Source organism: Enterobacter sp. KBR-315C3_2022, assembly GCF_041399425.1.
Classification (GTDB): Bacteria; Pseudomonadota; Gammaproteobacteria; order Enterobacterales; family Enterobacteriaceae; genus Enterobacter.
Genome location: NZ_JBGKEB010000005.1, coordinates 115,343 through 172,054, shown reverse-complemented (window position 1 = coordinate 172,054; position 56,712 = coordinate 115,343). Strand labels below are relative to the sequence as shown.

Below are 56,712 nucleotides of genomic sequence, written 5' to 3'. Positions count from 1 at the left end.
GATTTTCAATCCCCTGCTCTACCGACTGAGCTATCCGGGCAACGGAGCGCATTAAACCGCAATCACGCTCGAGCGTCAACAAAATTTCGGGAAAAGCCGTTCAACTGCTTAAGTTTACGGCAATCTGTCGGTTTTTGTCGCGAAATCAAACAAATCTTCCCCAATTCACCGTTCCCAGCCAGTTACGTTAAAGCACCGCCCATGCGGCACTGCGCAAAGCGCAGAATATCCTCTGCGAGGCGATGCGCCGTATCGACGTCGGTGTGGCTACGGTTAACCAGCATGCGGCTCAGGCAGCCTTCCAGCACCAGTTCCATCTGTTTCGCGACCATCGCGGGGTCATCAACTTCAAGCGTGGTGAGCAGCCCGTGCGTAAAATCATACGCGGCGCGCTTTTGCTGGTCGGCCAACTGATGTACAGGGTGTCCTGGATCGGGATAGAACGTGCAGGCGGCGATAAACAGGCAGCCCGGATAGCGATTGTTACTTACGCATTCGCTCAGCGCGCTGTATCGCGCCAGAAGCTTTTGCTCAGCAGTTAATTCTTCATTCAGCATGAGCTGCCTGCGCCAGACGTCCACCTGCTGGCTAAGATAGCGCAGGGCATCATAAAGCAGCGCCTCTTTGTCGGGCCAGAAGCGAGTAAGTTCATCAAGAGGATAATCAATACGGTCGGCGACCATCTCAAGCGTGGTGCTGGCGATCCCTTGAATCTCAAGCAGTTGCAGGGCTTGTCCCAGTACGTCTTCGCGTTGCACGGTGTTCTCCTCCGCTATTCCCAACGGTTATCCCGTTTAAAGTGTTGTTTACGGTTGGCGATTGCGCAAATGCGCGCTGAAGGCCGATGCATCCATAAATCCGGTTACGCGCTGCGCCGGCCGCTCCACGCCCTGCTCGTCATAAAACAGGATCGTCGGCAGGCCGAGCACATTAAGCTGCTTTAAAAGAGCCTTATCCTGCGCATCATTCGCCGTTACGTTCGCCTGAAGCAGAACCGTATCTTTCAGCTCGCTTTGCACCTCCGGCGCGCTAAAGGTGTATTTTTCAAACTCTTTGCAGGCGACGCACCAGTCGGCATAGAGATCGAGCATAACAGGCTTACCTTTTGCCTGCGCCAGCGCGACGTTAAGATCGTCTACGTTCTTAATCTGCGTAAAGTTAAGATGCGCCTGCGTTTGCTGGACCGATGTGCCAAACGCCCAGTCCTGCAGCGGACGCACGCTTACCAGCGCAGCGGCAAGAAGGAGAATTTGCACCAGACGCATCCACGGCTTTTTCGCCCCAAGGCTGACGATAAATGCCCATGCGAAGAACGCAACGCCGAGCATGGCCCACAGGCGCATGCCCCAGACATCGCCAATAATACGTTCCAGCAGAAACACCGGTAGCGCCAGAATGACAAAACCAAAGGCGGTTTTCACCGTCTCCATCCACGGGCCGCTTTTCGGCAGCAGGCGGTTGCCAAACACCGTCACCAGGATGAGCGGCAGCCCCATTCCCAGCGCGTAAAGATAGAGCGTCCCGCCGCCGAGCCACATATTACCGCTTTGGGCGATGTAGAGCAGAATGGCGCTCAGCGGCGCGGTGGTGCATGGCGAGCAGATCAGCCCGGCAATGGCACCCATCGCGAATACGCCGCCCGCAGAACCTCCCTGCTGGCGATTGCTCATCAGCGTCAGGCGGGTTTGCAACGAAGAGGGCAGTTGCAGGGTGAACAGGCCAAACATCGACAGCGCCAGCAGGATAAACACCGCTGAAAGGCCGATGAGCACATAAGGATGCTGGAGCGCGGCCTGGAACTGTAGCCCGGCTGCCGCGACCACCAGACCCAACGCGGTATAGGTCAGCGCCATTCCCTGCACGTACACAAAGGCCAGCAAAAGCGCTCGTGCGGTGGAAAGACGCTGTTTACCGCCCAGCACAATACCTGAAATGAGCGGATACATGGGCAGCACGCAGGGGGTAAAGGCAATGCCTATGCCGATGAGTAAAGCCCAGAGTGCGGTGAACGGAAGGTTCGTTCGCTCCTCACTCTTTGTGTCAGCCGGGAGAGGCGCGATAGCAGGTACGGCTGATGGTTTCACTTCGCTGAGCGGCACGACCCTGGTCTCAGGAGGATAGCAGAAACCCGCGTCCGCACAGCCTTGATAGGTAACGGTCAGCGTCGCGCCTTTATCGGCCTGGTTGACCGTCACGGGCACGCTCAGGCTTTGACGATAGATTTCGCTTTTACCGTAAAACTCATCTTCGTGCCATTCTCCGGTAGGCAGCTGTAGCGGACCTACATGGGCCTGCGTTGGGGTAATACTGACCTGCTTACGGTAAAGGTAATAACCCTCTTTCACCTGCCAGGTGAGATTGAGATCGTGCTGATTTTGCTGAAAGTCGAACACAAATGCCTGGTCGGCGGGAATAAAGTTCGAACGGCCGGGTGCATCAAACAGCCCGGCAAAAGCCGACGTGCTGCACAGCAGCAGTATCAGCGCAAGGAAACGTTGAGCCATGAGAGATAATCGTTGTCGCCGTGGGCCACTGGCAATACCAGCAGTTCCGGGGTTTGGTAAGGATGATGAGATTTGAGGCAGTCAAGGAGCGCCTGCTGGTTCGCCTGGTTGGTTTTAAGCAACATCTGGACTTCGTATTCCTGTTCCAGCTTGCCTTCCCAATAGTAGAGAGAGGTTGCACCGGGCAGGATCGTCACGCAGGCCGCCAGTTTTTCGGCCAGCACTTTGGCGGCGAGATCCTGGGCAGAAGCTTCATCAGGGGCGGTACAAAGCACAACAACAGCGTCAGGCGTGTTCACAAGTCGACCTCCTCATCACGAAAGTCTTCACTATATCACGCAAGCCGATTGGTCATTAAAGAAACGGGCCGCAGCACGACCCGATTTTAACTATTTTTACAGCGGCAAAATCTTTACAGCATAACGCCGCCGATGATAAACCCGAGGATAACGCACAGGCTAATGGCGACGACACCCGGGATCAGGAAGGCGTGGTTAAATACATACTTACCGATACGGGTAGAGCCGGTGTCATCCATTTCTACCGCCGCCAGCAGGGTTGGGTAGGTTGGCAGGACAAACAGCGCGGAGACCGCGGCAAAAGAGGCAATTGCCGTTAACGGCGTCACGCCCAGCATCAGGGCCGCAGGCATCAGCGCTTTGGTAGTGGCCGCCTGAGAGTAAAGCAGGGTAGCGGCAAAGAATAACACCACGGCCAGCAGCCACGGGTAGTTGTGCAGCAGGTCACCCGCGACGGTCTGGATGTCGCTGATGTGCGCTTTTACGAAGGTATCACCGAGCCAGGCCACGCCCAGCACGCAGACGCAGGCGCTCATCCCGGACTTAAAGGTGCTGGCATTCAGCACTTCGCTGGTATCGATTTTACAGGTGATGCTAATCAGCGTGGCGATGGTCAGCATGAAGACCACGATCGCTTCGTTACGCGGCAGCACCGGATTCTGGATCAAACCCACGGTGTCGCTGATGGCGGTGGCGTAGAACATGACGGCCACGATGCCGATCAGGAACAGCAGCACGGAACGCTTTGCGTGCGGCTTAAGCTTAAAGACCTGGCTACCGCGCAGGCTAACTTCGCCCTTAGCCAAACGCTCCTGGTAAACCGGATCATCTTTCAGTTCCGCGCCGAGGAAGTTACACAGCACGGCGGTGATCATCACGGCAATCAGCGTTACCGGGATGCAAATCGCCAGCAGCGTTAGATAGCTCACCCCCATCGGCTCAAGAATGCCTGCAAAGAAAACCACGGCGGCAGAAATCGGTGATGCGGTGATGGCAATCTGAGACGCCACAACGGCAATGGATAGCGGGCGAGACGGACGAATGCCCTGCTCTTTTGCCACTTCAGTGATGACCGGCAGCGTCGAGAACGCCGTGTGGCCCGTTCCCGCCAGGATGGTCATAAACCAGGTGACCAGCGGAGCAAGGAAGGTGATGTACTTAGGATGGCGACGCAGCATGCGCTCTGCCAGGCTGACCAGGTAGTCCATTCCCCCGGCCACCTGCATGGCCGCGATAGCGGCAATAACCGCCATGATAATTTCGATGACGTCAAACGGGATGGCGCCGGGTTTGATTTGAAAGAGTAGGGTGAGTACAAGCACGCCGAGGCCACCGGCAAAGCCAATGCCGATCCCCCCAAGCCGTGCGCCTAAGTAAATCGCCAACAGCACGACGACGAGTTCTGCTCCAAACATAACGACCTTCCTTGCTTATTAACAAGTTGATATTAAATTGTTGTGTAATTGGTAAAGCCTGAAAAGAAAAAAGGCACGTCACTGAGTGACGTGCCTTTCGGATTACTAACCGGAACGGTTACTGTTCGCTTTCATCAGTATAACGCTTCGCTTTATACGCCGGATGCATCAGGTTCTGAGCAGAGAAGATATCGTCCAGCTCCGCTTCGGTCAACAGACCGCGCTCCAGCACAACTTCACGCACGCTCTTACCGGTTTCGGCACAAATCTTCCCAACGATGTCGCCGTTGTGGTGGCCAATGAACGGGTTAAGGTAAGTTACGATGCCGATGGAGTTGTACACATAGCCTTCACACACTTCTTTATTCGCGGTGATGCCGTTGATGCATTTTTCCAGCAGGTTGTAGCAGGCGTTGGTCAGGATGTGAATAGATTCGAACATCGCCTGGCCAATGACCGGCTCCATTACGTTCAGCTGCAGCTGACCGGCTTCGGACGCCATGGTAACGGTCGTATCGTTGCCGATAACCTTAAAGCAAACCTGGTTTACCACTTCCGGCACAACCGGGTTGACCTTTGCCGGCATGATGGACGAACCGGCCTGCAGCTCTGGCAGGTTGATTTCGTTCAGGCCAGCGCGCGGGCCGGAGGAGAGCAGGCGCAGGTCGTTACAGATTTTGGACAGCTTAACGGCCAGACGCTTCAGGGCGCTGTGTACCATGACGTACGCGCCGCAGTCGGACGTTGCTTCAATCAGGTCTTCTGCTGGAACGACCGGGAGGTTAGACACTTCAGCCAGCTTCTGTACCGCCAGCTGCTGATACCCGTCCGGCGTGTTAAGGCGAGTACCGATGGCGGTAGCGCCGAGGTTCACTTCCAGCAGCAGCTCGGAGGTGCGCAGCAGGTTTTTGGTCTCTTCGTTCAGCAGGACGTTAAACGCGTGGAATTCCTGACCGAGAGTCATCGGAACGGCGTCCTGCAGCTGAGTGCGGCCCATCTTAAGGATGTCCTGGAACTCAACGGCTTTACGCTGGAAACCATCGCCCAGCTGGTTAATCGCGTCGACCAGCTTCACCACGGAAGCATATACCGCGATGCGGAAGCCGGTTGGGTAGGCGTCGTTGGTGGACTGGCACTTATTCACGTGGTCGTTCGGGTTCAGGTACTGGTATTCACCTTTCTGATGACCCATCAGCTCGAGGCCGATGTTTGCCAGCACTTCGTTGGTGTTCATGTTAACGGAAGTTCCTGCGCCGCCCTGGTAGACGTCAACCGGGAACTGATCCATGCATTTGCCGTTGTTCAGCACTTCATCACATGCGGCGATAATCGCATTTGCAGCGCTTTTGGGAATGGTTTGCAGTTCTTTGTTTGCCAGCGCCGCGGCTTTTTTCACCATGACCATACCGCGCACAAACTCAGGAATGTCGCTGATTTTGCTGTTGCTGATGTAGAAGTTTTCAATCGCTCTCAGAGTGTGAACACCATAGTAGGCATCCGCTGGAACTTCCCTGGTACCCAACAAATCTTCTTCGATACGAATGTTGTTTAACATGTGAACCTTCTTTTCAAGCTGCCGATGGATTGTACTAAACACACAGTATATATGTGGTTTTGAATATTTTATGGCCGACGATTATTCCCTCAATCAGCCAGATGCCCGAGATCATATGCTGATGATAGCGAATTGCCGTAACCTGGATCACTTATTATCGTCCCGATTGCATGATAATTATTAATCTGTGAAATGAGTCACCGCTTTAATATTTCCAGAAAAAATATCCGTGCAAACCGATTGAAAATTGGCTAATCGCCTCCACCTCTAGCTGACGCACGTTGCGAACACATTCAGACAGGCGCCAGCTGGCGCTTGCCCTACAGGAGATACCGGTGCGCTGGATACCGTTTATTGCTTTCTTTCTCTACGTTTACGTTGAGATTTCCATTTTCATCCAGGTTGCCCACGTGCTGGGCGTCCTGCTGACCCTGATTCTGGTGATTTTCACCTCGGTCATCGGCATGTCGCTGGTGCGCAATCAGGGCTTCAAAAACTTCCTCTTAATGCAGCAAAAGATGGCCGCGGGGGAAAGCCCGGCCGCCGAGATGATCAAAAGCGTGTCGCTGATTATTGCGGGTCTGCTGCTGATTCTGCCGGGCTTCTTCACCGATTTCCTTGGCCTGCTGCTCCTGCTCCCGCCGGTGCAAAAGCATCTGACCCTGAAGCTGCTGCCGCATCTGCGCTTCAGCCGGATGCCGGGCGGTGGTTTCAGCACGGGGCCGGGTGAAACCTTCGACGGGGAATATCAGCGCAAGGACGAGCAGCACGATCGCCTGGACCATAAAGACGATCGTTGATTGGCTGTTGAATCAAGGGAAAACTTTCGCAAATTTTTTTTCGTCTTCCCCCTTGAAGGGGAAAAAATCTGGCCCCATCTCTCAGGGCACTAGCCGGAAAACCGCATGCGGCCCGGCGTCATCCATAACTGATAAAGACTTTCTCAAAGGAGAGCTATCAATGAGTATTCGTCCGTTACATGATCGTGTGATCGTCAAACGTAAAGAAGTTGAAACCAAGTCTGCAGGCGGCATCGTGCTGACCGGTTCTGCAGCAGCAAAATCAACGCGTGGCGAAATCATCGCTGTCGGTAAGGGCCGCATTCTGGAAAACGGAACTGTGCAGCCACTGGACGTTAAAGTTGGTGACATCGTCATTTTCAACGATGGCTACGGCGTGAAATCCGAGAAGATCGACAATGAAGAAGTGTTGATCATGTCCGAAAGCGACATTCTGGCAATTGTTGAAGCGTAATTACGCACGAAACTGTACGAATTTGAGGAACTAAGAACATGGCAGCTAAAGACGTAAAATTCGGTAACGACGCTCGTGTAAAAATGCTCCGCGGCGTAAACGTACTGGCAGATGCAGTTAAAGTGACCCTGGGCCCGAAAGGCCGCAACGTAGTCCTGGATAAATCCTTCGGCGCGCCAACCATCACCAAAGATGGTGTTTCTGTTGCACGTGAAATCGAACTGGAAGACAAATTCGAAAACATGGGCGCGCAGATGGTGAAAGAAGTTGCCTCTAAAGCGAACGACGCTGCAGGCGACGGTACCACCACCGCGACCGTGCTGGCACAGGCGATCATCACTGAAGGCCTGAAAGCTGTAGCTGCGGGCATGAACCCGATGGATCTGAAACGCGGTATCGACAAAGCGGTGACTGCCGCTGTTGAAGAGCTGAAAGCGCTGTCCGTACCGTGCTCTGACTCTAAAGCCATTGCTCAGGTAGGTACCATCTCCGCTAACTCCGACGAAACCGTGGGTAAACTGATCGCGGAAGCAATGGACAAAGTGGGTAAAGAAGGCGTGATCACCGTTGAAGACGGTACCGGCCTGGAAGACGAACTGGACGTGGTTGAAGGTATGCAGTTCGACCGCGGTTACCTGTCCCCATACTTCATCAACAAGCCAGAAACTGGCGCTGTTGAGCTGGAAAGCCCGTTCATCCTGCTGGCTGACAAGAAAATCTCCAACATCCGTGAAATGCTGCCAGTGCTGGAAGCCGTTGCGAAAGCAGGCAAGCCGCTGGTTATCATCGCGGAAGACGTTGAAGGCGAAGCGCTGGCAACGCTGGTGGTTAACACCATGCGCGGCATCGTGAAAGTGGCTGCGGTTAAAGCACCTGGCTTCGGCGACCGTCGTAAAGCCATGCTGCAGGACATCGCGACCCTGACCGGCGGTACCGTTATCTCTGAAGAGATCGGTATGGAGCTGGAAAAAGCGACTCTGGAAGACCTCGGCCAGGCGAAACGCGTTGTAATCAACAAAGACACCACCACCATCATCGATGGCGTGGGTGAAGAAGCCGCTATTCAGGGCCGCGTTGGTCAGATCCGTAAGCAGATCGAAGAAGCAACCTCTGATTACGACCGTGAAAAACTGCAGGAGCGCGTAGCGAAACTGGCAGGCGGCGTAGCGGTAATCAAAGTCGGTGCGGCTACCGAAGTTGAAATGAAAGAGAAAAAAGCACGCGTTGACGATGCCCTGCACGCGACCCGTGCTGCGGTAGAAGAAGGCGTGGTAGCGGGTGGTGGCGTTGCGCTGGTGCGCGTTGCTGCGAAACTGGCTGGCCTGACCGCTCAGAACGAAGATCAGAACGTGGGTATCAAAGTTGCGCTGCGCGCGATGGAAGCGCCACTGCGTCAGATCGTGTCCAACGCCGGTGAAGAGCCATCCGTTGTGACCAACACCGTGAAAGCGGGCGAAGGTAACTACGGTTACAACGCGGCGACTGAAGAATACGGCAACATGATCGACTTCGGTATCCTGGACCCAACCAAAGTGACCCGTTCTGCCCTGCAGTACGCGGCATCCGTAGCGGGCCTGATGATCACCACCGAATGCATGGTGACCGACCTGCCTAAAGGCGATGCGCCAGACTTAGGTGCTGCCGGTATGGGTGGCATGGGCGGTATGGGCGGTATGATGTAATGTGCCCCACGCCCTGCATCCTTCAGGCTGCAGATGCGTTGGCTGCGTTCGAAAACCCCAGTCACTTACTTCAGTAAGCTCCTGGGGATTCACGAACTTGCCGCCTTCCTGCAACCAGAATGATTTGGGCGTATACATCGCAGTAATGAGAAACCCCTGGGCAGAAATGTCTGGGGGTTTTTCTTTTGGTCATCTTTTAGGTATAAGATTCACACACGGACAACTACTGTCCAGCTTATTGAAATCGAGGAATAACATGCGCGTAAAAGTCTGTGCAGGGATCGTAGGGGCAGCATTGCTGCTGGCGGGTTGTAGCTCCAGCAATGAGCTGTCGGCTGCGGGCCAGGGCGTTCGCTTTGTGGAAGATAAGCCGGGCAGCGAATGTCAGCTGCTGGGAACGGCAACCGGCGAGCAAAGCAACTGGATGTCGGGTCAGCATGGTGAAGAGGGCGGCTCTATGCGCGGCGCGGCGAACGCCCTGCGTAACCAGGCAGCAGCGATGGGCGGCAACGTGATTTACGGCGTGAGCAGCCCAACGCAGGGGATGCTGTCCAGCTTCGTGCCTACCGCCAGCCAAATGAACGGCCAGGTCTATAAGTGCCCGAACTGAGTTAACTTGCTGATGGCGCTGCGCCCGGACCCGTAGGGCAGGCAAGCGTAGCGCCACCTGCCTTTTAGCTCTGCCGCAGCTGCAAATCCAGCGGCGTTTTGCTAGGTTCGCCGCCGATCTCGCGCGCCAGCTTCGGCACCATATAGCCCGATACCAGCGTCAGCAGCTCACGCATAATCCGGCGAGCCTCTTCATCCGTGACCATGAAATGCGCCGCGCCCTGCACGCGATCCAGCACGTGCAGGTAATAGGGCATCACGCCCGCATCAAACAGCGCGTTGCTCAGATCCGCCAGCACGCGGGCGCTATCGTTCACGCCGCGAAGCAGCACGCTCTGGTTCAGCAGCGTCACGCCCGCTTTGCGCAGGCGCGCCATGGCCGCGCGAAACTCGTCGTCAATCTCATTCGCGTGGTTAACGTGGTTAACCAGCAGCACCTGCAGGCGCGACTGCTCGAAGCGCGATACCAGCCCGTCAGTGATGCGCGCCGGAATGACAATCGGCAGGCGGCTGTGAATGCGCAGACGCTTGATGTGCGGGATCGCCTCAAGCTGGGTCAGCAGCCAGTCGAGCTCACGATCTTTCGCCATCAGCGGGTCGCCGCCGGAAAAAATAATCTCATCCAGCTCGGGATGGGCTGAAATATAGTCCAGCGCGACCTGCCAGTTGCGCTTATTGCCCTGGTTGTCCGCATACGGAAAATGTCGGCGGAAGCAGTAACGACAATTCACCGCGCAGCCGCCCTTGACCAGCAGAAGGGCACGGTTGAGGTATTTGTGCAGCAGGCCCGGCACCACGCTGTTTTGCTCTTCCAGCGGATCGGTGCTGTAACCCGGCGCAGTCACAAACTCATCCTGCGAGGTCAGCGTTTGTTTGAGAAGCGGGTCGTCCGGGTTACCTTTTTCCATGCGGGCAACAAACGCGCGGGGAACGCGCAGGGCAAAGAGGCGCTTTGCCTCACGGCCTGCGAGCCATTCCTGATGCTCGTCCAGGTCTAAAAGATGCAATAATTCATCAGGACTGGTGATTACATCGGCAAGTTGCGATAACCAATCTTCTCTGGACGGGGTGTTTAGGGTTACAATATGCGCCATTTTGTGGCTAAGCTACCAGTTAACAAATTTAGAGGGCCTTATGGCAACGTACTATAGCAACGATTTTCGTGCTGGTCTTAAAATCATGATGGACGGCGAACCGTACGCGGTTGAAGCCAGTGAATTCGTGAAACCAGGTAAAGGCCAGGCATTTGCGCGCGTTAAGCTGCGCCGCCTGCTGACCGGTACCCGTGTAGAAAAAACCTTCAAATCTACGGATTCCGCTGAAGGCGCTGATGTTGTCGATATGAACCTGACTTACCTGTACAACGACGGTGAGTTCTGGCACTTCATGAACAACGAAACCTTCGAACAGCTGTCCGCTGACGCGAAAGCTATCGGCGACAACGCCAAGTGGCTGCTGGACCAGGCCGAGTGCATCGTGACCCTGTGGAACGGCCAGCCAATCGCTGTAACCCCACCTAACTTCGTCGAGCTGGAAATCGTTGAAACCGATCCAGGCCTGAAAGGCGATACCGCAGGTACCGGCGGCAAGCCAGCGACCCTCTCCACTGGCGCAGTGGTTAAAGTTCCACTGTTCGTTCAGATTGGTGAAGTGATCAAAGTGGATACCCGCTCCGGCGAATACGTATCCCGCGTGAAGTAATAGACGCTATGATTTAAGGCGCAGCGCCCGCTGCGCCTGATTTATGCAGGCAGGGAAGATGAAACGTACCGTTAAAATTCTGCTTCTGTTGGCGCTCTCCAGCGCGTTCCTTTCCGGATGCAACACCGCGCGCGGTATGGGTGAAGATATCCAGGATTTAGGCCATATCATTTCGCACGCAGCCAGTTAATTTCTTCTATTTATCCTAAAAATTCTTCCTTTTCCGTCATACGGCGCGATCTTGTCTATTCTTATATTGCTATACACAAAACAACTCTGGCTATAAAAGGAAGAAATTATGGTTAAGAAAACAATTGCGGCGATCTTTTCTGTTCTGGTGCTCTCTTCAGTGCTGACTGCATGTAATACCACGCGCGGCGTAGGTGAAGATATCTCCGACGGTGGTAGTGCTATTTCTGGTGCAGCGACCAAAGCTCAGAACTAACGAAGCAGGGGCGGTACGGCGTATCAATTTCACCGTACCGTCAATTCCCCACCTCCTGTAGAGATAAAAACGGCGAGAAGCGCGTGTCCATATGCAGCTTCATGCGGATATTACGCTTGTAGGTATAAACCGTTTTGCCGTTGATACTCAAATGGCTGGCGATTTTCTGATTGCTTGCCCCTTCCATCCACAGCGTAAGCACTTTCTCTTCCTGACGCGTCAGCAGCGGAGCGGCGATTTTTGGTATCTCCACGCTTGCGTAGGCGGTCAGCGCATCGCTTATCGCCATGGCCAGCCCCTCCAGGTCAACGCGCTTTCGCAGGGAAGACCAGATCGGATACTGCTTCAAATACTCCGTCATACGCTGATCTTCGCCCGACTGCAGTAAAATAAACGGTACGGTCTCACTGGCGATGAGCAAAGACGAGAGCTGGTGGAGGTGATGAATATCGTGTCTGAAGCCGTGTAGGTCAGCAATAACCAGCGTCGGTTTCCATTGCAGCAGATGCTCTCGGGCAAGAACGAGGTTATTTAATCCGGTGACGACAAAGTCGTCAGGAAACAAACCAGAATGATTGAGCCACGCTTCCAGTCCCGTCCGGGTGAAGTGACAACGGTCAATCAAAAGAATTTTGAACATATCGTATTCGCAGTCGGCTAATGGTTTGGCTTCCTGCCATCAGAAAGCACACCATCATAGGGAAGTCGGATGAGTGATAAATGCCTGAACTCCGCGGCATACTGCGGCTATTTCTTGCCTTAACGCACGAAATACAAAAGCGTTGAAAAAAAATCGCGCGCTGACCAAAATAAGCCTCTGCATCTCAGCCTTGCGGGACGACCCGTAAGCGCTTCACTCATCGGGGACGGCCCCAGCTAACGTAAACGTTAAGGAGCCTGATATGTCCTGGATTGTTCTTTTCATCGCTGGTTTGCTCGAAGTGGTGTGGGCGATTGGCCTGAAGTACACGCACGGTTTTACCCGCCTGACGCCAAGCGTCATCACCGTTACCGCGATGATCGTCAGCATCGTGATGCTGTCATGGGCAATGCGAACGCTGCCCGTGGGAACGGCCTACGCCGTCTGGACGGGAATCGGTGCCGTAGGCGCGGCCATTACGGGGATTTTACTGCTGGGTGAATCCGCGAGCCTGGCGCGTATTGCCAGCCTCGCGCTGATTGTGGCGGGGATTATTGGGCTGAAGCTCAGCACCCATTAATGCGGCTGTTTCACCCAAATTAATTTTGATACATCAAACCCTTGCCGGGTCGCGACGTCCAGCATCTGCTGCTTCATTTCCGCTGAAATGGTTGGCGTGCGTGAGAGGATCCACAGGTAGTTGCGATCCGGCCCACAAACCAGCGCGTGACGGTATTCCCTGTCCAGGGCGATGACGTTATAGCCACCGTAGAACGGGCCAAAGAACGATACCTTCAGCGCCGCGCGGTGCGGATCGCCGGTGAAATATGCCTGGCCCACCGACTGCTGCCACATCTCACGATCGGGATTGTATCCCCGGTTTACCACCTGAATACCGCCGTCATCCATCAAGCTGTAATTTGCCGTGACTTTCTCCAGGCCGCGCTCGAAGCGGTGATCGAAGCGGGCGATCTCATACCATGTGCCGAGGAAGCGCTGTGCGTCGAAATTGCTTACGACGGTCACGCCGGGAGGTGGGGTAGGTGAACTGCAGGCAACCACTAAAAACGCGGCCGTCACCGCAGCGATAACAGGCAAAATGCGCATAGCGTTTCCTTACTGATTTTTTTGTTAAGTGTAGATGACAGCAGGAAAAATGCGGGATATTTCGCCGGGTGAGCGAAGCCGCCACCCGGCCATGTTTTACTGCAGCGCGTCCAGAATACGATACGCCGCCTCAACCCGCGCCGGGTTCGGGTAGCTCTTATTGGCCAGCATCACGATACCGAGGTTCTTTTCGGGGATAAAAGCAACGTAGCCGCCGAACCCGCCCGTTGAGCCCGTCTTATGTACCCATGACGCCTTCACCGGCGGCGCTGGAGGATTCACTTCCGTAGCCGGGAGCGGCGCAAGCGCGACGCTGTTGTCACTGCCGCCGACCACCGTTTTGGCTTCCACCGGCCAGTTCAGCATCTCCCAGCCCAGCCCCTGATACATTGAGCCCACGCGCCAGTAGCGCGATTGCGCAAAACCGATACCCTGCTTCAGAGAGGCGTCCTGCACGGTGTCGGGTGACATGTTGGCGATGATCCAGCTTGCCAGATCCTTCACGTTGGTCTTCACGCCGTACGCTTCGCCGTCCAGCATCCCCGGAGAAACACGCACCGCTTTGCCGTCCCGATAGCCCCAGGCGTAGTTCGCCTCTTCGGACTTCGGTACGCTAATCCAGGTGTGGTTCAGCTTCAGCGGCTTAAGGACGCGCGTCGTCATGGCCTGCTCATAGCGCATGCCCGAAGGTTTAACCGCCAGCGCGCCGAACAGCCCAATGCTGGAGTTGGCATAAAGGCGCGTCGTGCCGGGCTTCCACGTCGGCTGCCAGGTTTGATAGAAGCGCAGCAGCGAGGCGCTATCTGTCACGTCATCCGGCACCTGAAGCGGCAGCCCGCCGGCGGTGTAGGTCGCCAAATCTAACAGGCGAATATCCTGCCACTGCTTGCCCGTCAGCGCTGGCCAATATTTGCTTGCCGGATCGCTGAGCGAAATCTCATGGCGGGCAATGGCATCCCCGCCCAGCACGCCGGTGAAGGTTTTACTAATAGACCCGACCTCAAACAGCGTTTGATCTGTAACCGGTCGCCCTGCGGCAACGTCGGCTTTACCGAAGGTAAAGTAGTGCGGTTTGCCCTGATAAATGACCGCCACCGCCATGCCCGGAATGGCCTGGCTTTTCATCAGCGGGGCAATCGTTTTTTCAACAACGTCAGCCATCGCGCTGTCGGATACCGGCGCGGCAAGGGCGGAGCAGGAGGCACTGAGCAGCAGGGCGCAGCAAAGGGATTTTTTGATCATCAGTTATCTTCCGTAATGGTGTGTCTGGAGTATGTCCGGGCCCATAGGACGAGCGTAGTCTGTGGGATTTGACTGTGCCTGACAAACGGTTAAATTTAGCAGTAGCTGTTAATTTTTCTAACGGATGAACCCATGACCCGCAGCTATATCCCCCTTAATTCACTGCGCGCCTTCGAAGCGGCGGCGCGGCACCTGAGTTTTACCCATGCGGCCATTGAGCTGAATGTGACCCATTCGGCCATCAGCCAGCACGTCAAGGCGCTGGAGCAGCACCTCAGCTGTCAGCTGTTCGTGCGCGTGTCGCGCGGCCTGATGCTGACCACCGAAGGTGAAAATTTACTGCCGGTGCTGAACGATTCGTTCGATCGCATTGCCGGGATGCTGGATCGTTTTGCTAACCATCAGGCCCAGGAGAAGCTAAAAATCGGCGTGGTGGGCACCTTTGCGACCGGGTATTTATTTTCACGGCTGGAGGATTTTCGCCGCCGCTACCCGCACATCGATCTTCAGCTTTCCACCCACAACAACCGCGTCGTTCCGGCGGCGGAAGGGCTGGATTATACGATCCGCTACGGCGGCGGCGCGTGGCACGGCACCGAGGCCATCTATCTTTGCGCCGCGCCGCTGTCCGCGCTTTGTACGCCGACAATCGCAGCCGGGCTGCATTCTCCCGCTGATATGCTGAAGTTTACCCTGCTGCGCTCCTACCGGCGCGACGAGTGGGCCGCGTGGATGCAGGCGGCAGGGGAGCATCCACCGTCACCCACGCACCGGGTCATGGTTTTTGATTCATCCGTGACGATGCTGGAGGCGGCGCAGGCCGGGGCAGGGATCGCGATTGCGCCCGTCGATATGTTCACCCATTTGCTGAACAGCGAGCGTATCGTACAGCCGTTTGCCACGCAGATAGACCTCGGCAGCTACTGGCTCACGCGCCTGCAGTCGCGGGCGGAAACCCCGGCAATGCGGGATTTTGCGCAGTGGCTGGTGGGAACGATGCAGAAGTAAAAGGCCCGCCGGACGGCGGGCCCGAGCGGTCAGATCGTCACGACGGCAATCAGCGTCACGACGGTCAGGATCGTTGCCAGACCGTAGAACACCCACTTGCCGTTCGGCACGTGGATTTTCAGATCGTGCATCGCGTGATGAATGCGGTGCAGGCCTAACCACAGCGGCAGGACGATCATTAGGAAGATAAACACGCGGCCAATAAAGCTGCTCGCAAACGCCAGCACGCGCTCGTAGCTCAGCGCATCCCCCGGGAACAGCCCCAGCGGCAGCATGATACCAACCAGCAGAATGATGACCGGCGCAACGATGGCGCTCCACATGCCGCCTGCGCCAAACAGGCCCCAGAAGACCGGCTCGTCAGAGCGTTTTGGATTTGGATTGATCACAAGAGTCTCCTTACCAGAACAGTGCGACAAACAGAACGACCACGGTGACGATCGCCGTCACCGCCCAGAGCCCCTTAATAACCGGCTCCGGCCCCATTTTCTCACCCTTAACGATGATGTTTGCGGCTTTCGGCGCCAGCTCAAACCAGGTTTTGGTATGCAGCAGCGCTGCCGCGAGCACGATCAGGTTCAGGATCACAATGATCGGGTTCTGCAAGAAGCCAACAAAGCTGGCCCAGGTTTCCGGACCGTGCTTGAGGGCGAAAACGCCGTACATCAGCTCAAGGCTGAACCAGACCGCCGGCACCGCTGTACCTTCACGCAGCATATAGAAGCGATAAAACGGCAGTTTTTTCCACCAGGTGGACGGCATCGGCCGCACGTAGGCTTTGCGTTTAGTCGTCATCATGCACTCCTTAGCGTGGTTTCAGGGTAGCGATAAGAAAGTCTTTCGAGCTTTCCACTTTCCCCTGCTGAATAGCGGCGGCCGGGTCAACGTGCTTCGGACACACTTCGGAGCAATAGCCCACAAAAGTGCAGCTCCAGACGCCGTTCTGGCTGTTAAGCTGCGCCATACGTTCTTTTTTGCCGTGGTCGCGGCTGTCCTCGTTGTAGCGATGCGCCAGGGTGATCGCCGCCGGGCCGATGAACTCTTTGTTCAGGCCGAACTGCGGGCAGGCCGCGTAGCACAGGCCGCAGTTGATGCAGCCGGAGAACTGATGGTATTTCGCCATCTGCGCGGGCGTTTGGGTATTTGGACCCTGATCCGGCGTGCGCGGGTTGCCGATGATGTACGGCTTAATCGCTTCCAGGCTTTCGATAAAGTGGGTCATGTCGACCACTAGATCGCGCTCAATCGGGAAGTTGCCCAGCGCTTCAACCTTGATGCCCTTAGTGTATTCGCGCAGGAAGGTTTTACAGGCCAGCTTCGGTACCTTGTTGACCATCATGCCGCAGGAGCCGCAGATCGCCATGCGGCAGGACCAGCGGTAGCTCAGGTCCGGCGCCAGGTTATCCTTAATGTAGCCGAGCGCGTCCAGCAGGGAGGTTTGCTCGTCATAAGGCACTTCATAGAAAGCGCTGTGCGGTGCCGCGTCCACTTCCGGGTTGTAGCGCACCACTTCCACTTTCATTTTTTGCATCTCAGCCATTCGCCGTCTCCTTCTTCTCGGCTGCTTCCGCTTCTGCCCCGTATACGCGCTTCGCCGGCGGCAGCGTGGTGATTTTCACATCGCTATAGTCCAGGCGCGTGGTGCCGTCCGCATCGCGGTAAGCGAGGGTATGCTTGAGGAAATTGACGTCGTCACGCTCGGTGCAGCCTTCGTCCAGGCGCTGGTGCGCTCCGCGAGACTCTTTACGCGCCAGCGCCGAGTGCGCCATACATTCGGCCACGTTCAGGCCGTGGCCCAGCTCGATGGTATACAGCAGGTCGGTGTTGAACACGCTGGAGGTATCGGTGATGCGCACGCGCTTGAAGCGCTCCTGCAGCTCCGCCAGCTTGTCGACGGTTTTCTGCATCAGCTCCGGCGTGCGGTAGATACCGCAGCCTTCTTCCATCGACAGGCCCATCTCGTCGCGAATTTTCGACCAGTTTTCGTTGCCTTCCTGGTTCACCAGGTCTTTCAGGCGTTTTTCAACGTCGGCGACCTGAGCGTCCAGCGCGGCGCCGTTGGCTTCACCCGCGGTTGCAGCACGCTCCATCGCCCGCTCGCCCGCCATGCGGCCAAAGACCACCAGCTCTGCCAGCGAGTTGGAGCCCAGGCGGTTGGCGCCGTGCAGGCCAACGGAAGAACACTCGCCCACGGCAAACAGCCCTTTGATGCGGGTTTCGCACTGCTGGTCGGTTTCAATCCCGCCCATGGTGTAGTGCGCGGTTGGACGCACCGGAATCGGCTCTTTGACCGGATCGACGCCAACGTAGGCTTTCGCCAGTTCGCAGATGAACGGCAGGCGCTCCAGCAGTTTTTTCTCGCCGAGGTGGCGCAGGTCGAGATAAACCACGTCGCCGCGCGGGGTAGAGATGGTGTTGCCTTTGCGCCATTCGTGCCAGAAGGCCTGAGACACTTTGTCGCGCGGGCCAAGCTCCATGTACTTGTTCTTCGGCTCGCCGAGCGGCGTTTCCGGGCCCATGCCGTAGTCCTGGAGGTAGCGGTAGCCATTTTTGTTGACCAGGATACCGCCCTCGCCTCGGCAGCCTTCCGTCATCAGAATGCCCGAACCCGGCAGGCCGGTCGGGTGATACTGAACAAATTCCATATCGCGCAGCGGCACGCCGTGGCTCAGCGCCATGCCCATACCGTCGCCGGTCACGATGCCGCCGTTGGTGTTGTAGCGATACACGCGTCCCGCGCCGCCCGTCGCCATCACCACCGCATTCGCGCGGATCTGGACTAAGGTGCCTTCCATCATGTTCATCGCCACCAGGCCGCGGGCATGGCCGTCATCCTCGAGAATGTCGAGGACAAAGTGTTCGTCAAAGCGTTGAATTTGCGGGAACTGGAGGGAGGTCTGGAACAGGGTATGCAGCATGTGGAAGCCGGTTTTATCGGCGGCGAACCAGGTGCGTTCAATTTTCATTCCGCCGAAGCGGCGAACGTTGACGCTGCCGTCCGGACGGCGGCTCCACGGGCATCCCCACTGTTCGAGCTGGGTCATTTCCGTTGGGCAGTGATGCACGAAATAATCAACGACATCCTGTTCGCAAAGCCAGTCTCCCCCGGCAACCGTGTCGTGAAAATGGTATTCGAAGCTGTCATGATCCTGCGCAACGGCGGCGGACCCTCCTTCTGCCGCAACCGTGTGGCTGCGCATTGGGTAGACTTTTGAAATCAATGCGATTTTAGCGTTTGGATTAGCTTGCGCTGCGGCAATCGCTGCACGTAATCCAGCACCGCCAGCGCCTATAACGGCAAGATCGGCTTGAAAAGTTTGCACGACATTCCTCCAGATTGTTGTTATTTCGCAACGCGATGACCTAAAGGTAGCTCACCCGTCCAAAGGGACCATTGCGAAAGCGTTTTCCACTGCTCCTTTATGGGTAAAAGAGTATAACCGCGCAGATGTGAGGGAAATTTGACGCGTTCGATTTTTTTGCTGTTCTGTGCGGTGATTTATCATTGTGATTGATGGATTACGTCACATAATTCTCTCGATATATGAAATAGCCGCTTTTGCCGCGCAAAATTTGTCTCGGCACACGCTTACGAGTAGACTTCGTGCCCTTGTCTGACATCGGAGAAAAACTCATGAGCGAAACGGCCACCTGGCAGCCGAGCGCATCCATTCCAAACCTGTTAAAACGCGCAGCGATTATGGCGGAGATCCGCCGCTTCTTTAGCGATCGCGGCGTCCTGGAGGTGGAAACGCCGTGCATGAGTCAGGCGACGGTAACGGATATTCATCTGGTCCCGTTTGAAACCCGTTTTGTTGGCCCTGGCCACTCTCAGGGCATGAACCTGTATCTGATGACCAGCCCGGAATACCACATGAAGCGCCTGCTGGCGGCGGGGTGTGGCCCGGTGTATCAGCTGTGCCGCAGCTTCCGCAATGAAGAGATGGGGCGCCACCACAATCCTGAGTTCACCATGCTGGAGTGGTATCGCCCGCACTACGATATGTACCGCCTGATGAACGAGGTAGACGATCTTCTGCAGCAGGTGCTGGAATGCCCTGAGGCGGAAACGCTCTCTTATCAGCAGGCTTTCCAGCGCTATCTGGAAATCGATCCGCTCTCTGCGGACAAGACGCAGCTGCGCGAGGTGGCGGCAAAACTGGATCTGAGCAACGTGGCGGATAGCGAAGAAGATCGCGACGCGCTGCTGCAGCTGCTGTTTACCTTCGGCGTTGAGCCGCAGATTGGCAAAGACAAGCCCGCCTTTGTGTACCACTTCCCGGCAAGCCAGGCCTCGCTGGCACAAATCAGCACCGAAGATCACCGCGTGGCGGAACGCTTTGAGGTCTATTACAAGGGAATCGAGCTGGCGAACGGCTTCCACGAGCTGACCGATGCGCGCGAACAGCAGCAGCGCTTCGAGCAGGACAACCGCAAGCGCACCGCGCGCGGGCTGCCGCAGCAGCCGATTGATAACAATCTACTTGAGGCCTTAAACGCCGGCCTGCCGGACTGTTCCGGCGTGGCGCTGGGCGTGGATCGCCTGGTCATGCTGGCGCTGGGCGCAGAACAGCTGGGCGATGTGATTGCCTTCACGGTCGATCGCGCCTGAGAAAGTGCCGGGTGGCGATGCGCTTGCCCGGCCTTCACTTCCTGTCAATTAACCTTGCCATTTCCGCACAACAACATTAAAAACTGCCACATTCTGTATACACGGGCCTTTTTCTTAATTTGCCCCGTATAGCCACAATATCCGTCTGGTCATCTGCTAACATCCGCGCAGTTTAATTCCTCTTCGGATGGTCCTATGTCCCACTCACTCAAAAAGATGACCCTTACCGGGCTCATTCTGATGATATTCACGTCAGTCTTTGGCTTTGCCAATAGCCCGTCTGCGTTCTACCTGATGGGCTACAGCGCAACGCCGTTTTACATCGTATCCGCTCTGTTCTTCTTTATCCCTTTTGCGCTGATGATGGCGGAAATGGGCTCGGCCTACCGGAAAGAAGAGGGCGGGATCTACTCGTGGATGAATAACAGCATCGGTCCGCGCTACGCGTTTATCGGCACCTTTATGTGGTTCTCGTCGTACGTGGTCTGGATGGTGAGCACGGCGGCCAAGGTGTGGGTGCCGCTGTCGACGTTTATATTCGGCTCTGACAAAACGCAGGTGTGGTCGCTGGCCGGAATGAGCTCCACGCAGGTCGTCGGGATCCTCGCGGTCTGCTGGATGGTTGTTGTGACGCTGGTTGCCTCAAAGGGCATCAATAAAATTGCGCGCATCACCGCCGTGGGCGGTATTTCCGTGATGTGCCTGAACCTGGTGCTGCTGCTGGTGAGCATCGCCATTCTGTGGCTGAACGGCGGACATTTTGCCCAGGAGGTAAACTTCGCCTCATCACCAAACCCGAGCTATCAGTCCGGTCTTGCCATGCTCTCGTTTGTGGTGTTTGCCATTTTCGCCTATGGCGGCATTGAGGCGGTGGGCGGCCTCGTGGATAAAACCGAAAACCCGGAGAAGAACTTTGCTAAAGGTATTATCTTCGCGGCGGTTGTTATTTCCATCGGCTATTCGCTGGCGATTTTCCTGTGGGGCGTCAGCACCAACTGGCAGCAGGTGCTGAGCAACAACTCCACCAACCTCGGGAACATCACCTATGTGCTGATGAAAAGCCTGGGGGTAACGCTGGGCCAGGCCATGCACCTGACGCCTGACGCGGCGACGGTGATGGGGATCTGGTTTGCGCGCATTACCGGCCTGTCGATGTTCCTCGCCTACACGGGGGCGTTTTTCACGCTGATCTACTCGCCGCTGAAGGCGATTATTCAGGGAACGCCAAAAGCCCTGTGGCCCGCGCGCATGACGCAGCTCAACGCGACGGGAATGCCCGCGAACGCCATGTGGATGCAGTGCATGCTGGTCTGCGTATTTATTCTGCTGGTATCGTTCGGCGGTGATACCGCATCGGCGTTCTATAACAAGCTAACGCTGATGGCGAACGTCTCGATGACGCTGCCCTATCTTTTCCTGACCATTGCCTTCCCGTTCTTCAAGGCGAAGCAGGATCTAGAACGTCCGTTCGTGATTTTCAAAACCCGCGCGGCAACGCTTCTGGCAACCACGGTGGTCGTGCTGGTGGTGGCGTTTGCCAACATCTTTACCGTCATCCAGCCGGTAATTGAGGTAAACGACTGGAACAGCGCGCTGTGGATGGTCGGCGGCCCGATCTTCTTCTCGCTGCTGGCGATGGGGATTTATGAGAATTACCGTCGTCGCTCGACGGCATACGTCACAGAAGTCGCCTAATAGAAAATTTTCCCCTCCCGAAAGGGAGGGGGAAAGGATTACAAACTGCCCGCCGGGCGCGTACGCGCCGCTGAGGTCAGCGTTCTGCCCATCTTACGCCCGTCCATGCTTTCCAGACGCATCTGGAACGGTGGGAACGGCATTTCGATACCGTGTTCACGGAAGCCCGCCAGAATCAGCTGATGGATCTCATGGCGCAGCGGCATGCGGTGCCCCATTTCGGCGGCATAGATTCGCAGCTCGAAAATCTGAATGCCCTGCTGTAAATCGACCAGGAAGACTTCCGGGGCCGGGGTGTCGAGCACTAGCGTGCAGCGCTTGGCCGCGGCGTAAAGGATCTGCGTCACCTCTTCGCTGTTGGCATCCGACGGGGCCGGTACGGTCAGCACCACGCGCGTGACGGAGTCAGACAGCGACCAGTTGATAAACTGTTCGGTGATAAACGCCTTGTTCGGAACGATGATCTCTTTACGATCCCAGTCGCTGATGGTGGTAGCACGGGTGTTGATCTTGGTGATGCTGCCGGTCAAATCGCGAATGGTCACCGTATCGCCAATACGAATGGGTTTTTCGAACAGGATGATCAGGCCGGAAACGAAGTTCGCGAATATCTCCTGCATGCCAAAACCAAGGCCAAACGTCAGCGCGGCAACCAGCCACTGCAGCTTAGACCACTCGATGCCGATCATGGAGAAGCCGACCATCCCGCCAAACAGCAAGATCAGGTATTTGGTAATGGTGGTAATGGCGTATCCGGTGCCGGGGGTTAAATCCAGGTGCTGCAGCAGCGCCAGCTCCAGGAGTGCAGGGAAATTACGCACCAGCTGGGTGGTAATGATCAGCACCAGAATGGCAATCAGCACCGCGCCCAGCGTGATAGGCTCCAGGCTTTCGACGCCCTGCACCGTGGACGTCACGTCCCAGAGCGAAATGTTCTCCAGGAAGCCAAACGCGGAGTGGATTTCCGACCACAGGAAGATCACCGACAGCAGCGCCACCAGCATCAGGAGGGAGCGCACCAGCCGCAGCGACTGGGTGCTGATGGCATCCAGATCGATTTCGACATCGTCGGCATCCACCGCTCCTTCAGTGCTGTTGACGTGGTTAGGTTCTTCTTCACCCCGGGCGCGCTGGGCGAGAATTTCGGCGCGGCGATGCTTGGCGCGATCGAACGCCAGACGGCGACGCTGGATTAGCATTCCGCGGCGAATGACGTGGTACACCACCAGCAGCAGGAACCAGATCGCGACGGATGTTTCCAGACGCGCCAGCAGCGCCTGAGCGGTGGCAAGATAGCCCACCGCCGCCGCCAGCATCGCGATCAGCGGCGCGCTCAGCAGCAGGTTCCACAGCAGGCGGTTAAACATGTTCTCGCCGCTGCCGGTCTTATCGAGGTAAAGCGGAATGCCGGCGCGCTTCAGGCTAAGCGTAACCACGGCCAGCGCGCCGCAAATCAGCATGAAGCACAGCCTGCCCAGCGAGCCTGAGAATTCCCGATCGTTGAGATTATCGAACATGATCAGCGCCATAATCAGCGGCACGATAAGCCCGATGCTCATCAGGTAGTAGCGCATGGCGCGCGCAACGCGGTTTCGCGGCCAGCCGAAGTGGGCGATGAACAGGCCATTCGGGCGCGCAAAAGTGGCGCAAATCATCACCACCCACAGCAGCGGAACGGTGGCCGTCACGCCGTCGCCGATGGCGACCGCGAGCGGATAGGGCCAGGCTTCCCGCAGGCCGTACCCCAGCGTCATCCACAGCACCGGCAGCGGCGAGGCGACGAGAATCGACCAGAATACGGTGCGCAGCGTCAGCCAGAAGTGATCCTGTGTGACCTTGCCTACCCGGGCGCTTGAACGTTCTAAAAAGCGGGTGAAGTGCCTGCGCGAATAAATGCTAAAGCCGACCAGAATCAGCGCGCCCAGCAGCGGGAAGATCGTCTCCTTGCTGGTGATCATCATCACGCTGGCCTGGCCCAGCTGGCTGAATGTATCCAGCGAGATCAGGCGGCGCAGGTCCTGCACGATGTCGATCGGCCAGGAGAAGGTCATTGGGCGGACGTCGGAGGTCCAGAAGAGGTAACGGTGTGTGGCTTCGTTCACCTCTTTCAGCGCATCCTCCAGCTGGCTGTTGGAGACCTTCAGCTTGGTCAGCTCCAGGATCAGCGTGTCGCCGCCCTGAAGGAGGGAGTTCAGGAGCTGGCGCTGGGTGCGCAGCTGGGCTTCCAGAATGCGGCTTTGCTCAGCCGTGAGCGGCTGGCCGTCCGCCTGGCGAATCTGGCGGATTTGCGGCTGCTTGTTGAGCAGGTCTTCAAAATGCAGCCGCTGGACGCGCAGCTGCGCCATCTCGGTGTCCAACTGCTGCGGTTTTGGCATCTCGGGGAGACGGGCAACCTGCGCGCGGAGCGCTTCGCCGAGCAGGTTTGACGAGCCGAGCCACTGGGACTGCTCGCGCAGGGTATTCAGCGCCTGGCGAACCTGAAGCGTTTGATTGGTGGCCTGGCGCTGCTGCGACGCAACCAGGTCCATGCGCTGGGCCTGCTGGTTTAACGCGGCAGAAAGCTCGCGGTTAACCTTAAACTGGTCGACGATCCCGGCTGGCAGGTTCGCGCTGTTTTCAGCCAGCAGCTCGGTGCTTTCCAGCGCGCGTTCGGCTTCGCGCTGGCGCTGGCTGTTCAGCTGATTGCGCAGCGCCTGCAGGTAGGCGTCAAGCTGCTCGCTCTGCTTTTGCGCCAGCTCTGACCGCATGCGCGACAGTTCCTGGCGGTTGTTAGCGGAAAGCTGCGCCAGCTCCAGCTCGTCGACCAGCGCTTTCAGCCGCGCGGATTCGGCCTGTAGCCCAAGGTTTTGCGCCTGGCTTTGCGGCGTATTGCCGGTGGACGTCCCTATGCGGCGCTCAACGTCATTGAGCTGGCGGCGCGCATCGGTTTGCTGCTGCGGAAGCTGGCTGAGCGAGTCGGCAATTTCGCGGGCGCGCTCCTGCTCCTGCTGCGCCAACCGGCTCTTCTCCAGCAGCTGGCTGCTGACCTGCAAAATTTCCTGATTCAGCGCGTCGGACGTCAGGCCAACCGGCACGTCGCGCGGCTCGTCGCGCAGGTTGTTCAGTTGCGAACGTAACGTCTGGGAGAGTTTCGGGAAGTTATCGATAACCTGCTGATACTGCTGGGCGCGCTCAAGGGAACCTTTACGTTCCTCAAGCGCGTTCAGCGCGGCCTGGAGCGACTCAACGGTCTCTGGCTGAGCGGGCTTGGCCGCTTTGGCCTGCTCCAGCTCCTGGGTTATCTGTTTGGCGTCGGGGGCCGTCGCTGCGTACGCCCCCATGCTGAGGCACCAGGCCATCAGTAAAACGATAATCGGGCGCACGTCAGCGATCCTTCTTGAGTTAGCCTTCGTCTTTCTTGTCGTCAACCAGCGGGCTGGCGTCGTGTTCCGCTTTGATCTCTTCTTCAGGCAGCGGGGCAGGCTCTGCGTCCGGCGTCACGAAGGCTTCGGTTGAGACCGCCAGCGGCTGGCCAAGCTTGGTAACGGACAGGCTTTCCAGCCCTTCCGCCAGAGTCACTTTGCCCGGCGCGAACAGGTTGATCACCGTTGAGCCCAGCTTGAAGCGGCCCATTTCCTGGCCTTTCAGCAGCGCAATGGAGCCTTCCGCTTCACCGGCAGGCCACGTCCAGCGCTTGATGATGCCTTCGCGCGGCGGGGTAATGGTGCCAGCCCAGACGGTTTCAATGCTGCCAACAATGGTAGCACCCACCAGAATCTGCGCCATCGGACCAAATTCAGTGTCAAACAGGCAGATGACGCGCTCGTTGCGGGCGAACAGGTTCGGCACGTTTTGCGCGGTCAGGTGGTTTACGGAGAACAGATCGCCCGGCACGTAGATCATTTCGCGCAGGATGCCGTTGCACGGCATATGAACGCGGTGGTAGTCGCGCGGTGAGAGGTAGGTTGTAGCAAACGTCCCGTTACGGAACAGATCGGCCATCAGGTAGTTACCGGCCAGCAGCGCTTCCAGGCTGTAGTTGTGGCCTTTCGCCTGCAGGATTTTATCGTCTTCGATGTTGCCAAGCTGGCTAATCACGCCGTCTGCGGGCATGACCAGCACGTTAGGATCGGTATTGAGCGGACGCACTTCGTCGCGCAGCGGGCGCACGAAAAATTCGTTAAACGTACGGTAGCTGGCGGTGTCAGGTTTTTGCGCCTCTTTCATGTCGACCTTGTAGTATTTCACGAAGAGGTCGATGACCAGTTTGGTCAACCAGCCCGCTCGTTTGCTCGCGCCCCAGCCCGCCAGGCGAGTGAGCCACAGTTTCGGCAGAATGTATTGAAGCGAAAGTTTAAATGAGTTTAACAAGGTAGCCTCCAGGCCATTGTTTTGTCGTTCCTGATCCGGCTGCAGGCAGCCGGAACCTGAAAAAAGGGGACGATTTTAGCGATGCTTAGCTTAGTTGTCAGTTATCAGAATCAGAAAAGTTTTTACGCGTTTTTACCTGGTCCATGCTCTCAAGGATGCGGTGGTAATTTTCAAAGCGGGTTTCCGCAATTTCACCGTTTTCCACCGCTTCGCGGATAGCACAGCCGGGGTCATTGTCGTGTTTACAGTCCCGGTATTTGCAAGCGCCTAAATAGTCATGGAATTCGACAAAGCCGTTGAAGATTTGTTCCGGCTCGAGGTGCCACAAGCCAAATTCGCGCACGCCCGGGGAATCGATCACGTCTCCGCCGTGCGGGAAGTGGTACAGGCGAGAGGCGGTCGTCGTGTGCTGGCCCAGACCCGAGACGTCGGAGACATCGTTGGTCAAAATCTCTTTCTGCAGGCCAAGCAGGTTATTCAGCAGGCTGGATTTACCCACGCCGGACTGGCCTGCAAAAATGCTGATGCGATCGGTAAGCGCCTCTTCTAACGGCTTCAGCCCGTCCTGGGTGTGGCTGGAAACCATCAGTACGCGATAGCCGATGTTGCGATAGATATCCATCTGCTCGTTGACGAAGGCCATGCCGTCCTCATCCAGCAGATCGATTTTATTCAATACGATGATCGGCTCAACCTGCAGCGTTTCACAGGCGACAAGGTAGCGGTCGATAATATTGAGCGAAAGCTCGGGTAAAATCGCCGAAACGATAACGATCTGGTTGATATTGGCAGCGATGGGCTTTATGCCGTCATAGAAATCGGGGCGGGTCAGCACCGACGTGCGCTCGTGCACGGCTTCAACGATGCCTTTCACCGTGACCCCTTCGGCAGCTTCTTTACCGGGGCGCCAAACGACGCGGTCGCCGGTCACCAGTGAACGGATAGTGCGACGGATATTGCAACGGTGGATATCCCCGTCGGCGGATTCGACGTCGGCATGCATACCAAAACGACTAATCACCACGCCTTCCGTCGCTTCGCCAAACAGGTTGTCGTCGTAGTCCGGCTTCTCCGAAGTGGTTTTAAGACGGCGCTGGTGGTTGGCGTTTACGCGGCGCTGCTGCCCTTTGGAGAGTTTATTTTTACTCAATCGCGCTGGCTCCTGGTCGCCCGTAGTGGGCAAAACCTCTATGATACACTCTAATTAATACTAGTTAACCTGCTACTGCCGGTTAAGCGAGAAGGGTGGAAAATAACATGAGCGCGGATGAAAACAACCTGATTTGGATCGATCTTGAAATGACCGGGCTGGATCCCGAGCGCGATCGCATTATTGAAATCGCCACGCTGGTCACCGATGCGAATCTCAATATTCTGGCGGAAGGACCGACCATCGCAGTGCACCAGTCTGACGAACAGCTGGCGCTGATGGACGAGTGGAACGTGCGCACGCATACCGGCAGCGGGCTGGTGGAGCGCGTGAAGGCCAGCACCCAGGGCGACCGCGACGCGGAGCTGGCGACGCTCGAGTTTCTGAAGCAGTGGGTTCCGGCGGGCAAATCGCCGATCTGCGGCAACAGCATTGGCCAGGATCGCCGTTTCCTGTTTAAGTACATGCCGGAGCTGGAGTCTTACTTCCACTACCGTTATCTCGATGTGAGCACCCTCAAAGAGCTGGCGCGCCGCTGGAAGCCGGAAATTCTCGACGGCTTTAAGAAGCAGGGCACGCACCAGGCGATGGATGACATCCGCGAGTCCGTGGCGGAGCTGGCGTATTATCGCGAGAACTTCATCAAGCTGTAATTTTGAGACCCGGCACCTTGCGTAGCCGGGTTTTTGTCGCTAAATTGTGCAGCTTGCCGATTAAATAAGCACTTGAACTGAATTTCGAAAAAAACGCTTTTAGGGGGGTTGCAGCTAAACGGATTTCTCGTATAATGCGCCTCCCGTAACGACAGAGAATTACGCGTTACGACAGCAACAAAAGCAGTACAGATTTGCGGGAATAGCTCAGTTGGTAGAGCACGACCTTGCCAAGGTCGGGGTCGCGAGTTCGAGTCTCGTTTCCCGCTCCAAAATTTGAAAGTATCGCAAGATACGCGCAGCACCAAACACCCAAGCGGGAATAGCTCAGTTGGTAGAGCACGACCTTGCCAAGGTCGGGGTCGCGAGTTCGAGTCTCGTTTCCCGCTCCAAAATTTGAAAGTATCGCAAGATACGCACAGCACCAAACACCCAAGCGGGAATAGCTCAGTTGGTAGAGCACGACCTTGCCAAGGTCGGGGTCGCGAGTTCGAGTCTCGTTTCCCGCTCCAAATTCTTCTCCATATCCAAATTATCCACAGCGAATGTCTTCGTTGGGGACCATTTCTCTTTGTTCTGAAATATTCTTGTGAACAGAGTTATCCACAGCTTCAGTGCATTCCCAAACCTGGCTAAAAAGTTAGCAGGGTGAATAGTATCTTTGTATCTCTTTGAATATTAATAATAAAATATGATTTCAAAGTGTTAAACAGATCACTTGACCGGTATGCCAAGCCTGATGAAACCTGCGTTCCTCATTTTATTCACAGGCTGTGAATATATCACGCATCCCGTATCAGCCCTTTTTCAATGACCCTGACGAGGCGCTGTTTCTTCGGCAGCTGCACCTCAACCACGCAGGCGTTCCGCTTTTCGATTTGCTGCGCAATCGCCCATTCTATGTGTTCATCAAGAAGCGGGTGCTCACCTCTGCGGCTTTCAAGCGCCTGAATATTGGCTTCATCCCACGGCGCATTCCCCAACGCCACGGCGACGTTGCGCAGCCAGCGCAGATGACCAATGCGGCGAATGGCCGAGCCTTCGGTGACCTTCAGGAACCAGGCTTCAGTCCAGGCAAACAGCTCGATAAGCTGCGGCGCGTGCAGCGCCTTACGCGGGCTAAAGTCCTCTTCTTCCGTCAGCTGTGAATAGCGATTCCACGGGCAAATCAGCTGGCAATCGTCACAGCCGTAGATGCGGTTTCCAATCAGCGGGCGAAACGCTTCGGGGATGGCCCCTTCCAGTTCGATGGTGAGATATGAGATGCATCGGCGCGCGTCAACGACGTAAGGCTCGACGATCGCGCCCGTGGGGCAGATGGTCATGCAGGCTACGCAGCGCCCGCAGCCTTCCTCTACGGGGCCATCTACCGGCAGCGGTAAATCAACGAGCAGTTCACCCAGAAAGAAGAACGAGCCGGCGTCGCGGCTGAGGATAAGTGAGTGCTTACCTGTCCAGCCAAGCCCCGCTTTTTCGGCGATAGGGCGCTCAAGAATAGGCGCAGAGTCGACAAACGGTCTAAAATTCAGCGAAACACAGTGCTGCTGAATGGTTTCCCCGAGTTTTTTTAAGCGGTTACGCAGAAGCTTATGATAGTCACGCCCCAGGGCATATCGGCTGACGTAGCCCAGAGAGGGATTTTTGAGCGTGCGGGCAAATGCCGCATTGGCGGGCAGATAGTTCATGCGCACGCTGATGACGCGCAGCGTGCCCGGCAACAGCTCGTGCGGACGCGCGCGCATCATGCCGTGACGCGCCATCCATTCCATTTCGCCGTGGTATTGTTTGTCCAGCCACGCCTGAAGCTTCGGCTCGCTGTCGGAGAGGTCGGTATCGGTTATACCCACCTTCTGGAAGCCAAGCTCAGCACCCCACTGTTTAATTTTTTGCGCTAATTCATTGAGATCGAGGGGCTGTGACATGACGGACCATACTGTGAAGAAAAACCCCAAAAGTATACCACACTCCATCTGGCATGCGGATGACCTCCGACGCGCCGAAAAAGAGGCGGCGGACAGCCTGGGGATCACCCTTTATGAACTGATGCAGCGCGCGGGCGAAGCGGCGTTTACCGTAGCCCGCGAGGCCTGTCCGGATGCATCGCACTGGTTAATCTTGTGCGGACACGGCAACAACGGCGGGGATGGCTACGTGGTGGCGCGTCTGGCTGCGGGGGCGGGGCTTCGCGTCACGCTGCTGGCGGTGGAAAGTGATAAGCCTCTGCCGGAAGAGGCCAGCCTGGCGCGAGAGGCGTGGCTGAACGCAGGGGGCGTGATACATGCTTGCGATATTGCCTGGCCTGATGACGTTGATCTTATCGTTGATGGCCTGTTTGGCACGGGGCTGAAGCAGGCGCCGCGCGAACGCCAGGCGGCGCTCATCGATCGCGCGAACGGCCATGCCGCGCCGGTTATCGCCCTGGACATCCCCTCTGGGCTGATTGCCGAAACCGGCGCAGCGCCCGGCGCGGTGATAAATGCTGCACATACGGTGACGTTTATTGGCCTCAAGCCGGGGCTGCTGACGGGCAAGGCGCGGGACGTCGTGGGCACGCTGTACCACGCTGCGCTGGGGCTGGAGAGCTGGCTGGCGGGGCAGGACACCGCCGTCGAACGATTTGACGCCTCGCGGCTTGCCCAATGGCTGCCTCCCCGTCGACCAACGTCCCACAAGGGCGATCACGGCAGGCTGGCCATCATTGGCGGCGATCTCGGCACGGCGGGTGCGATTCGCATGACCGGCGAAGCGGCATTACGCAGCGGTGCTGGTTTAGTGCGGGTACTCACTCGCATTGAGAATATTGCGCCGATAATTACCGCGCGGCCGGAGCTGATGGTTCATGAACTCACGCCGCAGGCGCTTGAGGAAAGCCTCGAATGGGCCGACGTGGTGGTGATTGGCCCGGGTCTTGGACAGAAAAGCTGGGGCAAGCAGGCCCTGCAAAAGGTCGAGAATTTTCGCAAACCGATGCTCTGGGACGCCGACGCGCTGAACCTTCTGGCAATCAACCCTGATAAGCGTCACAATCGCATCCTGACGCCACACCCCGGCGAAGCCGCGCGCCTGCTCAACTGCAGCGTGGCAGAAATTGAAAGCGATCGCTTACTTTCTGCCCAACGTCTGGTAAAACGTTACGGAGGTGTCGCCGTTTTGAAAGGGGCGGGAACCGTCGTCGCCAGCGAAAGCGAGCTGGGCATTGTTGATGCCGGAAATGCGGGCATGGCGAGCGGTGGGATGGGCGACGTGCTGTCCGGCATTATCGGCGCGTTGCTTGGGCAGAAACTTCCCCTTTATGATGCAGCCTGTGCGGGCTGCGTGGCCCACGGGGCGGCGGCCGACAGGCTTGCTGCACGTTACGGTACGCGCGGCATGCTGGCGACCGATCTTTTTGACGCGCTGAGGCGCGTTGTTAACCCGGATGTGATTGACGTAGAAAATGACTAACCGAGCGATTCCTTTACCTGATGAACAAGCCACTCTCGATCTCGGCAAGCGCATGGCGCAGGCCTGCCAGGGGGCAACCGTCATTTATCTGTATGGCGATTTAGGCGCGGGTAAAACCACCTTCAGCCGCGGCTTTTTGCAGGCGTTGGGCCATAACGGCAACGTGAAAAGCCCGACCTATACGCTGGTAGAGCCCTACGCGCTGGAAAATTTAACGGTGTACCACTTCGATTTATACCGTCTTGCGGACCCCGAGGAGCTGGAGTTTATGGGGATCCGCGATTATTTCGCCAACGACGCCATCTGCCTGGTGGAGTGGCCGCAGCAAGGTGCGGGTGTGTTGCCTGAACCGGACGTCGAAATTCACCTGGATTACCAGGCGCAAGGGCGTGAGGCGCGCATCCGTGCGGTTTCCTCATCGGGCTGTTCCTTACTGGCGCGTTTAGCCGGTTGAGCGTAGGGATAACGGAATGATTAGTCGCGTTAAAGGTTGGTTGTTGGCTGCAACGGTGCTGCTGAGCGCGCACGCCGGGGCGGCAAATCTTTCCGATATTCAGGTCTCGAACGGTGACAGCCAGGCCCGGATCACCTTCAGCTTTATGGGCGACCCTGAATATGCGTTCTCACAAATCGACGGCCGCAGCGTGGCGCTCGATATCAAACAGACCGGCGTGATCCAGGGATTGCCGCTGCAGTTCAGCGGCAACAACCTGGTGAAAAGCATTCGCTCGGGCACGCCGCAGGACAGCCAGTCGTTGCGCCTGGTGGTCGATTTGACCGAAAAGGGGAAAACGAAGGCGGTTAAGCAGAAGAAGGGCGCGAACTATACGGTCGTCTTTACCATTAACGCTGACGTACCGCCGCCGCCTCCACCGCCGCCCGCGCCGGTTGTCGCGAAGCGCGTGGAGCAGCCCGTCTATACGCCGCGCGCGACGGAGCCCGCGCGCAACCCGTTTAAAGCGCAAAACGATCGCCTGACCGTTGCCACCAGCAGCAATACGGTAACGCGTTCCGCGGCCAGCGCACGGCGTGCGGTCAGCGGTGATAAAGTCATTATTGCCATTGATGCCGGCCACGGCGGGCAAGATCCGGGGGCTATCGGCCCGGGCGGCACGCGCGAGAAAAACGTCACGATTGCCATTGCCCGCAAGCTGCGCGCGCTGCTGAATAACGATCCGATGTTTAAAGGCGTGATGACCCGCGACGGCGACTATTTTATCTCGGTGATGGGACGCTCCGACGTGGCGCGCAAGCAGAATGCCAACTTCCTCGTGTCCATTCACGCGGATGCGGCACCAAACCGCAGCGCGACGGGCGCCTCGGTCTGGGTGCTCTCGAACCGTCGCGCAAACAGCGAAATGGCAAACTGGCTGGAAGAGCACGAGAAACAGTCTGAACTGTTAGGCGGGGCGGGCGACGTGCTGGCCAACAGCCAGGCCGATCCGTACCTCAGCCAGGCGGTGCTTGATTTACAGTTCGGTCATTCACAGCGCGTCGGGTATGATGTGGCCACTAACGTACTCAACCAGTTACAGAGCATCGGGTCGCTGCACAAGCGTCGGCCGGAACATGCCAGCCTCGGCGTGCTGCGCTCGCCGGATATTCCGTCGATTCTGGTCGAGACGGGCTTTATCAGCAACAACGGCGAAGAGCGCCTGTTGGGCAGCGACAGCTACCAGCAGCAAATTGCCGAAGCGATTTATAACGGTCTGCGCAAATACTTTGACGCGCACCCGCTGCAGTCCGCGCCGCCGGGCGGAGCAGGCCAGGTGGCCAACGCTTCGCTGCCGGGTGAGATGACCGCAACCAACTAAGGAGACGTCATGCCGATTCAGGTTCTACCGCCGCAGCTCGCGAACCAGATCGCCGCCGGTGAAGTGGTGGAACGCCCTGCATCGGTCGTGAAGGAGCTGGTTGAAAACAGCCTCGATGCGGGCGCAACCCGCATCGACATTGATATTGAACGCGGCGGGGCGAAGCTAATCCGCATTCGCGACAACGGCTGCGGCATCAAAAAAGACGAGCTGGCCCTCGCGCTGGCGCGCCACGCCACCAGCAAAATTACCTCGCTCGACGATCTGGAAGCGATTATCAGCCTCGGTTTTCGCGGCGAAGCGCTGGCCAGCATCAGCTCCGTTTCTCGCTTAATCCTCACGTCACGCACCGCTGAACAGCAGGAAGCCTGGCAGGCGTACGCCGAAGGGCGCGATATGGACGTGACGGTCAAGCCTGCGGCGCATCCGGTAGGGACGACGCTGGAAGTGCTGGATCTGTTTTACAACACCCCCGCCCGGCGCAAGTTTATGCGTACCGAAAAGACCGAATTCGGACATATCGACGAGATCATTCGCCGCATCGCGCTGGCGCGCTTTGACGTCACCATTAACCTCAGCCATAACGGCAAGGTGATGCGCCAGTACCGCGCGGTGGCGCAAGGCGGACAGAAGGAGCGCCGTCTGGGCGCAATCTGCGGGACGCCGTTCCTCGAGCAGGCGCTGGCGATCGAGTGGCAGCACGGCGATCTGGCCCTGCGCGGCTGGGTAGCCGATCCGAAGGTCAGCAGCGCGGCGTTTGCCGAGATCCAGTATTGCTACGTGAACGGGCGCATGATGCGAGACCGCCTGATTAACCACGCCATCCGTCAGGCCTGTGAAGACAAGCTGGGTGCCGACCAGCAGCCCGCGTTTGTGCTCTATCTGGAAATTGATCCACATCAGGTGGACGTCAACGTGCATCCCGCCAAGCATGAGGTGCGCTTTCATCAGTCTCGCCTGGTGCATGATTTTATTTACCAGGCCGTGGTCAGCGTTTTACAGCAGCAGGCGGAGCCCGCGCTGCCGCTGGAGCGTGAAGAAACCGCGCCTCGTTCGCTGCCGGAAAATCGCGTGGCGGCAGGGCGCAACCATTTTGCCGAACCTGCCGCGGCGCGCGAACCGGCTGCTGCGCGCTTTGCCTCCGCGGGTAGCGCGCCGCGCCCAACCGGCGCAAACTATCCGAACGCTCAGGCGGGGTATCAAAAGCAGCAGGGCGCGCTTTACCGCAAGCTGCTGGATACGCCGGCCGTCGAGCGTAAAGAGCACGTAGAGGTGCCCGCGCCAACGCTGGAAGGGCACAGCCAGAGCTTTGGGCGCGTGCTGACGATCGTCGCACCCGACATGGCGCTGCTGGAGCGCGCGGGCAAAATATGCTTGTTGGCGCTGCCCGTCGCGGAGCGCTGGCTCAAGCAGGCGCAGCTGACGCCCGGACAAAATGTGGCCTGCGCGCAGCCGCTGCTGATCCCCGTGCGCTTGAAGATATCTCCTGAAGAAATAGGGGTTTTGCAGCGCTCGCAGGCAAAACTGGCCGAAATGGGCATCGAAATCGTCCTGGAAGCGCAGCATGTGACGATTCGCGCAGTGCCTTTACCCTTACGCCAACAAAATTTACAAAACTTGATTCCTGAACTGATAGGCTACCTGGCGCAGCAAACGTCGTTTGATGCCGCCAATACCGCGCAGTGGATCGCCCGCCATCTGGCAAGCGAACACAGCCCGTGGAGCATGGCGCAGGCGATTACCGTGCTGGCTGAGGTGGAACGCCTTTGCCCGCAGCTGGTGAAATCGCCGCCGGGTGGATTATTACAACCTGTTGATTTGAAAATGGCGATGACCGCCCTGAAAGATGAGTGATGTGAGCAAGGCGAGCCTGCCTAAGGCGATTTTTTTAATGGGCCCAACGGCCTCCGGCAAAACGGCGTTAGCCATTGAGCTACGTAAAGTTTTGCCAGTAGAGTTGATTAGCGTCGATTCTGCCCTCATTTACAGGGGGATGGACATCGGTACGGCAAAGCCAGACGCAGAGGAACTGCGCGCGGCACCGCACCGTTTGCTGGACATTCTCGATCCGGCCCAGGCTTACTCCGCAGCGGATTTTCGCCGCGACGCGTTAGCCGAGATGGCCGAGATCACCGCGGCTGGACGTATTCCGCTGCTGGTGGGAGGTACCATGCTCTACTTTAAGGCGCTGCTGGAGGGGTTATCGCCCTTGCCATCGGCGGACCCGGAAGTGAGAGCTAAAATTGAACAGCAGGCGGCAGAGCAGGGTTGGGACGTATTGCACGCGCAGCTGGCAGAGATTGATCCGGTTGCCGCAGCACGGATTCATCCAAATGATCCGCAAAGGCTTTCCCGGGCACTGGAAGTTTTTTTCATTTCGGGTAAAACTTTAACGGAACTGACGCAAACGTCAGGAGACGCTCTGCCGTATCAGGTGCATCAGTTCGCTATCGCCCCGGCGAGCCGTGAACTGCTGCATCAGCGAATTGAGCAGCGTTTTCATCAGATGTTGGCTTCAGATTTTGAAGCAGAAGTGCGGGCGCTCTTTGCCCGTGGAGATTTGCATACGGACATGCCTTCCATTCGTTGTGTGGGATATCGCCAGATGTGGTCGTATCTTGAAGGTGAAATTTCATACGATGAAATGGTTTATCGAGGTGTTTGCGCCACGAGGCAGTTAGCGAAGCGCCAGATAACCTGGTTACGCGGTTGGGAGGGGGTGCACTGGTTAGACAGTGAGAAACCACAACAGGCGCTTAACGAAGTCATTCAGGTTATTGGTGATATCGCTCACTGAATGTGTACAATTGAACCGTATCGTGCGCAATTTTCAGAATCGCAAGGTTCTAAGTAGAAAACAATCATATAAGGAAAAGATAGAATGGCTAAGGGGCAATCTTTACAAGATCCGTTCCTGAACGCATTGCGTCGGGAACGTGTTCCAGTTTCTATTTATTTGGTGAATGGTATTAAGCTGCAAGGTCAAATTGAGTCTTTCGATCAGTTCGTGATCCTGTTGAAAAACACGGTCAGTCAGATGGTCTATAAGCACGCGATCTCTACTGTTGTTCCGTCTCGTCCGGTATCTCATCACAGCAATAACGCTGGCGGCGGCACTGGCAGTAACTACCATCATGGCAGCAACGCGCAGGGTTCTTCAACGCCAGCGCAGGACAGCGAAGAGACCGAATAAGGTCTTGGGCTGTTATCCACACGGGGAGCCAGGGATCCTGCGTTCCCCGCTGATCTTTTTAGAGGGTTATACGCTTGTTTGACCGTTATGATACCGGTGAGCAGGCGGTGCTGGTACACATCTATTTTTCGCAAGACAAAGATATGGAAGACCTCCAGGAGTTTGAAGCTCTGGTCTCTTCCGCCGGTGTCGAAGCAATGCAGGTGATTACCGGTAGCCGTAAAGCGCCGCACCCAAAGTATTTTGTTGGTGAAGGTAAAGCAGTTGAAATTGCGGATGCCGTAAAAGCAACCGGCGCCTCCGTCGTGTTGTTTGACCATGCGCTGTCTCCGGCTCAGGAACGTAACCTGGAAGCCCTTTGCGAATGCCGTGTTATCGATCGCACTGGCTTAATTTTAGATATTTTTGCTCAGCGTGCGCGCACCCACGAAGGGAAGCTGCAGGTTGAGCTGGCGCAGCTGCGCCATCTGGCGACGCGCCTTGTGCGCGGCTGGACCCACCTTGAAAGACAAAAGGGCGGGATCGGTTTGCGCGGTCCGGGTGAAACCCAGCTCGAAACCGACCGTCGTTTATTACGTGGCCGTATTACCCAGATCCTCTCACGTCTGGAAAGAGTTGAAAAACAGCGTGAGCAGGGACGTCGTTCGCGAACGAAAGCCGACATCCCAACGGTGTCGCTGGTGGGGTATACCAACGCCGGTAAATCCACCCTGTTTAACCAGATTACCGAAGCCCAGGTGTATGCCGCAGACCAGCTGTTTGCGACCCTGGACCCAACGCTGCGTCGCATCGACGTTGCTGACGTCGGTGAAACGGTGCTGGCGGATACCGTAGGGTTTATCCGCCATCTGCCGCACGATCTGGTGGCGGCGTTTAAAGCTACCCTGCAGGAGACGCGTCAGGCGACGCTGCTGCTGCACGTGATAGATGCAGCGGACGTGCGCGTGCAGGAGAACATCGACGCGGTAAACGTGGTGCTGGAAGAGATCGACGCCCACGAAATCCCAACGCTGTTGGTGATGAATAAAATCGATATGCTGGACGATTTTGAACCGCGTATCGAACGGGATGAAGAGAACAAACCGATTCGGGTCTGGCTTTCCGCCCAGACCGGTATTGGTGTGCCACTGCTTTTCCAGGCTTTGACAGAACGTCTTTCCGGTGAGGTAGCCCAGCACACGCTGCGCCTGCCGCCACAGGAAGGCAGGCTGCGCAGCCGGTTTTATCAGCTTCAGGCGATAGAAAAAGAGTGGATGGAGGATGACGGCAGCGTGGGGATGCAGGTGCGTATGCCGATCGTTGACTGGCGTCGCCTCTGTAAACAAGAACCTGCGCTGGCGGACTATATCGTCTGATCAGAAAGGGTAAGCCTGAAAATTCGCCCTTGCATAACAAATATGGAGCATATACATGGCGTGGAATCAGCCCGGTAATAACGGACAAGACCGCGACCCGTGGGGAAGCAGCAATAATCAAGGCGGCAACTCTGGGGGAAATGGCAACAAAGGTGGTCGCGAGAAGGGGCCACCGGATCTGGATGATATCTTCCGCAAGCTCAGCAAAAAGCTGGGTGGCCTTGGCGGAGGTAACGGGTCTGGCTCAGGTGGTAATTCCACCCAGAGTCCTCGCCCGCCAATGGGTGGCCGCGTGGTGGGCATTGTCGCCGCTGCGGTCGTTATCATCTGGGCAGCCAGCGGGTTCTACACCATTAAAGAAGCAGAGCGCGGCGTGGTGACTCGTTTCGGTAAGTTCAGCCATCTGGTTGAGCCGGGCCTGAACTGGAAACCGACGTTTATTGACGACGTCACCGCGGTCAACGTGGAGTCCGTTCGTGAGCTGGCGGCGTCCGGCGTGATGCTGACTTCTGACGAAAACGTCGTGCGCGTAGAGATGAACGTGCAGTACCGCGTGACCGATCCTGAGCGCTATCTGTTTAGCGTGACCAGCGCAGACGACAGCCTGCGTCAGGCAACCGACAGCGCCCTGCGCGGCGTGATCGGCAAATACACCATGGACCGTATCCTGACTGAAGGTCGTACCGTTATTCGTAGCGATACCCAGCGCGAGCTGGAAGAGACCATTCGTCCGTACAACATGGGTATTACCCTGCTGGACGTTAACTTCCAGGCCGCGCGTCCGCCGGAAGAGGTGAAAGCCGCGTTTGATGATGCTATTGCCGCGCGTGAAAACGAACAGCAGTACATCCGTGAAGCAGAAGCCTACACCAACGAAGTTCAGCCGCGTGCGAACGGTCAGGCGCAGCGTATTCTTGAAGAAGCGCGCGCGTATAAGACCCAGACCATTCTGGAAGCACAGGGTGAAGTGGCTCGCTTTGCGAAAATCCTGCCGGAGTATAAAGCCGCGCCGGAAATTACCCGTGAGCGTCTCTACATCGAGACCATGGAAAAAGTGCTGAGCCACACGCGTAAAGTGCTGGTCAACGACAGCAAAGGCGGAAACCTGATGGTTCTGCCGCTGGATCAGATGCTGAAAGGCGGTTCTGCACCGGCCGCGAAAGACACCAGCGGTGCGAACAACCTGCTGCGTCTGCCGCCAGCCTCAAAGGGCAGCTCCAGCGCGAACACAACGCCTTCTACGAACGATGGTGACATTATGGACCAACGCCGTGCTAACGCGCAGCGTAACGACTACCAGCGTCAGGGGGAATAAGGATGCGTAAGTCAGTTATTGCGATCATCATCATCGTACTGGTTGTACTTTATACCTCTATCTTTGTGGTGAAAGAGGGTGAGCGCGGGATCAAGTTCCAGTTCAGCAGCGTCGTGCGCGATGGCGACAAAAAGCCGCTGATCTACGAGCCAGGCCTGCACTTCAAGGTGCCGTTCATTCAGTCTGTCAAAACCCTCGACGCCCGTATCCAGACCATGGATAACCAGGCCGATCGTTTTGTCACCAAAGAGAAAAAAGACCTGATCGTTGATTCCTACATCAAATGGCGTATCAGTGACTTCAGCCGTTACTTCCTGGCAACGGGCGGCGGCGACGTTTCTCAGGCCGAAGTCCTGCTGAAGCGTAAGTTCTCTGACCGTCTGCGTTCTGAAATTGGTCGCCTGGACGTGAAAGACATCGTCACCGACTCCCGCGGTCGTCTGACCCTGGAAGTGCGCGATGCGCTGAACTCCGGTTCTGCGGGCACCGAGGACGAAGTAGAAACGCCAGCGGCGGACGATGCGATCGCCAAGGCCGCAGAGCGCGTTCAGGCTGAAACCAACGGTAACGTACCGGTGATCAACCCGAACAGTATGGCTGCGCTGGGTATCGAAGTGGTCGACGTGCGTATCAAGCAGATCAACCTGCCTGCCGAAGTGTCCGAGGCGATCTACAACCGTATGCGCGCCGAGCGTGAAGCGGTAGCCCGTCGTCACCGTTCACAGGGTCAGGAAGAGGCTGAGAAGCTGCGTGCGGCAGCGGACTATGAAGTGACCAAGACGCTGGCAGAATCTGAGCGTCAGGGCCGAATCCTGCGCGGTGAAGGTGATGCGGAAGCGGCGAAGCTGTTCGCTGATGCCTTCAGCCAGGATCCCGACTTCTACGCCTTTATCCGTAGCCTGCGTGCTTACGAGAATAGCTTCCAGAGCAACCAGGACGTAATGGTGCTCAGCCCGGACAGCGATTTCTTCCGTTATATGAAGACGCCGGCTAACGCAACGCGATAAACTCAGGCTCGTTTGAGTATTCAAACCACCGCTCTCAACGGAGCGGTGGTTTTCTTTTATGAGGAATAAAAATGAATTCAACGATCTGGCTCGCACTGGCTCTGGTTTTGGTGCTGGAAGGCCTTGGGCCGATGCTTTACCCGCGCGCCTGGCGTCGTATGATCGCGACCATGAGCGGACTTCCGGATAATATTTTGCGCCGATTTGGCGGTGGTCTTGTGGTTGCCGGTATCGTGATCTACTACATGTTGAGGAAAACGATTGGCTGATCAAAAAGTAGTCGTATTTGGCATATTTTAGGGTCAAAAAGTGCTGTATATCTGAAAAAGCGATGGTAGAATCCATTTTTAAGCAATCGGTGATTTTGAAAAAATGGGTAACAACGTCGTCGTACTGGGCACCCAATGGGGTGACGAAGGTAAAGGGAAGATTGTCGATCTTCTGACTGAACGGGCTAAATATGTTGTACGCTACCAGGGCGGTCACAACGCAGGCCATACTCTCGTAATCAACGGTGAAAAAACCGTCCTCCATCTTATTCCATCAGGCATTCTTCGCGATAACGTGACCAGCATCATCGGTAACGGCGTTGTGCTGTCTCCGGCAGCGCTGATGAAAGAGATGAAAGGCCTGGAAGACCGTGGTATCCCGGTTCGCGAGCGTCTGCTGCTCTCCGAAGCCTGCCCGCTGATCCTCGACTATCACGTAGCGCTGGACGTTGCGCGTGAAAAAGCACGCGGTGCGAAAGCGATCGGTACAACCGGCCGCGGCATCGGCCCTGCTTACGAAGACAAAGTTGCACGTCGCGGCCTGCGCGTTGGCGACCTCTTCGACAAAGCCACCTTCGCTGAAAAACTGAAAGAAGTGATGGAATATCACAACTTCCAGCTGGTGAATTTCTACAAAGCTGACGCCGTTGACTACCAGAAAGTGCTGGATGACGTCATGGCGATTGCCGATATTCTCACCGGTATGGTTGTTGATGTGTCTGACCTGCTGGACCAGGCGCGCAAGCGTGGCGATTTCGTCATGTTCGAAGGCGCGCAGGGTACGCTGCTGGACATCGACCACGGTACCTATCCGTACGTAACCTCCTCTAACACCACCGCGGGTGGCGTGGCGACCGGCTCTGGCCTGGGTCCGCGCTATGTGGACTACGTTCTGGGCATCATCAAGGCTTACTCCACGCGCGTGGGTGCGGGTCCATTCCCGACCGAGCTGTTTGATGAAACCGGCGAGTTCCTCTGCAAGCAGGGTAACGAGTTTGGCGCGACCACCGGTCGTCGTCGTCGTACCGGCTGGCTGGATGCGGTTGCCGTACGTCGTGCGGTGCAGATCAACTCCCTGTCTGGCTTCTGCCTGACCAAGCTGGACGTGCTGGACGGCCTGAAAGAAGTGAAAATCTGCGTAGGCTACCGTATGCCGGACGGCCGCGAAGTGACCACCACTCCGCTGGCTGCTGACGACTGGGAAGGCATCGAGCCAATCTACGAAACCATGCCGGGCTGGTCTGAAACCACCTTCGGCGTGAAAGAGCGTAGCGGCCTGCCGCAGGCGGCGCTGGACTACATCAAGCGTATTGAAGAACTGACCGAAGTGCCGATCGATATTATCTCTACCGGCCCTGACCGTTCTGAAACCATGATTCTGCGCGATCCGTTCGACGCTTAATCATCGTGACTGCTGGCCTGCGGGGAGACCCGTAGGCCGGATAAGCGTAGCGCCATCCGGCGACCGCTCCTGGATATCCGCTTTTTCGCCCCGTCTGTCAAATAAATTAGCCGCTAACTATCTGGCTGGTTTATCATCATTAATGAATGTCTCTGCGGTTTTACCGCGTTTTCCCTTTTTCCTGAGGTTGATGTGCAGTTAACGAGTTTCACCGATTACGGCTTACGCGCCCTGATTTATATGGCGTCGTTACCCGATGGGAAAATGACCAGTATCTCTGAGGTGACAGAGGTCTACGGTGTGTCCCGTAATCATATGGTCAAAATAATCAATCAACTTAGTCGTGCCGGATACGTTGCTGCCGTCCGCGGGAAGAATGGGGGAATTCGCCTGGGTAAACCGGCGCAGAGTATTCGCGTTGGGGACGTGGTACGCGAACTGGAACCGCTGTCTTTGGTGAACTGCAGCAGCGAGTTCTGCCACATCACCCCCGCCTGTCGTCTGAAACAGGCGCTTTCTCAGGCCGTGCAAAGTTTTCTCAAGGAACTGGATAACTACACGCTGGCCGATTTGGTTGAAGAGAATCAACCACTTTATAAATTATTGCTGGTGGAATGAAGAAGATTTCCACCGGAGCTGACAACGGAGGAACCGACATGTCACATGATCCTTTCCAGGAACGCGAAGCCGAAAAATACGCGAATCCTATCCCCAGCCGCGAGTTCATCATTGAACACTTAACCAAACGCGAAAAACCCGCCAATCGTGAAGAACTTGCCGCTGAATTAAACATTGAAGGTGAAGAGCAAATTGAAGCCCTTCGCCGCCGCCTGCGCGCGATGGAGCGCGACGGGCAGCTGGTCTTTACCCGCCGCCAGTGCTATGCGCTGCCGGAACGCCTCGACCTGCTCAAAGGTACCGTCATTGGCCACCGCGACGGCTTTGGCTTCCTGCGCGTCGAGGGCCGCAAAGACGACCTGTACCTCTCATCCGAACAGATGAAGATGTGTATCCATGGCGATCAGATCCTGGCGCAGCCGCTGGGTGCAGATCGCAAAGGCCGCCGTGAAGCGCGCGTGGTGCGCGTGCTGGTGCCAAAAACCAGCCAGATTGTCGGCCGCTACTTTACCGATGCGGGCGTGGGCTTTGTGGTGCCGGACGATAGCCGTCTGAGCTTCGACATCCTCATCCCGCCTGAAGAGGTGATGGGCGCGCGCATGGGCTTTGTGGTGGTGGTTGAACTCACCCAGCGCCCAACCCGCCGCACCAAGGCCGTCGGTAAAATCGTCGAAGTGCTCGGCGATAACATGGGCACGACGATGGCCGTGGATATGGCGCTGCGCACCCACGAAATCCCGTACGTCTGGCCGAAGGCGGTTGAAGATCAGATCGAAAGCCTGCGTGAAGAAGTGCCGGAAGAGTCCAAGGTTGGCCGCGTGGATCTGCGCTCCCTGCCGCTGGTCACCATTGATGGTGAAGACGCCCGCGACTTTGATGACGCCGTCTACTGCGAGAAAAAGCGCGGCGGCGGCTGGCGCCTGTGGGTCGCCATCGCGGACGTGAGCTACTACGTTCGCCCGAACACGCCGCTGGATAACGAAGCGCGCAGCCGCGGCACGTCGGTCTACTTCCCGTCTCAGGTTGTGCCGATGCTGCCGGAAGTGCTTTCCAACGGCCTGTGCTCCCTGAACCCGCAGGTTGACCGCCTGTGCATGGTCTGCGAAATGACCATCTCCACCAAAGGGCGCCTGACGGGCTACAAATTCTACGAAGCGGTGATGAGCTCGCACGCGCGCCTGACCTACACCAAGGTCTGGCATATGCTGCAGGGCGACCAGGAGCTGCGCGAGCAGTATGCGCCGCTGGTTAAGCACATCGAAGAGCTGCATAACCTCTATAAAACGCTGGATCAGGCGCGCGAAGAGCGCGGCGGGATCTCGTTCGAAAGCGAAGAGGCGAAGTTTATCTTCAACGCCGAGCGCCGCATTGAGCGCATCGAGCAGACCCAGCGTAACGACGCGCACAAGCTGATTGAAGAGTGCATGATCCTCGCAAACATCTCGGCGGCGCGCTTCGTTGAGAAAGCCAAAGAGCCTGCGCTGTTCCGTATTCACGATAAGCCAACAACGGAAGCCATCACGTCGTTCCGCTCCGTGCTGGCCGAGCTCGGTCTGGAACTGCCAGGCGGCAGCAAGCCGGAGCCTCGCGATTACGCCGAGCTGCTGGAATCCATCAGCGATCGTCCTGACGCGGAAATGCTGCAAACCATGCTGCTGCGCTCCATGAAGCAGGCGATTTACGATCCGGAAAACCGCGGCCACTTTGGCCTGGCGCTGCAGTCTTACGCCCACTTTACCTCGCCGATCCGCCGTTACCCGGATCTCTCCCTGCACCGCGCGATCAAGTATCTGCTGGCGCAGGAGCAGGGCCACAAGGGGAACACCACCGAAACCGGCGGCTATCACTATTCGATGGAAGAGATGCTCCAGCTCGGTCAGCACTGTTCGATGGCCGAACGCCGTGCCGATGAGGCGACGCGTGACGTGGCAGACTGGCTGAAGTGCGACTTTATGCTGGATCAGGTCGGCAACGTCTTTAAGGGCGTGATTGCCAGCGTGACCGGCTTTGGCTTCTTCGTGCGTCTGGACGAGCTGTTCATCGACGGCCTGGTGCACGTTTCCAGCCTCGATAACGACTACTACCGCTTTGACCAGGTGGGCCAGCGCCTGATTGGCGAATCCGGTGGGCAGACCTACCGCCTGGGCGACCGCGTGGAAGTGAAGGTCGAAGCCGTGAATATGGACGACCGCAAGATCGACTTCAGCCTGATCTCCAGCGAGCGCGCGCCGCGTAACGTCGGCAAAACCGAGCGTGAGAGAGCGAAAAAAGGCGGTAACGGCAACGGTAATGGTAAATCCGGTGGAAAACGCCGTCAGGCGGGCAAGAAGGTAAACTTCGAGCCGGACAGCGCGTTCCGCGGTGAAAAGAAGAAAAAGCCGAAGGCCGAAAAGAAAGAGGCCCGCTCGGCGAAAAAACCTTCCGCCAAAACGCAGAAAATAGCCGCGGCCACCAAAGCAAAACGCGCAGCGAAGAAACAGCAGGCGGAGTAAAATACCCCTCACCCTGACCCTCTCCCTGGCGGGAGAGGGAAAATGCATATTATGAGAACCATCAATGAGTGAAATGATTTACGGCATCCACGCGGTGCAGGCCCTGCTGGAGCGCGCACCGGAGCGTTTTCAGGAAGTGTTTATTCTGAAAGGGCGTGAAGACAAGCGTCTGATGCCGCTGATCCACGCGCTGGAAGCGCAGGGCGTGGTGATCCAGCTGGCGAACCGCCAGTTTCTGGACGAGAAAAGCGAAGGTGCGGTGCACCAGGGCATTATTGCCCGCGTGAAGCCGGGCCGCCAGTATCAGGAAAACGATCTGCCGGATCTGATCGCCGAGCTGGATAACCCGTTCTTCCTGATCCTTGACGGCGTGACCGATCCGCACAACCTCGGCGCGTGCCTGCGCAGCGCCGACGCGGCGGGCGTCCATGCGGTGATCGTGCCGAAAGATCGCTCCGCGCAGCTGAACGCAACGGCCAAGAAAGTGGCCTGCGGCGCGGCGGAAAACGTTCCGCTGATCCGCGTGACCAACCTGGCGCGCACCATGCGCCTGCTGCAGGAAGAGAACATCTGGATCGTCGGCACTGCCGGTGAAGCGGATCATACGCTGTACCAGAGCAAAATGACCGGCCGCCTGGCGCTGGTGATGGGTGCGGAAGGTGAAGGCATGCGTCGCCTGACGCGCGAGCACTGCGACGAGCTGATTAGCATCCCGATGGCGGGCAGCGTGTCGTCCCTGAACGTCTCCGTTGCGACGGGCATCTGCCTGTTTGAAGCGGTGCGCCAGCGTAGTTGATTTTCGCCCGGTGGCGCTTCGCTTACCGTGCCTACGGTTTTGTAGGCCGGGTAAGGCGAAGCCGCCACCCGGCAAAACAACCTCACTCCTCTAACGACCGCAAATGGTCATCCTTCCTGAGCGTCATCAGCGCCACGATACTCACCACCGCCGTCGCCATCACGTAATAGGCCGGAATATCCAGGTTCCCCGTCTCTTTAATCAGCCCGGTAATGAACAGACCCGCGCAGCCCGAGAAGATCGCGTTCGACAGAGAATAGGCCAGGCCAAGCCCGGTATAGCGCACCCGCGTCGGGAACATCTCTGAGAGCATGGCAGGCCCCGGCCCCGCCAGCATGCCCACCAGGCCACCCGCAATCAGCACCACGAGCGCCTTCACCGCCAGCGTGCTGGACTCCGCCTGCAGCACTTTCAGCAGCGGCAGGGCGAGAACCAGCAGCAGCACGGTGGCGACGATCATCACCGTGCGGCGGCCTATTTTGTCGCTGAGCATGCCCGACGGAATAATGGTGAGCGCAAATCCGATGTTCGAAATCACCGCAATCAGCAGCGCCTGGTTAAACCCGGTATGCAGCGCCGACTGCAGGTAGGTTGGCATGATCACCAGATAGGTATATCCCGCCGCAGACCACACCATCACGCGGCCAATGCCCATCGCGATCGCGCTGAGCGTGGCCGCGGTCGTGGCCTGAGCGGCGACCGGCTTTTCCTGCTGGAGCACAAAGCTTGGCGTCTCCTCCATGCTGACCCGCAACCACAGCGCCACCGCCCCCATCGGCAGCGCCATGAAAAACGGGATGCGCCAGCCCCAGTCGTGCAGCGCGTCCGGCGTGAGCAGGGCGGAGAGCAGCGCCACAATGCCTGCGCCTGCCAACAGCCCCAGCGCCACGGTAAAGGACTGCCACGCGCCGTACAGGCCGCGCCTGCCGCGCGGGGCGAACTCCGTCATCAGCGAAACCGCGCCGCCGTATTCCCCGCCGGCGAAAAGCCCCTGCAGGATGCGCAGCAGCGTGATAATCAGCGGCGCGGCAATACCAATGCTGGCGTAAACCGGCACCACCCCGATGGCCGCGGTGGCCAGCGTCATCAGCACCAGCACGATAATCAGCGTCGGCTTGCGGCCAATTCTGTCGCCGATGCGGCCAAACACCACCGCGCCCAGCGGGCGGAAAAAGAAGGCAATTGCGAACGAGGCGTAGGTGAGGATCAGGCTCGTCAGGCCAGACTCCCCTTCAAGCTGGAAGAAATTTTTCGCAATCACGGTTGCCAGAAAACCGTAGACCGCAAACTCATACCACTCGATAAAGTTCCCAATGGAGCCGGCAATTAACGCGCGCTTGTGCGCGTCCGGCGCACGGTGTGATGGTTGCATGGCGTGCCTCGCAGAAGAGAGTAAGAATAAATTATTCAACATAAATGACAGCGTGAAATAGTTTATTCTTATGTTATGTGAGCTATTTCACGATTGATTTCAGCGAGATTGCCATGGTGTGACCGTACTCCCATGCAGCGTGAATCCCCCCTGTCCATACTTATCTTCATTGCCATTGAAGGAGGGAGACAGCATGCACTGGCAGACACACACCGTTTTTAATCAACCCGCGCCGCTTTCTAATAGCAATCTTTTCCTCTCCGACTGCGCCCTGCACGACGCGATTGCCCGGGAAGGGGCTGAGTGGGACAGGGAGCTGCTGGCCAGCATCGGCCAGCAGCTGGGCACCGCGGAGTCGCTGGAGCTTGGCAGGCTGGCGAACGTCAACCCACCGGAGCTGCTGCGCTATGACGCGACGGGTGAACGGCTGGACGACGTGCGTTTTCATCCGGCGTGGCACCTGCTGATGCAGGGGCTTTGCGCGAACCGGGTGCACAACCTGCCGTGGGAGGAGGAGGCGCGCAGGGGATCGTTTGTCGCCAGAGCCGCGCGCTTCGTGCTGCATGCTCAGGTTGAGGCGGGCACGCTCTGCCCCATCACCATGACCTTCGCCGCCACGCCGCTGCTTTTGCAGTCGCTGCCTAAACCGTTCCACGGCTGGCTGACGCCGCTTCTTAGCGACCGCTACGACCCGCACTTTGCCCCCGGCGGGCAGAAGCGCGGCCTGCTTATCGGCATGGGGATGACGGAAAAGCAGGGCGGATCCGACGTGCTGAGCAACACCACCAAAGCGGAAAAAACCGCTGACGGCAGCTATCGGCTGGTGGGGCACAAATGGTTTTTCTCGGTACCGCAAAGCGATGCGCATCTCGTGCTGGCGCAGGCGAAAGGCGGCCTCTCCTGCTTTTTTGTGCCGCGCTTTTTACCCGACGGGCAGCGCAACGCGGTGCGGCTGGAGCGGCTGAAGGACAAGCTCGGCAACCGCTCAAACGCCAGCAGCGAAGCCGAGTTTCTGGACGCCTCCGGCTGGCTGCTGGGGGAAGAGGGCGAAGGCGTGCGGCAAATCCTCAAAATGGGCGGGCTGACGCGCTTTGACTGCGCGCTCGGCAGCCACGGGCTTATGCGCCGGGCGCTCTCCGTGGCGCTGTATCACGCCCACCAGCGGCAAACGTTCGGCAAGAACCTGATCGACCAGCCGCTGATGCGCGAGGTGCTCAGCCGGATGGCGCTAATGATGGAGGGGCAAACCGCGCTGCTGTTCCGTCTTGCCCGGGCGTGGGACAGGCGGGACGACGCCCGGGAGGCCGCGTGGGCCAGGCTGTTTACGCCGGTGGCGAAATACGGCGTGTGCAAGGCGGGTATCCCCTTTGTCGCCGAGGCGATGGAGGTGCTGGGGGGAATCGGCTACTGCGAGGAGAGCGAGCTTCCGCGCCTGTACCGCGAAATGCCGGTCAACAGCATCTGGGAAGGGTCGGGAAACATCATGTGCCTGGACGTGCTGCGCGTGCTGGCGAAGCAGCCGGGCATTCTCGAACTGCTTGCCGAAGATTTCGCGCAGGTGAAGGGGCAGGATCGGCACTTCGACCGTAGCTGGCGGCAGCTGCAGCAAAAGCTGCGCAAGCCGCAGGAGGCGCAGGGCCGGGAGATCGCCCAGCAGCTGTTTTTGCTGGGCGCGGGAAGCCAGATGCTGCGGCACGCATCGCCGCCGGTGGCGCAGGCGTGGTGCCGCATGATGCTCGATACCCGCGGCGGTACGCTGCTGAGCACGCAGGTGCAAAACGATCTGCTGCTGCGCGCCACGGGCGGCGTGGGTTAGCCCTTCAGCTGGAAAAGGCTCACCAGCTGGGTGAGGTGCGAGCCTTTCTCACGCAGGGTTTGCGCGGTTTGCTCGCTGCGCGATACGCGGTCGGCGTTGATATGCGACGCTTCGCCGATGTGCGCCATCGCGAGATTTACCTGGCCGATCCCCGCGGACTGTTCGCGCGAGGCGTGGTTAATCTCCGTAACCAGCTGGCTGATGTTGTCGATGTGAACGATGATGTCGTCCATCGCCAGGCGCGTTTGCTCGGAGAGGGCATGACCCTCGCTGACCTTATTGAGCGTGTCGCCAATCAGCTGTTCAATCTCTTTAACCGCATTGGCGCTGCGTGCCGCCAGGGCGCGAACTTCCTGCGCCACCACGGCGAAGCCCTTGCCGTGCTCGCCCGCCCGCGCCGCTTCTACCGCGGCGTTGAGCGCCAGGATGTTGGTCTGGAAGGCGATAGACTCAATCACGCGGGTGATATCTTCGATGCGTTTAGAGGCGTCGCGAATGTCGTCCATCGTGGCGACGGCGTGCGTAACCGTCTTGCCGCCCTGGTGCACCGCGCGCGAGGTTTCGCCGACCAGCACCTGGGTTTGCTCCATGTTCGCCGCGTTCTGCTGCACGGTCGCGGAGAGTTGCTCCATGCTGGCGGACGTCTCCTCGACGCTGCTGGCCTGCTTGTTGATCTGCTCCGAGATCTCCCCGCTGGCGGAGGCCAGCGCGCGGGTGCCGGTATGAATATCGCCCGCCGCCTCGCGGACCTGCAGCACGATTTTTTGCAGCCCTTCGCCGATGCCGTTGATCGCCGCGACCAGCTGACCCACCTCGTCCTCGCGCTCCACGGGCAGGTTGGCCCGCAGATCGCCTTCGGCATACCGGCGGGCGAGATGAATAACCTTTTGCAGCGGGCGCGTCAGCATCCGTCGAATAATCACGACGAACAGGCCCGCAAACAGGGCGGATAACACCGCGCCAGCCAGCAGGAAGCGATCGCGCAGGGCGTTCACGTTTGCGAGCAGCACCGATTTATCCACTTCTCCCACGATGGTCCAGTTCCAGCCCGGAAGCGGGGTGTAGGCCATCTTTAGCGTGCGGCCGTCCTCGCTTGTTCGCTCAAGCGTGCCGGAAGTGTCGCTCAGAAGCCGCTGCTGCGTTGCCGCATCCCACTCCGGCAGCTTGCCCTCTTCGCTGGCGTGGAACAGGTATTGCCCGCGCGTTTTCCCGTTGCCGCGATCCAGCACAAAGAAATGACCGCTCTCGCCGAGGCGGCGGCTAAGGATCTTCTCCCGCATCACGTTCCAGGAGTGGGTGATATCTACCCCGACGAAGATAATGCCGATGATCTGCCCGTCGCGATTTTTAACCGGCTGGTACTGGGTGATGTAGCGTTTGCCAAACAGCAGCGCCAGGCCGCGATACACGTCGCCTTTGTTCATGGCGCTGTATGCCGGGCTGGCGGTGTCTAAAACGGTCCCCATTGCCCTGTCGCCATTCTCTTTGCGCAGCGACGTTGCCACCCGGACAAAATCATTGCCGCTGCGCACGAACAGCGTAGAGATCGCCCCCGTTCGGCTCAGAAAGTCGTCGGAAAGCGCGTTGTTTTCGTGCAGCTCGGTTTCGCCGCCCTTCAGCAGCGGAACGTCTATCCCGCTAATGGCTTTGCGCTGGCTGGCATCGACGGTGAGGGGCTGAGGTAAAAACGTGGTGAACAGGCGGGTATAGCTTTCAACCTCTTCGCTCAGGCTGGTATTGAACATTTCAACCATGTCGACCATGCCGCTGGACTGGTTATGCAGATCTTCAACCGCGAGGGTTTCAAGCTGCTGGCTGGCCTTCTGGCTGAGCAGCAGGGTGAAAAGCAGGAAAAGAATAGCGACGCTTGCGCCGGTCAGCAGCGAGAGCTTTGCGCCTAGGCCCGCGCGGCGAAAAAAAGTGATCATAAATTGCTCATTATTGAAAAGGGATGGCTCTTCAACGGCAGGGCGGGGATAACATTTATCTGCTTAATGTAACTAAATGTTACATGTCTGTTTTGGAAGGGTTTATAGGCTGGTGGATATGTTACGGAAATCAAAAAGCCACTATAAATCCGTGGCTTTTATCGTGATGCCTTAGGCATAGAGAATGGCCTGTACCCGCCAGCGATCGTCATGGTTATCCTCCTGCATCTGAATGATGCGATACCAGGATGCACCCTGCTCATCCGCTTTTAATGCCACTACGCGTTCTACGTCCTGCGGGCTCCCCGAAATGTTATTCACGGAGATCTGACCGATTTCGTTAAGGCCAGTCACGCAGTCAGCGCTGGCAAATTCCGCCGACTGTGCGGTTGTGCTCACCAGGCCAGCTGAGAGCAAGAGAGTGGTCAAAGCAAGAGTTCGTTTCATCGTCAGCTCCATTTCACATTTCTCCGGTATCCGCCGGGCAATCCTTCGCAAATAAACTCACTTCCATCAGCGTGGGCATGGAGTTTATTGTGGACAGGAAAATGTCTATGGACGCAAAGCAGTGTAAATGTCGTTCAAATCATGACCGTTATTTGCGGTACAAAATGGCTTGTGAATACCACTGTCCCGTAATGATGGTTTCATCGACCATGACGATGACGTAATAATCTGCTTTTGCTGCGACGGCCTGTGCTTTAATTGCCTCTTCTGCGTCGTCCGGAGAACCCCGAACCATCGCGGAGACAGATCCGATCCGCTGTAGCCCTTCCGTCTGATTACGACGAATTTCCTGCGGACGATCGGTGGCCGGTGGCGCAGGCTGCGGTGTTCCCTGAAGAACCTGACAGCCACTGAGCACAGAGACAAGCATAAAAGCGGCAAACCTACGCATAACCATATCTCTTTTCCTGATAGCCATAGTGTAGTTGTCTGTGAATTTAGTTTTGGGGGAATGTTCCCGAAGTGTTATCTGGGGCGTGTATTTCGAATGAAAATAGCGTGAAACCGTAACCCAGTTCTCAACATTATGAATCATCCATTAACAGAGGATAGACAATGATTGAACTCGAAACGCGACGCCTCGGCAATCATGACATTTTGCATGCATTCCCGGCGGGAAAACGTGAGCAGCCGCTGCCCGCGGTGCTTTTCTATCATGGATTTACCTCTTCAAAGCTGGTCTATAGCTATTTTGCCGTTGCGCTGGCGCAGGCCGGTTTTCGCGTGGTGATGCCGGATGCGCCCGATCATGGCGCCCGGTTTGCGGGCAATGAACGGGCCCGGCTGGGGCAGTTCTGGCAAATTCTTTACGGTAGCCTGACCGAGTTTAGCGGGCTGCGCGACGCGCTTTATGAGGCCGGGCTGGTGGCGGATAACCGTCTGGCCGTGGCGGGGGCGTCGATGGGCGGCATGACGGCGCTGGGTATTATGACGCGCCACCCTGAGGTGAAATCCGTGGCCTGCCTGATGGGGTCGGGCTATTTTACCTCGCTGTCAAAAACGCTATTTCCGCCTCAGGAACCGGAAGGCATTGAGCCGCGGCTTGCGGAATGGGACGTTGAGAACGCGTTGCCAGCGCTGGCCGACCGCCCGCTTTTTCTGTGGCACGGTGAAGAGGATGACGTTGTACCGGCAGGGGAAACGCTCCGGCTGCAGCAGGCGCTGCAACGTGCAGGTCTGGATAGCAATCTCACCTGCTTATGGGAAGCGGGCGTACGCCACCGCATTACGCCCGCGGCGCTGGATGCCACGGTAGCGTTTTTTCGCCAGCACCTCTAAACGCGCAATACCGTGACGCCCTGACTTTCGAGCTTCTGCAGGATCTCAGGGTTCGCTTTTTTACCGGTAATGACCATGTTGATCTGCTCTGCCCGGCTGAACAGCATGCCGGCGCGCTCGCCCACCTTGCTGCTGTCGACCAGCACCACGAGCTTGCCCACAACGTTCAGCATGTTCTGTTCCGCCATCGCGGTGAGCATATCGGTTTTGTACAGTCCATCCGTAGTCAGCCCCTTGCCGCTGGTAAACATCCAGTGCCCGGCATAAAGCGTGTTTTCGCTGTCCTGAGGACTAAGGGTGATCGAGTGGCTCTTGTTGTACTGGCCGCCCATGATCACCACGCTCTCATGTTCCTGATCGATAAGGTAGTTCGCCAGCGGCAGGTAGTTAGTGATGATTTGCACCGGCTTGCCGCACATTTCCCGCCCCAGCAGAAAGGCCGTTGAGCCGCAGTTGATCACCACGCTTTCACCGGGGTTCACCAGCTGCGATGCGGCGCGGGCGATGCGGACTTTCTCATCGTGGTTCTGCGCCTGATGGATGTTCATCGGCGTCCAGCGCGGGCGCTGCTGGCTGATGGCTTCCGCCCCGTTGCGGACTTTTTTGAGCTTGCCGCTTTCGTCCAGCTTGTTGATATCCCGCCGCGCCGTCGCTGGGGAAATTCCTAAGCGTTCTATTACCTTCTCAACGGTGACAAACCCTGTCTGCGCCAGGAGTTCCAGTAAAATTTGATGCCGTTGCGCTTCCGTCATGAGCTATTCCGATAAGAATTGATTTGAAAAGATAATATTTGAAATAGCATGAAATTACTAAGATAAATATGTCATCGCCAGGCGGGGTGCCTGGCGAGTGAGCATAACGATTAGAGGAATGACTTGAACGGCAGGTCTGGTTCAATGGTGAAGCAATCATCGAAGCCGCGCGGATAGTGATACTCGAAGTTATCTTTATCCAGAGGCCAGGTGAACTTACCGCCAACCTGCCAGATAAACGGCTTGAAGCCATACTTCAGGCGGTCTTTCTTCATCTCCCACAGCACGCGGATCTCCTGCGGATCGGCCTGGAAGTTTGACCAGATATCATGGTGGAACGGGATCACCACCTTGGTGTTCAGCGCTTCAGCCATGCGCAGCATATCCGCGCTGGTCATTTTGTCCGTAATACCGCGCGGGTTCTCGCCGTAGGAGCCCAGCGCCACGTCGATCTGATGTTCGTTACCGTGCTTCGCATAGTAGTTCGAGTAGTGTGAATCACCGCTGTGATACAGGGAACCGCCCGGCGTTTTGAACAGATAGTTCACCGCGCGCTCGTCCATACCGTCCGGCAGCACGCCCGCGGCTTTTTGATCGGCCGGCAGGGTAATGAGCGCGGTACGGTCAAATGCATCCAGCGCGTGGATCTCAATGTCTTTGATTTTCACCACGTCGCCCGGCTTCATTACGATGCAGCGCTCTTTCGGTACGCCCCAGCCGATCCACAGATCCACGCAGGTTTGCGGCCCAATGAACGGCACCGTGTCAGGGCAGTTTTGCATGACCGCAGCCGCGACGTTTACGTCGATGTGATCGTTATGATCGTGCGTCGACAGCACGGCATCAATCTGACGAATGGCAAACGGATCGAGCACGAATGGCGTAGTGCGCAGGTTTGGCTGCAGCTTCTCAACCCCCGCCATGCGCTGCATCTGATGTCCTTTTTTCATCAGCGGATTGCCGTGGCTCTGTTTACCGGTGCCGCACCAGAAGTCGACGCAAATATTGGCTCCGCCTTCTGATTTCAACCAGATGCCGGTGCAGCCCAGCCACCACATAGCGAAAGTGCCTGGCGCGACTTTTTCCTGCTCAATTTCTTCGTTCAGCCAGCTACCCCATTCCGGGAAAGTGCTCAGAATCCATGACTCACGGGTGATGGTGTTCACTTTACTCATCGTTTTGACTCCTGGTTTTAATCAAAAGTAATCATTTGGTGATTTGTTGTGATTAATGCTGGCACTCTTTTGATTGCTTTGCAATGGCTAAATAGCGGAATTTTAGTCGTCTCATGTCACGGTTGCATGAGGGAAACTGTGTTAATGCATTCGGTGTTATTGATTAACTATATGAATTACATCATGTAATTGGCGTGGTTTTGTTGTGATTGAAAATCATTATTAACGGCAGGGAAATAAATTGCGTGATGCGTCACAAATAATCATATTTAATCTTGTGGTGATTATTTGTGATTAATAGAGTGATGACACCAACCGCACGGGGAGTGCACCTCGTGTCATCATTTTCTGGAGAGAGTTATGGAGATCCTCTACAACGTCTTTACCGTGTTCTTTAATCAGGTAATGACCAATGCCCCACTGTTACTGGGCATCGTGACGTGTCTGGGCTACATCCTTCTGCGTAAAAGCGTCAGCGTCATTATCAAAGGCACCATCAAAACCATCATTGGCTTTATGCTGCTTCAGGCCGGGTCGGGCATTCTGACCAGCACGTTCAAGCCCGTCGTCTCCAAAATGTCCGAAGTGTATGGCATCAACGGCGCAATCTCTGACACCTACGCCTCCATGATGGCGACCATCGATCGCATGGGCGATGCCTACAGCTGGGTGGGCTATGCGGTCCTGCTGGCGCTGGCGCTGAATATCATTTATGTGCTCCTGCGCCGCATTACCGGCATTCGCACCATCATGCTGACCGGCCACATTATGTTCCAGCAGGCGGGGCTGATTGCGGTTTCCCTCTATATCTTCGGCTACTCAATGTGGACGACGATTATCTTCACCGCGGTGATGGTGTCGCTCTACTGGGGCATTACCTCCAACATGATGTATAAGCCGACCCAGGAAGTGACCGACGGTTGCGGTTTCTCCATCGGCCACCAGCAGCAGTTCGCGGCCTGGATTGCCTATAAGGTCGCGCCTTACCTCGGGAAAAAAGAGGAGAGCGTTGAAGATCTTAAGATGCCGGGCTGGCTGAATATCTTCCACGACAACATCGTCTCCACAGCGATTGTGATGACCATCTTCTTTGGCGCCATCCTTCTCTCCTTCGGCATTGACGTTGTGCAGGCGATGGCGGGTAAAACGCACTGGACGATCTACATCCTGCAGACCGGTTTCTCCTTCGCGGTGGCGATCTTTATCATCACCCAGGGCGTGCGCATGTTCGTGGCTGAGTTGTCTGAAGCCTTCAACGGCATCTCCCAGCGCCTGATCCCTGGCGCAGTGCTGGCGATTGACTGCGCGGCAATCTATAGCTTTGCGCCAAACGCCGTGGTCTGGGGCTTTATGTGGGGCACCATCGGCCAGCTGATTGCGGTGGGCATTCTGGTGGGCTGCGGTTCTTCCATCCTGATTATTCCCGGCTTTATCCCGATGTTCTTCTCTAACGCCACCATCGGCGTCTTTGCTAACCACTTCGGCGGCTGGCGCGCGGCGCTCAAAATCTGCCTCGTTATGGGCATGATTGAAATCTTCGGCTGCGTGTGGGCGGTCAAGCTCACCGGCATGAGCGCCTGGATGGGCATGGCGGACTGGTCAATTCTGGCACCGCCAATGATGCAGGGCTTTGTCTCCATCGGCGCCATCTTTATGGCCGTCATCATCCTGATATCACTGATTTATATGTTCTTCGCGGGCCGTTCGCTGCGCGCTGAAGAAGATGCGGAAAAACAAACAGCAGAAGTTTCTGCTCATTAAGGAGTTTCGATTATGACCGTACGTATCCTGGCCGTGTGTGGCAATGGGCAAGGTAGCTCCATGATCATGAAGATGAAAGTGGATCAGTTTTTAACGCAGTCAAACATCGACCACACGGTAAACAGCTGCGCGGTGGGTGAATACAAAAGTGAACTGAACGGCGCGGATATCATCATCGCCTCTACCCACATCGCCGGTGAGATTTCCGTAACAGGCAACAAATACGTGGTGGGCGTGCGCAACATGCTGTCGCCTGCGGATTTCGGCCCAAAACTGCTGGAAGTGATCAAAGAGCATTTCCCGCAGGACGTGAAGTAAGGACGCCACATGAAATTACGTGATTCGCTGGCACAGAATAACTCAATTCTTTTGCAGGCAGAGGCCAGCACCTGGCAGGAAGCGGTCAAGCTGAGCGTCGATCTTCTGGTCAAGGCCGACGTTGTTGAGCCGCGCTATTACCAGGCCATTCTTGATGGCGTTGCGCAGCACGGTCCCTA

General features: G+C 57.1%; 54 protein-coding genes and 4 tRNA genes (2 of these 58 only partly in view). 34 read left to right on the top strand and 24 right to left on the bottom strand.

Translation table 11 applies throughout. The annotated features are described in order from the left end of the window. From AB8804_RS07820 to aspA, 6 genes are all read right to left on the bottom strand, one after another. Window positions 1–40, bottom strand: a tRNA-Phe gene (locus AB8804_RS07820) (it extends 36 nt beyond the left edge of the window). 142 nt (window positions 41–182) lie between these two features. Further along, window positions 183–758 (bottom strand): transcriptional regulator, encoded by a 576-nt coding sequence (locus AB8804_RS07815; protein ID WP_371184892.1) that lies wholly within the window; start codon window positions 756–758, stop codon window positions 183–185. A gap of 48 nt (window positions 759–806) precedes the next feature. Further along, on the bottom strand, window positions 807–2,504 hold the full coding sequence (locus tag AB8804_RS07810; protein WP_371184890.1) for a protein-disulfide reductase DsbD: 1,698 nt from the start codon (window positions 2,502–2,504) through the stop codon (window positions 807–809). After that, window positions 2,480–2,803, bottom strand: coding sequence for a divalent cation tolerance protein CutA (gene cutA / locus AB8804_RS07805; protein ID WP_371184888.1), 324 nt, complete (start codon window positions 2,801–2,803; stop codon window positions 2,480–2,482). The genes AB8804_RS07810 and cutA overlap by 25 nt, the downstream gene beginning before the upstream one ends. Window positions 2,804–2,916: 113 nt before the next feature. Further along, entirely contained in the window at window positions 2,917–4,218 is a 1,302-nt protein-coding gene (locus AB8804_RS07800) for an anaerobic C4-dicarboxylate transporter (RefSeq protein WP_371184886.1), read from the bottom strand. A gap of 118 nt (window positions 4,219–4,336) precedes the next feature. After that, a complete protein-coding gene (aspA, locus tag AB8804_RS07795; RefSeq protein ID WP_003855923.1) occupies window positions 4,337–5,773 on the bottom strand; it encodes an aspartate ammonia-lyase in 1,437 nt (478 codons plus the stop codon). A 335-nt stretch (window positions 5,774–6,108) separates the two neighbouring features. Here aspA and AB8804_RS07790 point away from each other — a divergent pair, with 335 nt between their 5' ends. From AB8804_RS07790 to AB8804_RS07775, 4 genes are all read left to right on the top strand, one after another. Then, a complete protein-coding gene (locus AB8804_RS07790; protein ID WP_181573245.1) occupies window positions 6,109–6,573 on the top strand; it encodes an FxsA family protein in 465 nt (154 codons plus the stop codon). 160 nt (window positions 6,574–6,733) lie between these two features. Further along, the gene (locus AB8804_RS07785) at window positions 6,734–7,027 is read left to right on the top strand and encodes a co-chaperone GroES (protein WP_003855929.1); all 294 of its coding nucleotides are present in this window, start codon (window positions 6,734–6,736) and stop codon (window positions 7,025–7,027) included. Between the two features lie 38 nt (window positions 7,028–7,065). Then, window positions 7,066–8,709 (top strand): chaperonin GroEL, encoded by a 1,644-nt coding sequence (gene groL / locus AB8804_RS07780; RefSeq protein ID WP_371184878.1) that lies wholly within the window; start codon window positions 7,066–7,068, stop codon window positions 8,707–8,709. 256 nt (window positions 8,710–8,965) lie between these two features. After that, a complete protein-coding gene (locus AB8804_RS07775) occupies window positions 8,966–9,319 on the top strand; it encodes a DUF4156 domain-containing protein (protein WP_010427771.1) in 354 nt (117 codons plus the stop codon). Window positions 9,320–9,383: 64 nt separating this feature from the next. Here the strand turns inward: AB8804_RS07775 and epmB are convergent, their stop codons facing one another. Next, window positions 9,384–10,412, bottom strand: a complete 1,029-nt coding sequence (epmB, locus tag AB8804_RS07770) for an EF-P beta-lysylation protein EpmB (protein WP_371184876.1) — start codon at window positions 10,410–10,412, stop codon at window positions 9,384–9,386. Window positions 10,413–10,452: 40 nt separating this feature from the next. Between epmB and efp the strand changes: the two genes are divergently transcribed. From efp to ecnB, 3 genes are all read left to right on the top strand, one after another. Further along, a complete protein-coding gene (gene efp / locus AB8804_RS07765) occupies window positions 10,453–11,019 on the top strand; it encodes an elongation factor P (protein ID WP_003855940.1) in 567 nt (188 codons plus the stop codon). A gap of 58 nt (window positions 11,020–11,077) precedes the next feature. Continuing rightward, window positions 11,078–11,209 (top strand): entericidin A/B family lipoprotein, encoded by a 132-nt coding sequence (locus AB8804_RS07760; RefSeq protein ID WP_371184871.1) that lies wholly within the window; start codon window positions 11,078–11,080, stop codon window positions 11,207–11,209. A 108-nt stretch (window positions 11,210–11,317) separates the two neighbouring features. Further along, complete coding sequence (gene ecnB / locus AB8804_RS07755; protein WP_006178941.1) at window positions 11,318–11,464, top strand: lipoprotein toxin entericidin B; 147 nt, start codon at window positions 11,318–11,320, stop codon at window positions 11,462–11,464. Window positions 11,465–11,504: 40 nt separating this feature from the next. Here ecnB and AB8804_RS07750 read toward each other — a convergent pair whose 3' ends face one another. Further along, the gene (locus AB8804_RS07750; RefSeq protein WP_371184868.1) at window positions 11,505–12,104 is read right to left on the bottom strand and encodes a LuxR C-terminal-related transcriptional regulator; all 600 of its coding nucleotides are present in this window, start codon (window positions 12,102–12,104) and stop codon (window positions 11,505–11,507) included. Between the two features lie 262 nt (window positions 12,105–12,366). Between AB8804_RS07750 and sugE the strand changes: the two genes are divergently transcribed. Then, on the top strand, window positions 12,367–12,684 hold the full coding sequence (gene sugE, locus AB8804_RS07745; protein ID WP_112011979.1) for a quaternary ammonium compound efflux SMR transporter SugE: 318 nt from the start codon (window positions 12,367–12,369) through the stop codon (window positions 12,682–12,684). On the opposite strand, the gene AB8804_RS07740 is transcribed toward sugE, so the two are convergent. Further along, window positions 12,681–13,211, bottom strand: coding sequence for a lipocalin family protein (locus AB8804_RS07740; RefSeq protein ID WP_371184866.1), 531 nt, complete (start codon window positions 13,209–13,211; stop codon window positions 12,681–12,683). The two genes, sugE and AB8804_RS07740, sit on opposite strands and share 4 nt — an antisense overlap. A gap of 96 nt (window positions 13,212–13,307) precedes the next feature. Beyond that, on the bottom strand, window positions 13,308–14,453 hold the full coding sequence (gene ampC / locus AB8804_RS07735; protein WP_371184846.1) for a CMY2/MIR/ACT/EC family class C beta-lactamase: 1,146 nt from the start codon (window positions 14,451–14,453) through the stop codon (window positions 13,308–13,310). A gap of 132 nt (window positions 14,454–14,585) precedes the next feature. Between ampC and ampR the strand changes: the two genes are divergently transcribed. Next, window positions 14,586–15,461, top strand: a complete 876-nt coding sequence (ampR, locus tag AB8804_RS07730; protein ID WP_371184844.1) for a LysR family transcriptional regulator AmpR — start codon at window positions 14,586–14,588, stop codon at window positions 15,459–15,461. Between the two features lie 29 nt (window positions 15,462–15,490). Here ampR and frdD read toward each other — a convergent pair whose 3' ends face one another. From frdD to frdA, 4 genes are read right to left on the bottom strand one after another with little or no spacing between them, the layout of a single operon-like run. Then, entirely contained in the window at window positions 15,491–15,850 is a 360-nt protein-coding gene (frdD, locus tag AB8804_RS07725; protein ID WP_112011983.1) for a fumarate reductase subunit FrdD, read from the bottom strand. A 10-nt stretch (window positions 15,851–15,860) separates the two neighbouring features. Beyond that, the gene (gene frdC, locus AB8804_RS07720) at window positions 15,861–16,256 is read right to left on the bottom strand and encodes a fumarate reductase subunit FrdC (RefSeq protein ID WP_371184950.1); all 396 of its coding nucleotides are present in this window, start codon (window positions 16,254–16,256) and stop codon (window positions 15,861–15,863) included. A 10-nt stretch (window positions 16,257–16,266) separates the two neighbouring features. Continuing rightward, on the bottom strand, window positions 16,267–17,001 hold the full coding sequence (locus AB8804_RS07715) for a succinate dehydrogenase/fumarate reductase iron-sulfur subunit (RefSeq protein WP_023310124.1): 735 nt from the start codon (window positions 16,999–17,001) through the stop codon (window positions 16,267–16,269). Then, the gene (gene frdA / locus AB8804_RS07710) at window positions 16,994–18,784 is read right to left on the bottom strand and encodes a fumarate reductase (quinol) flavoprotein subunit (protein WP_371184841.1); all 1,791 of its coding nucleotides are present in this window, start codon (window positions 18,782–18,784) and stop codon (window positions 16,994–16,996) included. The genes AB8804_RS07715 and frdA overlap by 8 nt, the downstream gene beginning before the upstream one ends. Window positions 18,785–19,095: 311 nt before the next feature. Between frdA and epmA the strand changes: the two genes are divergently transcribed. Further along, a complete protein-coding gene (gene epmA, locus AB8804_RS07705; protein ID WP_371184839.1) occupies window positions 19,096–20,073 on the top strand; it encodes an elongation factor P--(R)-beta-lysine ligase in 978 nt (325 codons plus the stop codon). Between the two features lie 195 nt (window positions 20,074–20,268). Further along, a complete protein-coding gene (yjeM, locus tag AB8804_RS07700) occupies window positions 20,269–21,768 on the top strand; it encodes a glutamate/gamma-aminobutyrate family transporter YjeM (protein WP_371184837.1) in 1,500 nt (499 codons plus the stop codon). Window positions 21,769–21,806: 38 nt separating this feature from the next. Here yjeM and mscM read toward each other — a convergent pair whose 3' ends face one another. The 3 genes from mscM to rsgA form a co-directional block, all read right to left on the bottom strand. After that, window positions 21,807–25,130: a miniconductance mechanosensitive channel MscM gene (gene mscM / locus AB8804_RS07695; protein ID WP_371184835.1), complete on the bottom strand. Its 3,324-nt coding sequence runs from the start codon at window positions 25,128–25,130 to the stop codon at window positions 21,807–21,809. Window positions 25,131–25,149: 19 nt separating this feature from the next. Then, entirely contained in the window at window positions 25,150–26,118 is a 969-nt protein-coding gene (gene asd, locus AB8804_RS07690) for an archaetidylserine decarboxylase (RefSeq protein ID WP_371184833.1), read from the bottom strand. A gap of 97 nt (window positions 26,119–26,215) precedes the next feature. Continuing rightward, a complete protein-coding gene (gene rsgA / locus AB8804_RS07685; protein ID WP_371184831.1) occupies window positions 26,216–27,268 on the bottom strand; it encodes a small ribosomal subunit biogenesis GTPase RsgA in 1,053 nt (350 codons plus the stop codon). A 107-nt stretch (window positions 27,269–27,375) separates the two neighbouring features. On the opposite strand from rsgA, the gene orn reads away from it, so the two are divergent. The 4 genes from orn (at window position 27,376) to AB8804_RS07665 (ending at window position 28,433) form a co-directional block, all read left to right on the top strand. After that, the gene (orn, locus tag AB8804_RS07680) at window positions 27,376–27,921 is read left to right on the top strand and encodes an oligoribonuclease (protein WP_112011992.1); all 546 of its coding nucleotides are present in this window, start codon (window positions 27,376–27,378) and stop codon (window positions 27,919–27,921) included. A gap of 196 nt (window positions 27,922–28,117) precedes the next feature. After that, window positions 28,118–28,193, top strand: a tRNA-Gly gene (locus AB8804_RS07675). A 44-nt stretch (window positions 28,194–28,237) separates the two neighbouring features. Continuing rightward, window positions 28,238–28,313 (top strand) — tRNA-Gly (locus tag AB8804_RS07670). A gap of 44 nt (window positions 28,314–28,357) precedes the next feature. Then, window positions 28,358–28,433, top strand: a tRNA-Gly gene (locus tag AB8804_RS07665). A 270-nt stretch (window positions 28,434–28,703) separates the two neighbouring features. On the opposite strand, the gene queG is transcribed toward AB8804_RS07665, so the two are convergent. Further along, a complete protein-coding gene (queG, locus tag AB8804_RS07660) occupies window positions 28,704–29,843 on the bottom strand; it encodes a tRNA epoxyqueuosine(34) reductase QueG (protein ID WP_371184828.1) in 1,140 nt (379 codons plus the stop codon). Here queG and nnr point away from each other — a divergent pair. The 14 genes from nnr (at window position 29,842) to rlmB (ending at window position 45,626) form a co-directional block, all read left to right on the top strand. After that, window positions 29,842–31,365: a bifunctional ADP-dependent NAD(P)H-hydrate dehydratase/NAD(P)H-hydrate epimerase gene (gene nnr / locus AB8804_RS07655; protein ID WP_371184826.1), complete on the top strand. Its 1,524-nt coding sequence runs from the start codon at window positions 29,842–29,844 to the stop codon at window positions 31,363–31,365. The genes queG and nnr overlap by 2 nt on opposite strands. Next, on the top strand, window positions 31,358–31,819 hold the full coding sequence (tsaE, locus tag AB8804_RS07650) for a tRNA (adenosine(37)-N6)-threonylcarbamoyltransferase complex ATPase subunit type 1 TsaE (RefSeq protein ID WP_371184824.1): 462 nt from the start codon (window positions 31,358–31,360) through the stop codon (window positions 31,817–31,819). The genes nnr and tsaE overlap by 8 nt, the downstream gene beginning before the upstream one ends. Before the next feature lie 16 nt (window positions 31,820–31,835). Continuing rightward, window positions 31,836–33,179 (top strand): N-acetylmuramoyl-L-alanine amidase AmiB, encoded by a 1,344-nt coding sequence (amiB, locus tag AB8804_RS07645; RefSeq protein WP_371184822.1) that lies wholly within the window; start codon window positions 31,836–31,838, stop codon window positions 33,177–33,179. A 9-nt stretch (window positions 33,180–33,188) separates the two neighbouring features. Beyond that, window positions 33,189–35,033 (top strand): DNA mismatch repair endonuclease MutL, encoded by a 1,845-nt coding sequence (gene mutL, locus AB8804_RS07640; protein ID WP_371184820.1) that lies wholly within the window; start codon window positions 33,189–33,191, stop codon window positions 35,031–35,033. Next, complete coding sequence (miaA, locus tag AB8804_RS07635) at window positions 35,026–35,976, top strand: tRNA (adenosine(37)-N6)-dimethylallyltransferase MiaA (RefSeq protein WP_371184818.1); 951 nt, start codon at window positions 35,026–35,028, stop codon at window positions 35,974–35,976. Before mutL ends, miaA begins: the two co-directional genes overlap by 8 nt. An 84-nt stretch (window positions 35,977–36,060) precedes the next feature. Continuing rightward, window positions 36,061–36,372: an RNA chaperone Hfq gene (gene hfq / locus AB8804_RS07630; protein ID WP_003855990.1), complete on the top strand. Its 312-nt coding sequence runs from the start codon at window positions 36,061–36,063 to the stop codon at window positions 36,370–36,372. Window positions 36,373–36,446: 74 nt separating this feature from the next. Beyond that, window positions 36,447–37,727: a ribosome rescue GTPase HflX gene (hflX, locus tag AB8804_RS07625; protein ID WP_371184815.1), complete on the top strand. Its 1,281-nt coding sequence runs from the start codon at window positions 36,447–36,449 to the stop codon at window positions 37,725–37,727. 55 nt (window positions 37,728–37,782) lie between these two features. Then, on the top strand, window positions 37,783–39,042 hold the full coding sequence (hflK, locus tag AB8804_RS07620; RefSeq protein WP_371184813.1) for an FtsH protease activity modulator HflK: 1,260 nt from the start codon (window positions 37,783–37,785) through the stop codon (window positions 39,040–39,042). Between the two features lie 2 nt (window positions 39,043–39,044). Continuing rightward, window positions 39,045–40,049, top strand: coding sequence for a protease modulator HflC (gene hflC, locus AB8804_RS07615; protein WP_112012001.1), 1,005 nt, complete (start codon window positions 39,045–39,047; stop codon window positions 40,047–40,049). Window positions 40,050–40,120: 71 nt separating this feature from the next. Continuing rightward, the gene (locus AB8804_RS07610; protein WP_371184810.1) at window positions 40,121–40,318 is read left to right on the top strand and encodes a DUF2065 domain-containing protein; all 198 of its coding nucleotides are present in this window, start codon (window positions 40,121–40,123) and stop codon (window positions 40,316–40,318) included. Between the two features lie 103 nt (window positions 40,319–40,421). Continuing rightward, window positions 40,422–41,720, top strand: a complete 1,299-nt coding sequence (locus AB8804_RS07605; protein WP_040077496.1) for an adenylosuccinate synthase — start codon at window positions 40,422–40,424, stop codon at window positions 41,718–41,720. A 192-nt stretch (window positions 41,721–41,912) separates the two neighbouring features. Continuing rightward, entirely contained in the window at window positions 41,913–42,338 is a 426-nt protein-coding gene (gene nsrR / locus AB8804_RS07600) for a nitric oxide-sensing transcriptional repressor NsrR (protein ID WP_112012003.1), read from the top strand. A 38-nt stretch (window positions 42,339–42,376) separates the two neighbouring features. Continuing rightward, window positions 42,377–44,830, top strand: a complete 2,454-nt coding sequence (rnr, locus tag AB8804_RS07595) for a ribonuclease R (RefSeq protein ID WP_371184807.1) — start codon at window positions 42,377–42,379, stop codon at window positions 44,828–44,830. 64 nt (window positions 44,831–44,894) lie between these two features. After that, the gene (gene rlmB, locus AB8804_RS07590; protein WP_058840431.1) at window positions 44,895–45,626 is read left to right on the top strand and encodes a 23S rRNA (guanosine(2251)-2'-O)-methyltransferase RlmB; all 732 of its coding nucleotides are present in this window, start codon (window positions 44,895–44,897) and stop codon (window positions 45,624–45,626) included. Between the two features lie 82 nt (window positions 45,627–45,708). Here rlmB and AB8804_RS07585 read toward each other — a convergent pair whose 3' ends face one another. Then, on the bottom strand, window positions 45,709–46,998 hold the full coding sequence (locus AB8804_RS07585; protein WP_371184805.1) for an MFS transporter: 1,290 nt from the start codon (window positions 46,996–46,998) through the stop codon (window positions 45,709–45,711). A gap of 193 nt (window positions 46,999–47,191) precedes the next feature. Here AB8804_RS07585 and AB8804_RS07580 point away from each other — a divergent pair, with 193 nt between their 5' ends. After that, complete coding sequence (locus AB8804_RS07580) at window positions 47,192–48,814, top strand: isovaleryl-CoA dehydrogenase (protein ID WP_371184803.1); 1,623 nt, start codon at window positions 47,192–47,194, stop codon at window positions 48,812–48,814. On the opposite strand, the gene AB8804_RS07575 is transcribed toward AB8804_RS07580, so the two are convergent. The 3 genes from AB8804_RS07575 to bsmA all read right to left on the bottom strand — a co-directional run bounded on the left by AB8804_RS07575 (window position 48,811) and on the right by bsmA (window position 51,667). Next, on the bottom strand, window positions 48,811–50,742 hold the full coding sequence (locus tag AB8804_RS07575) for a methyl-accepting chemotaxis protein (RefSeq protein ID WP_371184801.1): 1,932 nt from the start codon (window positions 50,740–50,742) through the stop codon (window positions 48,811–48,813). The genes AB8804_RS07580 and AB8804_RS07575 overlap by 4 nt on opposite strands. 171 nt (window positions 50,743–50,913) lie before the next feature. Continuing rightward, window positions 50,914–51,189, bottom strand: coding sequence for a DUF1471 family protease activator YjfN (gene yjfN / locus AB8804_RS07570; protein WP_146745780.1), 276 nt, complete (start codon window positions 51,187–51,189; stop codon window positions 50,914–50,916). A 148-nt stretch (window positions 51,190–51,337) separates the two neighbouring features. Beyond that, window positions 51,338–51,667 (bottom strand): biofilm peroxide resistance protein BsmA, encoded by a 330-nt coding sequence (gene bsmA, locus AB8804_RS07565; protein ID WP_371184799.1) that lies wholly within the window; start codon window positions 51,665–51,667, stop codon window positions 51,338–51,340. 137 nt (window positions 51,668–51,804) lie between these two features. Here bsmA and yjfP point away from each other — a divergent pair, with 137 nt between their 5' ends. Then, window positions 51,805–52,527 carry an esterase gene (gene yjfP, locus AB8804_RS07560; RefSeq protein WP_371184797.1) on the top strand — a complete coding sequence of 241 codons (723 nt, stop codon included), beginning with the start codon at window positions 51,805–51,807 and terminating at the stop codon, window positions 52,525–52,527. Here yjfP and ulaR read toward each other — a convergent pair. Next, window positions 52,524–53,279, bottom strand: coding sequence for an HTH-type transcriptional regulator UlaR (gene ulaR / locus AB8804_RS07555; protein WP_371184795.1), 756 nt, complete (start codon window positions 53,277–53,279; stop codon window positions 52,524–52,526). The two genes, yjfP and ulaR, sit on opposite strands and share 4 nt — an antisense overlap. 110 nt (window positions 53,280–53,389) lie before the next feature. Next, the gene (gene ulaG / locus AB8804_RS07550) at window positions 53,390–54,454 is read right to left on the bottom strand and encodes an L-ascorbate 6-phosphate lactonase (protein WP_371184793.1); all 1,065 of its coding nucleotides are present in this window, start codon (window positions 54,452–54,454) and stop codon (window positions 53,390–53,392) included. A 360-nt stretch (window positions 54,455–54,814) separates the two neighbouring features. Between ulaG and ulaA the strand changes: the two genes are divergently transcribed. The 3 genes in view from ulaA to ulaC are tightly spaced (at most 12 nt apart) and all read left to right on the top strand, a layout consistent with a single transcriptional unit that may run on beyond the window. Beyond that, window positions 54,815–56,215, top strand: a complete 1,401-nt coding sequence (gene ulaA / locus AB8804_RS07545) for a PTS ascorbate transporter subunit IIC (protein ID WP_371184791.1) — start codon at window positions 54,815–54,817, stop codon at window positions 56,213–56,215. A 12-nt stretch (window positions 56,216–56,227) separates the two neighbouring features. After that, on the top strand, window positions 56,228–56,533 hold the full coding sequence (gene ulaB / locus AB8804_RS07540; RefSeq protein ID WP_108476136.1) for a PTS ascorbate transporter subunit IIB: 306 nt from the start codon (window positions 56,228–56,230) through the stop codon (window positions 56,531–56,533). A gap of 9 nt (window positions 56,534–56,542) precedes the next feature. Next, window positions 56,543–56,712 carry the beginning of a PTS ascorbate transporter subunit IIA gene (gene ulaC / locus AB8804_RS07535; RefSeq protein WP_112012015.1) on the top strand. 298 nt of this gene lie beyond the right edge of the window, so only the first 170 of its 468 coding nucleotides appear in the window; it begins with the start codon at window positions 56,543–56,545; the stop codon falls past the right edge of the window.

Bases quoted from the DNA above. Each gene is read 5' to 3' on its own strand.
- ulaR (WP_371184795.1), bottom strand. From the start codon at position 53,279: ATGACGGAAGCGCAACGGCATCAAATTTTACTGGAACTCCTGGCGCAG.
- groL (WP_371184878.1), top strand. From the start codon at position 7,066: ATGGCAGCTAAAGACGTAAAATTCGGTAACGACGCTCGTGTAAAAATG.
- AB8804_RS07605 (WP_040077496.1), top strand. From the start codon at position 40,422: ATGGGTAACAACGTCGTCGTACTGGGCACCCAATGGGGTGACGAAGGT.
- efp (WP_003855940.1), top strand. From the start codon at position 10,453: ATGGCAACGTACTATAGCAACGATTTTCGTGCTGGTCTTAAAATCATG.
- AB8804_RS07740 (WP_371184866.1), bottom strand. From the start codon at position 13,211: ATGCGCATTTTGCCTGTTATCGCTGCGGTGACGGCCGCGTTTTTAGTG.
- AB8804_RS07800 (WP_371184886.1), bottom strand. From the start codon at position 4,218: ATGTTTGGAGCAGAACTCGTCGTCGTGCTGTTGGCGATTTACTTAGGC.
- AB8804_RS07810 (WP_371184890.1), bottom strand. From the start codon at position 2,504: ATGGCTCAACGTTTCCTTGCGCTGATACTGCTGCTGTGCAGCACGTCG.
- yjfP (WP_371184797.1), top strand. From the start codon at position 51,805: ATGATTGAACTCGAAACGCGACGCCTCGGCAATCATGACATTTTGCAT.
- hflC (WP_112012001.1), top strand. From the start codon at position 39,045: ATGCGTAAGTCAGTTATTGCGATCATCATCATCGTACTGGTTGTACTT.
- ulaG (WP_371184793.1), bottom strand. From the start codon at position 54,454: ATGAGTAAAGTGAACACCATCACCCGTGAGTCATGGATTCTGAGCACT.
- orn (WP_112011992.1), top strand. From the start codon at position 27,376: ATGAGCGCGGATGAAAACAACCTGATTTGGATCGATCTTGAAATGACC.
- epmA (WP_371184839.1), top strand. From the start codon at position 19,096: ATGAGCGAAACGGCCACCTGGCAGCCGAGCGCATCCATTCCAAACCTG.
- ampC (WP_371184846.1), bottom strand. From the start codon at position 14,453: ATGATCAAAAAATCCCTTTGCTGCGCCCTGCTGCTCAGTGCCTCCTGC.
- yjeM (WP_371184837.1), top strand. From the start codon at position 20,269: ATGTCCCACTCACTCAAAAAGATGACCCTTACCGGGCTCATTCTGATG.
- AB8804_RS07585 (WP_371184805.1), bottom strand. From the start codon at position 46,998: ATGCAACCATCACACCGTGCGCCGGACGCGCACAAGCGCGCGTTAATT.
- epmB (WP_371184876.1), bottom strand. From the start codon at position 10,412: ATGGCGCATATTGTAACCCTAAACACCCCGTCCAGAGAAGATTGGTTA.
- AB8804_RS07750 (WP_371184868.1), bottom strand. From the start codon at position 12,104: ATGTTCAAAATTCTTTTGATTGACCGTTGTCACTTCACCCGGACGGGA.
- tsaE (WP_371184824.1), top strand. From the start codon at position 31,358: ATGACTAACCGAGCGATTCCTTTACCTGATGAACAAGCCACTCTCGAT.
- AB8804_RS07785 (WP_003855929.1), top strand. From the start codon at position 6,734: ATGAGTATTCGTCCGTTACATGATCGTGTGATCGTCAAACGTAAAGAA.
- bsmA (WP_371184799.1), bottom strand. From the start codon at position 51,667: ATGGCTATCAGGAAAAGAGATATGGTTATGCGTAGGTTTGCCGCTTTT.
- miaA (WP_371184818.1), top strand. From the start codon at position 35,026: ATGAGTGATGTGAGCAAGGCGAGCCTGCCTAAGGCGATTTTTTTAATG.
- ulaB (WP_108476136.1), top strand. From the start codon at position 56,228: ATGACCGTACGTATCCTGGCCGTGTGTGGCAATGGGCAAGGTAGCTCC.
- rnr (WP_371184807.1), top strand. From the start codon at position 42,377: ATGTCACATGATCCTTTCCAGGAACGCGAAGCCGAAAAATACGCGAAT.
- hfq (WP_003855990.1), top strand. From the start codon at position 36,061: ATGGCTAAGGGGCAATCTTTACAAGATCCGTTCCTGAACGCATTGCGT.
- AB8804_RS07760 (WP_371184871.1), top strand. From the start codon at position 11,078: ATGAAACGTACCGTTAAAATTCTGCTTCTGTTGGCGCTCTCCAGCGCG.
- queG (WP_371184828.1), bottom strand. From the start codon at position 29,843: ATGTCACAGCCCCTCGATCTCAATGAATTAGCGCAAAAAATTAAACAG.
- AB8804_RS07715 (WP_023310124.1), bottom strand. From the start codon at position 17,001: ATGGCTGAGATGCAAAAAATGAAAGTGGAAGTGGTGCGCTACAACCCG.
- yjfN (WP_146745780.1), bottom strand. From the start codon at position 51,189: ATGAAACGAACTCTTGCTTTGACCACTCTCTTGCTCTCAGCTGGCCTG.
- sugE (WP_112011979.1), top strand. From the start codon at position 12,367: ATGTCCTGGATTGTTCTTTTCATCGCTGGTTTGCTCGAAGTGGTGTGG.
- AB8804_RS07580 (WP_371184803.1), top strand. From the start codon at position 47,192: ATGCACTGGCAGACACACACCGTTTTTAATCAACCCGCGCCGCTTTCT.
- hflK (WP_371184813.1), top strand. From the start codon at position 37,783: ATGGCGTGGAATCAGCCCGGTAATAACGGACAAGACCGCGACCCGTGG.
- frdC (WP_371184950.1), bottom strand. From the start codon at position 16,256: ATGACGACTAAACGCAAAGCCTACGTGCGGCCGATGCCGTCCACCTGG.
- amiB (WP_371184822.1), top strand. From the start codon at position 31,836: ATGATTAGTCGCGTTAAAGGTTGGTTGTTGGCTGCAACGGTGCTGCTG.
- aspA (WP_003855923.1), bottom strand. From the start codon at position 5,773: ATGTTAAACAACATTCGTATCGAAGAAGATTTGTTGGGTACCAGGGAA.
- AB8804_RS07775 (WP_010427771.1), top strand. From the start codon at position 8,966: ATGCGCGTAAAAGTCTGTGCAGGGATCGTAGGGGCAGCATTGCTGCTG.
- rlmB (WP_058840431.1), top strand. From the start codon at position 44,895: ATGAGTGAAATGATTTACGGCATCCACGCGGTGCAGGCCCTGCTGGAG.
- ampR (WP_371184844.1), top strand. From the start codon at position 14,586: ATGACCCGCAGCTATATCCCCCTTAATTCACTGCGCGCCTTCGAAGCG.
- AB8804_RS07610 (WP_371184810.1), top strand. From the start codon at position 40,121: ATGAATTCAACGATCTGGCTCGCACTGGCTCTGGTTTTGGTGCTGGAA.
- mutL (WP_371184820.1), top strand. From the start codon at position 33,189: ATGCCGATTCAGGTTCTACCGCCGCAGCTCGCGAACCAGATCGCCGCC.
- nnr (WP_371184826.1), top strand. From the start codon at position 29,842: ATGACGGACCATACTGTGAAGAAAAACCCCAAAAGTATACCACACTCC.
- ecnB (WP_006178941.1), top strand. From the start codon at position 11,318: ATGGTTAAGAAAACAATTGCGGCGATCTTTTCTGTTCTGGTGCTCTCT.
- AB8804_RS07575 (WP_371184801.1), bottom strand. From the start codon at position 50,742: ATGATCACTTTTTTTCGCCGCGCGGGCCTAGGCGCAAAGCTCTCGCTG.
- ulaA (WP_371184791.1), top strand. From the start codon at position 54,815: ATGGAGATCCTCTACAACGTCTTTACCGTGTTCTTTAATCAGGTAATG.